At 67.5% G+C, this 55,871-nt stretch carries 55 protein-coding genes (1 of these 55 running past the window's edge); 30 read left to right on the forward strand and 25 right to left on the reverse strand.

Features of this window, described 5'->3' with window-relative positions; translation table 11 throughout:
• Positions 1–132: 132 nt before the first annotated feature.
• Positions 133–381 (reverse strand): WhiB family transcriptional regulator, encoded by a 249-nt coding sequence (locus tag AB0P11_RS14860; protein ID WP_028503730.1) that lies wholly within the window; start codon positions 379–381, stop codon positions 133–135.
• A gap of 235 nt (positions 382–616) precedes the next feature.
• Between AB0P11_RS14860 and AB0P11_RS14865 the strand changes: the two genes are divergently transcribed.
• A complete protein-coding gene (locus tag AB0P11_RS14865) occupies positions 617–1,000 on the forward strand; it encodes a hypothetical protein (protein WP_363522734.1) in 384 nt (127 codons plus the stop codon).
• A 3-nt stretch (positions 1,001–1,003) separates the two neighbouring features.
• On the opposite strand, the gene bcp is transcribed toward AB0P11_RS14865, so the two are convergent.
• From bcp to aroA, 3 genes are read right to left on the reverse strand one after another with little or no spacing between them, the layout of a single operon-like run.
• On the reverse strand, positions 1,004–1,477 hold the full coding sequence (bcp, locus tag AB0P11_RS14870) for a thioredoxin-dependent thiol peroxidase (protein WP_187249444.1): 474 nt from the start codon (positions 1,475–1,477) through the stop codon (positions 1,004–1,006).
• 9 nt (positions 1,478–1,486) lie between these two features.
• The gene (gene rsgA / locus AB0P11_RS14875; RefSeq protein ID WP_053099066.1) at positions 1,487–2,557 is read right to left on the reverse strand and encodes a ribosome small subunit-dependent GTPase A; all 1,071 of its coding nucleotides are present in this window, start codon (positions 2,555–2,557) and stop codon (positions 1,487–1,489) included.
• Positions 2,554–3,879: a 3-phosphoshikimate 1-carboxyvinyltransferase gene (aroA, locus tag AB0P11_RS14880; RefSeq protein WP_056278260.1), complete on the reverse strand. Its 1,326-nt coding sequence runs from the start codon at positions 3,877–3,879 to the stop codon at positions 2,554–2,556. Before aroA ends, rsgA begins: the two co-directional genes overlap by 4 nt.
• A 69-nt stretch (positions 3,880–3,948) precedes the next feature.
• Between aroA and AB0P11_RS14885 the strand changes: the two genes are divergently transcribed.
• The 3 genes from AB0P11_RS14885 (at position 3,949) to AB0P11_RS14895 (ending at position 6,228) form a co-directional block, all read left to right on the forward strand.
• Positions 3,949–4,617 (forward strand): sigma-70 family RNA polymerase sigma factor, encoded by a 669-nt coding sequence (locus tag AB0P11_RS14885; RefSeq protein WP_053095676.1) that lies wholly within the window; start codon positions 3,949–3,951, stop codon positions 4,615–4,617.
• Positions 4,614–4,859 carry a zf-HC2 domain-containing protein gene (locus AB0P11_RS14890; RefSeq protein WP_053095677.1) on the forward strand — a complete coding sequence of 82 codons (246 nt, stop codon included), beginning with the start codon at positions 4,614–4,616 and terminating at the stop codon, positions 4,857–4,859. The genes AB0P11_RS14885 and AB0P11_RS14890 overlap by 4 nt, the downstream gene beginning before the upstream one ends.
• Before the next feature lie 64 nt (positions 4,860–4,923).
• A complete protein-coding gene (locus AB0P11_RS14895) occupies positions 4,924–6,228 on the forward strand; it encodes a GNAT family N-acetyltransferase (RefSeq protein WP_072591062.1) in 1,305 nt (434 codons plus the stop codon).
• A gap of 62 nt (positions 6,229–6,290) precedes the next feature.
• Here AB0P11_RS14895 and AB0P11_RS14900 read toward each other — a convergent pair whose 3' ends face one another.
• Entirely contained in the window at positions 6,291–9,974 is a 3,684-nt protein-coding gene (locus AB0P11_RS14900; protein WP_363522738.1) for a multifunctional oxoglutarate decarboxylase/oxoglutarate dehydrogenase thiamine pyrophosphate-binding subunit/dihydrolipoyllysine-residue succinyltransferase subunit, read from the reverse strand.
• Positions 9,975–10,133: 159 nt separating this feature from the next.
• On the opposite strand from AB0P11_RS14900, the gene AB0P11_RS14905 reads away from it, so the two are divergent.
• The 3 genes from AB0P11_RS14905 to AB0P11_RS14915 all read left to right on the forward strand — a co-directional run bounded on the left by AB0P11_RS14905 (position 10,134) and on the right by AB0P11_RS14915 (position 14,077).
• Entirely contained in the window at positions 10,134–11,588 is a 1,455-nt protein-coding gene (locus tag AB0P11_RS14905; RefSeq protein WP_363522740.1) for a GuaB1 family IMP dehydrogenase-related protein, read from the forward strand.
• A 114-nt stretch (positions 11,589–11,702) separates the two neighbouring features.
• Positions 11,703–13,019 carry a hemolysin family protein gene (locus AB0P11_RS14910; RefSeq protein WP_053095681.1) on the forward strand — a complete coding sequence of 439 codons (1,317 nt, stop codon included), beginning with the start codon at positions 11,703–11,705 and terminating at the stop codon, positions 13,017–13,019.
• Positions 13,016–14,077, forward strand: coding sequence for a hemolysin family protein (locus AB0P11_RS14915; RefSeq protein WP_053095682.1), 1,062 nt, complete (start codon positions 13,016–13,018; stop codon positions 14,075–14,077). Before AB0P11_RS14910 ends, AB0P11_RS14915 begins: the two co-directional genes overlap by 4 nt.
• 61 nt (positions 14,078–14,138) lie before the next feature.
• Here AB0P11_RS14915 and AB0P11_RS14920 read toward each other — a convergent pair whose 3' ends face one another.
• Positions 14,139–15,206, reverse strand: a complete 1,068-nt coding sequence (locus tag AB0P11_RS14920; RefSeq protein WP_363522743.1) for an NADH:flavin oxidoreductase/NADH oxidase — start codon at positions 15,204–15,206, stop codon at positions 14,139–14,141.
• A gap of 56 nt (positions 15,207–15,262) precedes the next feature.
• On the opposite strand from AB0P11_RS14920, the gene AB0P11_RS14925 reads away from it, so the two are divergent.
• Genes AB0P11_RS14925 through AB0P11_RS14945 form a run of 5 tightly spaced genes read left to right on the forward strand, consistent with a single transcriptional unit; the run spans position 15,263 to position 19,535 of the window.
• A complete protein-coding gene (locus AB0P11_RS14925) occupies positions 15,263–16,099 on the forward strand; it encodes an NAD(P)H-hydrate dehydratase (protein ID WP_363522745.1) in 837 nt (278 codons plus the stop codon).
• Entirely contained in the window at positions 16,096–17,331 is a 1,236-nt protein-coding gene (locus AB0P11_RS14930; RefSeq protein WP_230100633.1) for a hypothetical protein, read from the forward strand. The genes AB0P11_RS14925 and AB0P11_RS14930 overlap by 4 nt, the downstream gene beginning before the upstream one ends.
• Before the next feature lie 4 nt (positions 17,332–17,335).
• Positions 17,336–17,668, forward strand: a complete 333-nt coding sequence (locus AB0P11_RS14935; RefSeq protein WP_056278282.1) for a thiamine-binding protein — start codon at positions 17,336–17,338, stop codon at positions 17,666–17,668.
• A gap of 9 nt (positions 17,669–17,677) precedes the next feature.
• A complete protein-coding gene (locus AB0P11_RS14940; protein WP_056278286.1) occupies positions 17,678–18,898 on the forward strand; it encodes an MFS transporter in 1,221 nt (406 codons plus the stop codon).
• A 28-nt stretch (positions 18,899–18,926) separates the two neighbouring features.
• Positions 18,927–19,535, forward strand: coding sequence for an NUDIX domain-containing protein (locus AB0P11_RS14945; RefSeq protein ID WP_056278289.1), 609 nt, complete (start codon positions 18,927–18,929; stop codon positions 19,533–19,535).
• On the opposite strand, the gene AB0P11_RS14950 is transcribed toward AB0P11_RS14945, so the two are convergent.
• The 3 genes from AB0P11_RS14950 to AB0P11_RS14960 form a co-directional block, all read right to left on the reverse strand.
• Entirely contained in the window at positions 19,532–20,740 is a 1,209-nt protein-coding gene (locus AB0P11_RS14950; protein ID WP_053095688.1) for a homoserine O-acetyltransferase, read from the reverse strand. The two genes, AB0P11_RS14945 and AB0P11_RS14950, sit on opposite strands and share 4 nt — an antisense overlap.
• Before the next feature lie 83 nt (positions 20,741–20,823).
• Positions 20,824–21,666, reverse strand: coding sequence for an endonuclease/exonuclease/phosphatase family protein (locus AB0P11_RS14955; protein ID WP_363523064.1), 843 nt, complete (start codon positions 21,664–21,666; stop codon positions 20,824–20,826).
• Positions 21,667–21,875: 209 nt separating this feature from the next.
• Positions 21,876–23,198 carry a bifunctional o-acetylhomoserine/o-acetylserine sulfhydrylase gene (locus AB0P11_RS14960; RefSeq protein WP_056278296.1) on the reverse strand — a complete coding sequence of 441 codons (1,323 nt, stop codon included), beginning with the start codon at positions 23,196–23,198 and terminating at the stop codon, positions 21,876–21,878.
• A gap of 1,695 nt (positions 23,199–24,893) precedes the next feature.
• Between AB0P11_RS14960 and AB0P11_RS14965 the strand changes: the two genes are divergently transcribed.
• From AB0P11_RS14965 to AB0P11_RS14985, 5 genes are all read left to right on the forward strand, one after another.
• Positions 24,894–25,421, forward strand: a complete 528-nt coding sequence (locus AB0P11_RS14965; RefSeq protein ID WP_363522749.1) for a hypothetical protein — start codon at positions 24,894–24,896, stop codon at positions 25,419–25,421.
• Positions 25,418–25,837 (forward strand): hypothetical protein, encoded by a 420-nt coding sequence (locus tag AB0P11_RS14970; RefSeq protein ID WP_363522751.1) that lies wholly within the window; start codon positions 25,418–25,420, stop codon positions 25,835–25,837. The genes AB0P11_RS14965 and AB0P11_RS14970 overlap by 4 nt, the downstream gene beginning before the upstream one ends.
• Positions 25,834–25,980, forward strand: coding sequence for a hypothetical protein (locus tag AB0P11_RS14975; protein ID WP_363522753.1), 147 nt, complete (start codon positions 25,834–25,836; stop codon positions 25,978–25,980). Before AB0P11_RS14970 ends, AB0P11_RS14975 begins: the two co-directional genes overlap by 4 nt.
• Complete coding sequence (locus tag AB0P11_RS14980; RefSeq protein ID WP_363522755.1) at positions 25,977–26,198, forward strand: hypothetical protein; 222 nt, start codon at positions 25,977–25,979, stop codon at positions 26,196–26,198. Before AB0P11_RS14975 ends, AB0P11_RS14980 begins: the two co-directional genes overlap by 4 nt.
• 327 nt (positions 26,199–26,525) lie before the next feature.
• On the forward strand, positions 26,526–27,086 hold the full coding sequence (locus AB0P11_RS14985) for a recombinase family protein (protein WP_363522757.1): 561 nt from the start codon (positions 26,526–26,528) through the stop codon (positions 27,084–27,086).
• A 63-nt stretch (positions 27,087–27,149) separates the two neighbouring features.
• Here AB0P11_RS14985 and AB0P11_RS14990 read toward each other — a convergent pair whose 3' ends face one another.
• From AB0P11_RS14990 to AB0P11_RS15000, 3 genes are all read right to left on the reverse strand, one after another.
• On the reverse strand, positions 27,150–27,299 hold the full coding sequence (locus AB0P11_RS14990) for a hypothetical protein (protein ID WP_363522759.1): 150 nt from the start codon (positions 27,297–27,299) through the stop codon (positions 27,150–27,152).
• Between the two features lie 1,165 nt (positions 27,300–28,464).
• Positions 28,465–29,526, reverse strand: coding sequence for a tyrosine-type recombinase/integrase (locus tag AB0P11_RS14995; RefSeq protein WP_363522761.1), 1,062 nt, complete (start codon positions 29,524–29,526; stop codon positions 28,465–28,467).
• 237 nt (positions 29,527–29,763) lie between these two features.
• Positions 29,764–30,354 carry a TetR/AcrR family transcriptional regulator gene (locus AB0P11_RS15000; protein ID WP_053095691.1) on the reverse strand — a complete coding sequence of 197 codons (591 nt, stop codon included), beginning with the start codon at positions 30,352–30,354 and terminating at the stop codon, positions 29,764–29,766.
• A 34-nt stretch (positions 30,355–30,388) separates the two neighbouring features.
• Here AB0P11_RS15000 and AB0P11_RS15005 point away from each other — a divergent pair, with 34 nt between their 5' ends.
• Genes AB0P11_RS15005 through AB0P11_RS15020 form a run of 4 tightly spaced genes read left to right on the forward strand, consistent with a single transcriptional unit; the run spans position 30,389 to position 33,486 of the window.
• Positions 30,389–31,375, forward strand: coding sequence for a DMT family transporter (locus tag AB0P11_RS15005; RefSeq protein WP_082586555.1), 987 nt, complete (start codon positions 30,389–30,391; stop codon positions 31,373–31,375).
• Positions 31,369–32,151, forward strand: coding sequence for an SDR family oxidoreductase (locus AB0P11_RS15010; protein WP_171821902.1), 783 nt, complete (start codon positions 31,369–31,371; stop codon positions 32,149–32,151). Before AB0P11_RS15005 ends, AB0P11_RS15010 begins: the two co-directional genes overlap by 7 nt.
• A 2-nt stretch (positions 32,152–32,153) precedes the next feature.
• Positions 32,154–32,864 carry a uracil-DNA glycosylase gene (locus AB0P11_RS15015; RefSeq protein ID WP_053095692.1) on the forward strand — a complete coding sequence of 237 codons (711 nt, stop codon included), beginning with the start codon at positions 32,154–32,156 and terminating at the stop codon, positions 32,862–32,864.
• A 4-nt stretch (positions 32,865–32,868) separates the two neighbouring features.
• The gene (locus AB0P11_RS15020) at positions 32,869–33,486 is read left to right on the forward strand and encodes a GNAT family N-acetyltransferase (RefSeq protein ID WP_053095693.1); all 618 of its coding nucleotides are present in this window, start codon (positions 32,869–32,871) and stop codon (positions 33,484–33,486) included.
• 9 nt (positions 33,487–33,495) lie between these two features.
• Here AB0P11_RS15020 and AB0P11_RS15025 read toward each other — a convergent pair whose 3' ends face one another.
• The 6 genes from AB0P11_RS15025 to AB0P11_RS15050 form a co-directional block, all read right to left on the reverse strand.
• Positions 33,496–34,290, reverse strand: coding sequence for an ABC transporter ATP-binding protein (locus AB0P11_RS15025; protein ID WP_363522765.1), 795 nt, complete (start codon positions 34,288–34,290; stop codon positions 33,496–33,498).
• Positions 34,287–35,078: an ABC transporter ATP-binding protein gene (locus AB0P11_RS15030; protein WP_363522767.1), complete on the reverse strand. Its 792-nt coding sequence runs from the start codon at positions 35,076–35,078 to the stop codon at positions 34,287–34,289. The genes AB0P11_RS15025 and AB0P11_RS15030 overlap by 4 nt, the downstream gene beginning before the upstream one ends.
• On the reverse strand, positions 35,075–35,941 hold the full coding sequence (locus AB0P11_RS15035) for an ABC transporter permease (RefSeq protein ID WP_053095695.1): 867 nt from the start codon (positions 35,939–35,941) through the stop codon (positions 35,075–35,077). Before AB0P11_RS15035 ends, AB0P11_RS15030 begins: the two co-directional genes overlap by 4 nt.
• Complete coding sequence (locus AB0P11_RS15040; protein ID WP_053095696.1) at positions 35,941–36,888, reverse strand: ABC transporter permease; 948 nt, start codon at positions 36,886–36,888, stop codon at positions 35,941–35,943. Before AB0P11_RS15040 ends, AB0P11_RS15035 begins: the two co-directional genes overlap by 1 nt.
• Before the next feature lie 13 nt (positions 36,889–36,901).
• On the reverse strand, positions 36,902–38,422 hold the full coding sequence (locus tag AB0P11_RS15045) for an ABC transporter substrate-binding protein (RefSeq protein ID WP_187249457.1): 1,521 nt from the start codon (positions 38,420–38,422) through the stop codon (positions 36,902–36,904).
• Positions 38,423–38,516: 94 nt separating this feature from the next.
• On the reverse strand, positions 38,517–39,443 hold the full coding sequence (locus tag AB0P11_RS15050; RefSeq protein WP_363522770.1) for an alpha/beta hydrolase: 927 nt from the start codon (positions 39,441–39,443) through the stop codon (positions 38,517–38,519).
• Positions 39,444–39,614: 171 nt separating this feature from the next.
• Between AB0P11_RS15050 and AB0P11_RS15055 the strand changes: the two genes are divergently transcribed.
• The 3 genes from AB0P11_RS15055 to AB0P11_RS15065 are packed head-to-tail and all read left to right on the forward strand — an operon-like array spanning position 39,615 to position 41,320.
• A complete protein-coding gene (locus AB0P11_RS15055) occupies positions 39,615–40,097 on the forward strand; it encodes a carboxymuconolactone decarboxylase family protein (RefSeq protein ID WP_363522772.1) in 483 nt (160 codons plus the stop codon).
• The gene (locus AB0P11_RS15060; RefSeq protein WP_363522774.1) at positions 40,094–40,816 is read left to right on the forward strand and encodes a tyrosine-protein phosphatase; all 723 of its coding nucleotides are present in this window, start codon (positions 40,094–40,096) and stop codon (positions 40,814–40,816) included. The genes AB0P11_RS15055 and AB0P11_RS15060 overlap by 4 nt, the downstream gene beginning before the upstream one ends.
• A 33-nt stretch (positions 40,817–40,849) precedes the next feature.
• Positions 40,850–41,320, forward strand: a complete 471-nt coding sequence (locus tag AB0P11_RS15065) for an SIP domain-containing protein (protein WP_053095701.1) — start codon at positions 40,850–40,852, stop codon at positions 41,318–41,320.
• A gap of 13 nt (positions 41,321–41,333) precedes the next feature.
• Here the strand turns inward: AB0P11_RS15065 and AB0P11_RS15070 are convergent, their stop codons facing one another.
• The 4 genes from AB0P11_RS15070 to AB0P11_RS15085 all read right to left on the reverse strand — a co-directional run bounded on the left by AB0P11_RS15070 (position 41,334) and on the right by AB0P11_RS15085 (position 45,499).
• The gene (locus tag AB0P11_RS15070) at positions 41,334–41,780 is read right to left on the reverse strand and encodes a hypothetical protein (protein ID WP_053095702.1); all 447 of its coding nucleotides are present in this window, start codon (positions 41,778–41,780) and stop codon (positions 41,334–41,336) included.
• A complete protein-coding gene (locus AB0P11_RS15075) occupies positions 41,777–42,580 on the reverse strand; it encodes an arginase family protein (protein WP_056278317.1) in 804 nt (267 codons plus the stop codon). The genes AB0P11_RS15070 and AB0P11_RS15075 overlap by 4 nt, the downstream gene beginning before the upstream one ends.
• Positions 42,581–42,648: 68 nt before the next feature.
• The gene (locus AB0P11_RS15080) at positions 42,649–43,392 is read right to left on the reverse strand and encodes a PspA/IM30 family protein (protein ID WP_053095704.1); all 744 of its coding nucleotides are present in this window, start codon (positions 43,390–43,392) and stop codon (positions 42,649–42,651) included.
• A gap of 55 nt (positions 43,393–43,447) precedes the next feature.
• Positions 43,448–45,499 carry a TPM domain-containing protein gene (locus AB0P11_RS15085; RefSeq protein WP_363522777.1) on the reverse strand — a complete coding sequence of 684 codons (2,052 nt, stop codon included), beginning with the start codon at positions 45,497–45,499 and terminating at the stop codon, positions 43,448–43,450.
• Positions 45,500–45,621: 122 nt separating this feature from the next.
• Between AB0P11_RS15085 and AB0P11_RS15090 the strand changes: the two genes are divergently transcribed.
• From AB0P11_RS15090 to AB0P11_RS15110, 5 genes are all read left to right on the forward strand, one after another.
• A complete protein-coding gene (locus tag AB0P11_RS15090) occupies positions 45,622–46,461 on the forward strand; it encodes a DUF3097 domain-containing protein (RefSeq protein WP_056278323.1) in 840 nt (279 codons plus the stop codon).
• Between the two features lie 43 nt (positions 46,462–46,504).
• Positions 46,505–47,230, forward strand: coding sequence for a tRNA (guanosine(46)-N7)-methyltransferase TrmB (trmB, locus tag AB0P11_RS15095; protein ID WP_053095707.1), 726 nt, complete (start codon positions 46,505–46,507; stop codon positions 47,228–47,230).
• Positions 47,227–48,120 (forward strand): CPBP family intramembrane glutamic endopeptidase, encoded by an 894-nt coding sequence (locus AB0P11_RS15100; protein ID WP_056278327.1) that lies wholly within the window; start codon positions 47,227–47,229, stop codon positions 48,118–48,120. Before trmB ends, AB0P11_RS15100 begins: the two co-directional genes overlap by 4 nt.
• Before the next feature lie 28 nt (positions 48,121–48,148).
• Positions 48,149–48,541, forward strand: a complete 393-nt coding sequence (locus AB0P11_RS15105; RefSeq protein ID WP_053095709.1) for a DUF1304 domain-containing protein — start codon at positions 48,149–48,151, stop codon at positions 48,539–48,541.
• A 65-nt stretch (positions 48,542–48,606) separates the two neighbouring features.
• A complete protein-coding gene (locus tag AB0P11_RS15110; protein WP_363522781.1) occupies positions 48,607–49,683 on the forward strand; it encodes a DNA polymerase IV in 1,077 nt (358 codons plus the stop codon).
• A gap of 15 nt (positions 49,684–49,698) precedes the next feature.
• On the opposite strand, the gene AB0P11_RS15115 is transcribed toward AB0P11_RS15110, so the two are convergent.
• The 3 genes from AB0P11_RS15115 to AB0P11_RS15125 all read right to left on the reverse strand — a co-directional run bounded on the left by AB0P11_RS15115 (position 49,699) and on the right by AB0P11_RS15125 (position 55,044).
• A complete protein-coding gene (locus AB0P11_RS15115) occupies positions 49,699–50,100 on the reverse strand; it encodes a RidA family protein (RefSeq protein WP_056279023.1) in 402 nt (133 codons plus the stop codon).
• A gap of 88 nt (positions 50,101–50,188) precedes the next feature.
• Entirely contained in the window at positions 50,189–52,750 is a 2,562-nt protein-coding gene (locus AB0P11_RS15120; protein ID WP_363522783.1) for a X2-like carbohydrate binding domain-containing protein, read from the reverse strand.
• An 89-nt stretch (positions 52,751–52,839) separates the two neighbouring features.
• On the reverse strand, positions 52,840–55,044 hold the full coding sequence (locus tag AB0P11_RS15125; protein WP_363522785.1) for an alpha-galactosidase: 2,205 nt from the start codon (positions 55,042–55,044) through the stop codon (positions 52,840–52,842).
• Positions 55,045–55,208: 164 nt separating this feature from the next.
• On the opposite strand from AB0P11_RS15125, the gene AB0P11_RS15130 reads away from it, so the two are divergent.
• On the forward strand, positions 55,209–55,871 hold the 5' portion of the coding sequence (locus tag AB0P11_RS15130) for an ABC transporter permease subunit (protein WP_082297779.1). The gene runs 312 nt beyond the window's last position; only the first 663 of its 975 coding nucleotides appear in the window; the start codon lies at positions 55,209–55,211; the stop codon falls past the right edge of the window.

Consider the following 55,871-nt stretch of genomic DNA (forward strand, 5'->3'; position numbering starts at 1 on the left):
GGGGGTCGGCGGCGGAGCGGGCCTCTCCCTGCTGCTCGCGCGCGTCGGCGCCCGGGGCGTCGTGCTCGGGGTCGTACCCTCCGCCGACTCCCCGGCCCGCCCCCGCTCGCCCCCCCCCCCGCTTCTCGATGTTCAGGAGGCGCGGCGGGCGCGGGCGGCGCGGCGCTTGAGTGCGCGGCGCTCGTCCTCGGAGAGGCCGCCCCACACGCCCGAGTCCTGGCTGGACTCGAGGGCGTACTGCAGGCAGATCTCGGTCACCGTGCAGGTGGCGCAGACGGTCTTCGCCTTCTCGATCTGGTCGACGGCCGGACCCGTGTTCCCGACAGGGAAGAACAGTTCGGGGTCGACAGTCAAGCAGGCGGCCTTATCGCGCCAGTCCATGGGGGCTCCTCGGTGTGGTTTTTCAGAAATCGACGCACTGCGACGACTCGGATTTCGGGTGCAGATCGGGTTCAGCTACCCTGTATGAGATACGGACGGATGCCCGCTTTCTGTGATGCGAGCTCGAAGCCCGCCCCACGCCGCTGTGGGAGCACATGACGCTGTCTATTCTGTTACATGAAACCGGCGAAATCAAGGGTTTCCGCCGTTCTCATCCGATTCTCAGGAGACAACTGTGCGCTCACCCGGCCTCGCTCTGGCGGCATCCGCGGTTCTCGCGGCGGAGGGCGCCGCCTTGATCGTCTTCGCTCTCATCGAGCTCGTGGGCCTCGGTGCAGGGGACGCAGCCTCACTGCCGACAGCGCTCGCTCTCATCGTGCTCACTCTCCTCGGCGCCGCCGCGCTCATCGCGTTCGCGATCGGGACGAGGACGGGGCGTTCATGGGCGCGATCGGGTGGCGTCGTCTTCCAGGTGCTCGCCATCGCGCTCGCGCTCGCCTCGCTGACGCTGCAGCCGGTCGCGTGGGCGTTCACCGTCGGAGTGGGTCTGCCATCACTGCTGTGCTTCGCGCTGCTGATCGCCAGCACGCGAGCCGAGAACGAGCGCCCGGCGGAGTGACCGTCAGGCGTCGACGCCGAGGAGCTTGCGCAGGCGCGCGACGTGTCCGGTGGCCTTGACGTTGTACTGGGCGAGTGCGATCGTGCCCTGCTCATCGAGCACGAAGGTCGATCGGATGACGCCCTCCACGACCTTGCCGTAGTTCATCTTCTCACCCCATACGCCGTACGCGGAGTGCACCGCGTGGTCGGGGTCGCTGAGAAGGGTGAAGGTGAGGCCGTCGCGCTCGCGGAACTCGGCGAGCTTTGCGGGCTCGTCGCGCGAGACCCCGATCACCCGGTATCCGGCGCCCTCGAGCGACGAGATGCTGTCGCGGAAGTCGCAGGCCTGCGTCGTGCAGCCCGGGGTCATGGCCGCGGGATAGAAGTACAGCACCGTCTTGCGGCCGCGCAGATCGTCGAGGGTGACGGTCTGTCCGTCCTGGTCGAGGAGAGCGAAGTCGGGGGCAGCGGTTCCGGGTTCCAGGCGCACAGTCACCCCTCCAGCCTAGCGGCCGGGCGTCTGCTCCGCCTTGTCGGCGAAGGTCTGCAGGAGCCGCTGGAGGGAGTCCAGACGCGCTCGTCCCGTCTCGCTGAGCTCGCCGCTCTCCGCGGCTTCGATGAGAGCGCAATCCGGGGCATCGGCGAGGTGCGTGCATCCGCGCGGACAGTTCTCGGCGATCTCGGCGAGTTCGGTGAATGCGGCGAGGATGTTCGCGGGGTTGACGTGCCCGAGTCCGAAGGACCGGACCCCCGGGGTGTCGATCACCCAGCCGCGACCTTCGGGGCCGACGTACCGCAGAGAGACGGTGGACGAGGAGGTGTGCCTGCCACGGCCGGTGACCTGGTTGACGTGCCCTGTAGCGCGGAGCGCGCTGGGCACCAGGGCGTTCACGAGCGTCGACTTGCCCACGCCGGAGTGGCCGACGAAGACCGTCGAGTGACCGACCAGTGCCGCGCCGATCTCATCGACGGGCATCTCGTCCTGCGCACTCGTGAAGACGCGCAGGTCGAGGCCGTCGAAGTGCGACAGGAAGGCGCTGGGATCGGCCAGGTCGGTCTTGGTCACGACGAGGAGCGGGCGGATGCCGGCGTCCAGAGCGGCGACGAGATAGCGGTCGACCAGTCGGGCTCGCGGCTCGGGGTCGGCCGCGGCGACGACGACCAGCATCTGATCGGCGTTCGCGACGATGACGCGCTCGACCTGGTCGGTGTCGTCGGCGCTGCGCCTGAGCAGAGAGGTGCGATCGGCGATGCCGATGATGCGCCCCAGCGTGCCGTCCTCGCCGGAGATGTCACCGACGACCTTCGCCTGGTCGCCCGTCACGATCGGGTTCCTGCGGAGTTCTCGTGCCCGTGCCGCGGTGATCATCCGCTCGTCGGGCGTGTCCTCATCGAGCAGCACGGAGTAGCGGCCGCGGTCGACACCGAGGACGCGTCCGATCTGCGCATCGTCATGGGCGGGCCGCCGCTTCGTGCGGGGGCGATTCGCCTTCGGGTTCGGACGCGCGCGGATGCTGCTCTCATCGAAGTCCTCGAAGTCGTCCTCGAGGTCGTCGGAGTCGTCGAGCCAGCTCACGCGGACGCGCCCCGCAGCATGCGCTCCCACAGGAGGGTGAATTCAGGGAGGGTCTTCGATGTCGTTCCGATGTCGTCGATCTCGACTCCCGGAACGCGCAGGCCGATGAGGGCGCCCGTCGTCGCCATGCGGTGGTCGTGGTGCGCCGCCCAGCCGCCGCCGTGCAGATCCCGCGGGATGATGCGCAGACCGTCGGAGAGCTCCTCCGCCTCGCCTCCCAGCGCGCGGATGTTGCCCACGAGGGCCGCGATGCGATCGGTCTCGTGGAGTCGGATGTGACCGATTCCGCGGATCGTCGTCGGGCCGGACGCGAACGCCGCGAGCCCGACGAGGGTGGGAGTCAGCTCGCTCGCTGCGGACAGGTCCATGTCGAGTCCGCGGATCTCGGAGCCGGCCCTGACCGTCAGCGTCCCGCTGTGCCGGCCGACGTGCGCGCCCATCGCCTGCAGGATCTCGGGAAGCAGTGCGCCGGGCTGGGTGGAGTGCACCGGCCAGCCGGGAACCGACACCGCCCCGCCCGTGACCAGGGCCGCGGCGAGGAACGGCGCGGCGTTCGAGAGATCGGGCTCGATGGCGATCTCCTTGGCGCGGGGCACCCCGGCTTCGACGAGCCACTCTCCGGTGGCGGGCCGCTCGATGCGAATGCCACGACGACTCAGCGCCTCGATCGTCATGTCGATGTGGGGCAGGCTCGGCAGATGCTCGCCGGTGTGCACCAGGTGCAGACCCACGTCGAACCGCGGCGCCGCGAGCAGCAGTCCCGAGACGAACTGGCTGGATGCCGAGGCATCGATCTCGACCCGTCCACCGCGGATGCGGCCGTGCCCGCGGACGGTGAACGGCAGCGCCCACGTCCCCTCGTCGTCGATGTCGACTCCCAGGTCGCGCAGTGCGCTGATGAGGCCGCCCATCGGCCTGTGGAGCGCGGTCTCGTGAGCGGTGAGGTGCACGTCGTGCTGCGCGAGGCCCGCGAGCGGCGCGATGAAGCGCATGACCGTGCCGGCCTGGCCGCAGTCGATCGTGGTGCCGCCGACGAGTTTGGCGGGAGTGATCGCCAGATCGGGGCCGAAGTCTCCGTTGCCGTCGACCTCCTCGATGCCCACACCCAACGCCCGCAGCGCGTCGATCATCCGACGGGAGTCGTCGGAGTGCAGCGGAGCGATGAGCCGGCCCGGTCCGTCAGCGATCGCGGCGATGATGAGCTCGCGATTCGTGAGCGATTTCGAGCCCGGGATCGTCACGGTCGCGTGGACGGCGTTCGCGCTGGTCGGCGCGACGTAGACGCCCTGGACAGGGGAGGGGGAATACCTGTTGGCGCTCATCGGTTCCCACCTTAGTAAACGCGAGTGCTCGCATGACGGAATCCGGGCGCTCGACGACAAGGAGAGAGCATGCTCGCAACGCTGGAACGCGAGTCGGTGGACCTCGCCCGCCTAGACTGGCCGGTGATGGATGACACGGCAACCGCAGAGACGGTCAGCGACCCTCGGCGCGAATTCGAGGAACAGGCGATCCCGTTCATGGATCAGCTCTACGCCGCGGCGATGCGCATGACGCGCAACCCGGCTGATGCTGCTGACCTCGTGCAGGAGACCTTCGTCAAGGCGTACGGATCCTGGGCGACGTTCTCGCAGGGCACGAACCTCAAGGCGTGGCTCTATCGGATCCTCACGAACACCTACATCAACATCTACCGCAAGAAGCAGCGGGAGCCTTTCCAGGGCACGATCGACGAGCTCGAGGACTGGCAGATGGGCGGTGCGGAGTCGACCACGACCACCGCGTCGCACAGCCGTTCGGCCGAGGCGGAAGCCATCGACCACATGCCCGCATCGGTCGTCAAGGACGCGTTGCAGGCCGTACCCGAGGACTTCCGGCTGGCGGTGTACCTCGCGGACGTCGAGGGCTTCGCCTACCAGGAGATCGCGGACATCATGAAGACGCCCATCGGCACCGTGATGAGTCGCCTGCATAGAGGCAGGCGGATGCTGCGGGAGCTGCTGGCTGACTACGCCGTGGAGCGGGGAATCTCCGCGGCCGACCCGAGGAGCAAGAAATGACCGACTGCGGCTGCGACAAGGCCCGCAAGGATCTCGAGGAGTACCTCCGCAACGAGGTCTGCAACACCGAGCACACGGAGATCCGCGAGCATCTCGAGAACTGCCCGTCCTGTCGGGACGAGGCACTCGTGGCGACGACCCTCACCGAGGTCGTGGCGCGCGCCTGCAAGGAGACGGCTCCGGAGGAGCTGCGCGACCAGGTGTTCGCGCGACTGCGCGAGGTGCAGTCCGCTCAGCACTGACCGCGGGCGAGCAGCCGTCGACCCCTGAGATCGTGATGTCGGCATCCGCCCATAGGCTGGAAGCATGACGCTCATCGATTCACGCGACATCCCGGCCGATCCGACCTCCACCGAGCGACTGGCGGCGGAATCGCTGGTCTACCGGGTCGTCGACACCGCTGACGACGCACAGTCCGAGAGCTTCCAGAGGGCGATGACCCGAGGTTTCCTCGGCGCGGAGCCCACACCGGAGGTGCTCGCCTTCGGCCGAGCGGCCTTCGAGTCGCGACGCAACATCGGCGTCTACGACGCAGCGGCGACGGACGCACCTCCGGTCGCCACGATCGACTCCTGGGTCACGCCGCTGACGCTGCCCGGTGGGGGCGAGATCCCGATGTGGGCGATCAGCGGAGTCACGGTGTCGGCCACGCACCGACGTCGCGGCATCGCGCGAGCGCTCCTCGAGGGCGAGCTCAGGGCAGCGGCGACGGCAGGAGTGCCGATCGCGGGGCTGACGGTCTCGGAGGCGACTATCTACGGCAGGTACGGCTTCGGGTCGGCTGTGCATATGTCTCGCGTCACGGTCGATACCCGTCGCGCCGGCTGGGCAGGTCCGTCTTCGGACGGCCGCGTCGAATACCTCGACCGCGAGTCGCTCGCCGCGGAACTCGGAGCGGTGCATGATCGGGTCCGCGGTCATCGTGGCGGTCAGATCCCCGGGTGGCACTCCCGCTGGACCGGCATCGCCGGCCTGTCACCGAGTGACACCGACCGCGATCAGGTGCGCGGCATCCGCTTCGTCGATGCGGACGGCGAGGTGCGCGGGGCGATGGCCTTCACCCTCAGCGAGCGCACCGGATCCTTCCGATTCGCCCTCGCCGTGCGCCTGCTGGTCGCGGAGACTCCCGAAGCGACTGCCGCCCTGTGGGGGTTCGCGCTGCAGCACGATCTCGTCGACGAGGTCACCGCCGATCTGCGTCCGCTCGACGACGCGCTTCCGTGGCTGGTTCGCGACCCGCGTGGTGTCACCCAGACGGTGCACGACCATGGCTGGCTGCGCCTGCTCGACGTCCCCGCGGCTCTCCCTGCGCGACGGTACTCGGCGCCCATCGATGTGATTCTGCGCGTTCGCGATCCGCTCGGCTTCGCGTCGGGTGACTGGCGTCTGCGCGTCGACGAGACGGGGGAGGCATCCGTCGAGGCCGTGGACGATGCCGCGGCCGTGGATGCGGAGCTCGATGTGTCCGCGCTCTCCATCCTCTATGCCGGGGGTGTGCGGGCCTCGTCTCTGCACGTCGCCGGACGGATCGATGCCGACGCCGCCGTCGTCGAAGAGCTGGACCGCGCGTTCGTGGCATTCCCCGCGCCGGCACTCGACATCTGGTACTGAACTCTCAGACGAAAGGGGCGCCTCGACCGAAGTCGAGGCGCCCCTTTCGGGTCTGCCGGGTATCAGCCGAGCGTGAGGGCATCCCGCAGCAGCTTCGCCTGCTCGGCCGCGTGCACCTTCGACGAGCCCGTCGCGGGCGATGCCGAAGCCGGACGCGACACCGGACGGAAGCTGCGGTCACCCGGGACATCGGCGAAGGCGAGTGCCAGGAACGGCCAGGCTCCCTGGTTCTCCGGCTCCTCCTGCACCCACACCAGCTCGGCGTTCGGGTACGAATCGGTGATGGCCTTCAGTCCGTCGATCGGGGTCGGGTAGAGCTGCTCGAGCCTGACCAGCGCGATCTCGGGGTTCGGGTTCTTCTCGAGTTCGGCCTTGAGATCCCAGTGCACCTTGCCGGAGTGCACGAGGACGCGCTTCACGGCATTGCGATCGAGACCCCGGTTGTCGTCGAGAACCGGCTCGAAACGGCCCTGCGTGAAGGCCTCGACCGGGCTCGTCGCCCCACGCAGACGCAGCATGGCCTTCGGGGTGAAGACGATGAGCGGCTTGCGCGGACGCGCGTAGGCCTGTCGGCGCAGCAGGTGGAAGTACGACGCGGGCGTCGAGGGGCGCGCGACGATCATGTTGTCCTGCGCGCACATCTGCAGGAACCGCTCGATGCGCGAGGAGGAGTGGTCCGGCCCCTGACCCTCGTAGCCGTGGGGGAGGAGCAGCGTGACGCTGGACTGCTGTCCCCACTTCTGCTCCGCCGCCGAGATGTACTCGTCGATGACCGACTGAGCACCGTTGACGAAGTCGCCGAACTGAGCCTCCCACAGCACGAGGGCCTCGGGAGCCTCGACGGAGTAGCCGTACTCGAAGCCGAGCGCCGCATACTCGCTGAGGAGCGAGTCGTAGACGAAGAAACGGCCCTGCGACTCGGAGAGGTTCGACAGCGGCAGCCATTCCTGGCCGTTCGCGCGGTCGTGCAGAGTCGCGTGACGCTGCACGAACGTGCCGCGGCGCGAGTCCTGCCCGGCGAGCCGCACGGGCGTTCCCTCGACGAGGAGCGAACCGAAGGCGAGAAGCTCGCCGAAGCCCCAGTCGATGTTGCCGTTGCGGCTCATGTCGAGACGCTTCTCGAGCTGCTGCTGCAGCTTGGGGTGCACCGTGAAGCCCTCGGGCTTGTTCACGAACGCGTCGCCGATGAGCTGGATGACCTCGTTCGAGACTCCGGTGATCGCCGGAGCGCCGACTTGCTCGTCGACCGGCGGCAGATCCTGCGCGACCGGGTTGGCGCCGGTCTCGGCGGCGTGCGTCTCGGCGAACGCGATCTCCAGACGGTTCTGGAAGTCGGCCTTGGCCTCGTCGTACTCCTCTTCGGTGATGTCGCCACGACCGACGAGCGACTCCGTGTACAGCTTGCGCACCGATCGCTTCGCCTGGATCAGGTCGGTCATCAGCGGTTGCGTCATCGAGGGGTCGTCTCCCTCGTTGTGACCACGGCGGCGGTAGCAGACGAGGTCGATGACGACGTCGCGGTGGAACCGCTCGCGGTATTCGAACGCGAGCTGCGCGACGTGGATCACAGCCTCGGGGTCGTCGCCGTTCACGTGGAACACGGGTGCCTGGATGGTCTTCGCGACATCGGTCGAGTACACCGAGGAACGCGAGTCGTTCGGGAGGGTCGTGAAGCCGACCTGGTTGTTGACCACCACGTGGATCGTGCCGCCGGTGCGATACCCGCGCAGCTGAGACATCTGCAGCGTCTCGACCACCACGCCCTGACCGGCGAACGCCGCGTCGCCGTGCACGAGGATCGGCAGCCAGGCGAACGTGCCGATCGGCTTGCGGTCCTGCTTGGCGCGCACGATGCCCTCGAGGACTCCGTCGACCGTCTCGAGGTGAGACGGGTTCGCGGCCAGATACACCGGGAGCTCGGAGCCGTCATCGGCGACGAACGTTCCCTCGGTGCCCAGGTGGTACTTCACATCGCCCGAGCCGCGCTGGTTGCCGGGGGTCTGCGTGCCCTCGAACTCCTGGAACACGTGGCCGTAGGTCTTGCCCGCGATGTTCGTCAGCACGTTCAGACGGCCGCGGTGCGCCATGCCGATCGCGGCGCCCTCGAGTCCGGATGTGGCCGCACCCTGCAGGATCTCGTCGAGCAGCGGGACGAGAGACTCGCCGCCCTCGAGCGAGAACCGCTTCTGGCCGACGAACTTGGTCTGCAGGAAGGTCTCGAACGCCTCGGCCTCGTTGAGCTTGCGGAGAACCCGCAGCTGCTCGTCGTGGCCGGGCTTCTGGTACTTGACCTCGACCTTCTCCTGGAACCAGCGGCGCTGCTCCGGGTCCTGGATGTGCATGTACTCGATGCCGAGCGTGCGGCAGTACGAGTCGCGAAGGACGCCGAGGATGTCGCGCAGCTTGGCGACCCGACGGCCACCGAACCCGCCCGTCACGAACTCGCGGTCGAGATCCCAAAAGGTGAGCCCGTGGCTCTCGATCTCGAGGTCGGGGTGCGAGCGCTGGACGTACTCGAGCGGATCGATGTCGGCCATCAGGTGACCGCGCACGCGGAACGAGTTGATGAGCTCCTGCACGCGGGATTGCTTGTCGACGCGCTCGGCGAGATCCACCGCGATGTCGGGGTTCCAGCGGATGGGGGAGTACGGGATGCGCAGAGCGGCGAAGATGTCGTCGTAGAAGCCGCGCTGTCCGATCAGGAGCTCGTGGACCTTCTTCAGGAACTCGCCGGAGCCGGCGCCCTGGATGACTCGGTGGTCATAGGTGCTCGTCAGCGTGATCGTCTTGCCGATCGCCAGCTCGTTGAGCGTCTTCTCGCTCGCTCCCTGGAACTCGGCCGGGTACTCGAGGGCACCGGCGCCGATGATGCAGCCCTGCCCCTTCATCAGACGAGGCACGGAGTGCACGGTGCCGATGCCGCCGGGGTTGGTGAGTGAGACCGTGGTGCCCTGGAAGTCGGCCGCCGTCAGCTTGTTGTTGCGGGCGCGCGTCACGAGGTCTTCGTAGGCGACGAGATACTCGCTGAAGGTCAGCGTGTCGGCGCGCTTGATGCTGGGGACCATCAGAGCGCGCGTGCCGTCGGGCTTGGGCAGATCGATCGCGATGCCGAGGTTCACGTGAGCCGGAGCCACGACCGAGGGCTTGCCGTCGATCTCGGCGTAGAAGACGTTCTGGCTGCGGAACTCGTCGAGCGTGCGGATCAGCGCCCAGCCGATGAGGTGGGTGAAGCTGATCTTGCCGCCGCGCGTGCGCGCCATGTGGTTGTTGATGACGATCCGGTTGTCGATCATCAGCTTCGCGGGCACCGTGCGCACGCTCGTCGCGGTCGGAACCGTCAGCGACTCGTCCATGTTCGCGGCGAGGGTCTTGGGCAGACCGCGGAGGGGCGTGACCTTGTCCTCTTCGACGGGCTCGGCTGACTCGGGCGCCTCGGCCTTGGCTGCGGGCTTCGGAGCCTGCGCGGGGATCGGGGCTGCAGCGGCGGGCTTGGTCGTGGTCCGTGCGACGGGCTGTGCGCCGATGACCGGGATGGGCGCGGTCACGGGGTGAGCCGGCTGCTCCGTGGCGGCTGCGGGGACCGCGCTGCCGGTCGCGGCATCCGACTGGTACTTCTCGAGGATCGGCCACCACTCCTTGTCGACGGAGTCGCGGTTCACCTTGTACTGCTCGTAGAGCTCTTCCACGAGCCAGGAATTGGCTCCGAACCCCCCGTCGCCCCCGACGCCGGTCACCTGGTTCGACACGCTCGATCGCCCTCTTTCATCGCTGAAGTCCATATATGCACACCAGGACGCGTGATGCGTCCGGGCCCGCACACTCTCGACTTCCAAGCCTAACGTGTTTCCTCGGGCATTCGTCGAAGGCATGCGCCCTCGGCGGCGCTATCTGAGTACCGTGGGGGTATGGAGTTCTCCGGTGAGTCACCCGCAGTCGATCTGACCTATTCCGACGTGTTCCTCGTGCCGCGACGATCGGCTGTCACGAGTCGTCTGCAGGTCGATCTGGCGCCGCAGGACGGGACTCCCGCGACGCTCCCGATCGTGGCCTCGAACATGAATTCCGTCACCGGTCCTCGGCTCGCCGCGGTGCTCGCACGGCGGGGCGGGCTCGGAGTGCTTCCGCAGGACATGCCCCTGCAGGGGCTGGACGCCGCGATCCGCGATGTCAAGGCGCAGCCGGTGCTGTGGGACACGCCGATCGTGCTGCCGCCCGAGGCGTCGGTGGCGGACGCCCTTCGTCTGATGCCGGCCACCGCCGGGCACGGCATCGTCGTCGCCACGGGAGAGGCACCGCACGATGCGGAGAGGATCCTCGGCGTCCTGCCCGCGACACGGCTGGCGACCGCGCTGCCCGATGCGCAGCTGGGCGATCTCGTGCACGTCGGCACACCGTCGCTCGACGCCGACGACATCGGATCCGAGCGTCATGCGTTCGACGTGATCACCGACGCGGGCGTCGACATGGTCACGATCACGCACCACGGACATCTCGTGGGCACCCTCAGTGCGCGCAGTGCTCTGCGCTCGACGCTGTATCGGCCGGCCCTGGACCGCGGTGGCCGTCTCGCCGTCGCGGCGGCGGTCGGCATCAACGGAGACGTCGCCGCCAAGGCGAAGGCACTGGCGGCCGCAGGCGTCGACGTGCTCGTGGTCGACACGGCGCACGGGCACCAGGAGGGGATGCTGCGTGCGCTGAGCGCCGTGGCCGCTCTGGACCTCGGCATCCCGATCGTGGCGGGGAACATCGTCACCGCCGACGGCGTCAAGGACCTCGTCGAGGCGGGCGCCTCGATCCTCAAGGTCGGCGTGGGGCCCGGTGCCATGTGCACGACGCGGATGATGACCGCGGTCGGCCGACCGCAGTTCTCCGCCGTGCTCGAGACCGCAGAAGCGGCACGCGAGCAGGGCGCGCACGTCTGGGCGGACGGGGGCGTGCGATATCCGCGTGATGTGGCGCTCGCCCTCGCCGCAGGCGCAGCATCCGTCATGGTCGGCTCCTGGTTCGCCGGGACGATCGAAGCGCCCGGAGAGCTGCAGAGCGACGCGGAGGGCCGTCTCTACAAGGAATCCTGGGGGATGGCCTCGACGAAGGCGGTGCAGGCCCGATTCGGACGCCTCGATGCCTATGAGCGCGCACGGAAGGAGCTGTTCGCGGAGGGGATCTCCTCGTCGAAGATCTACCTCGATCCGCTGCGCCCGGGACTCGAGGACCTGCTCGACATGATCACCTCGGGCGTGCGGTCGTCGTTCACCTATGCCGGTGCGTCTTCGGTGCCCGAGTTCCACGACAGGGCGCTCGTCGGGCTGCAGTCCGCGGCCGGATACGAAGAGGGCAAGGCGCTACCGGTCAGCTGGTAGCGGTCCGTCCTCCGTCGCACCGGCATCCCGTAGAATCGTGGACACCATGGACGACCCTCCCAGTTGTAGTACATCGCCCCACTGCCTGCCTCTCCACATCGGGAGGAACGACTGATGGACTACATCCTCTTGGGCGTGGGGCTTCTGCTCACTGTGGGCACGGGGCTGTTCGTCGCGAGCGAGTTCGCGCTGGTCAATCTCGACCGTGCCGACCTCGAAGCCCGCCAGGCCCGGGGCGAGTCCCGCCTGTCGCTGACGATCAGCGCACTCAAGCACACCTCGACCCACCTGTCGTCCGCCCAGCTCGGCATCACCCTGACGACGCTGCTGACCGGGTACACGATGGAGCCGGCGCTCTCGAACCTCCTCGGTCCGACGCTCGTCGCGTGGAGCATCCCCGACGCGGCCGTCGGCCCGATCGCCACGATCGTCGCCATGCTGGTCGCCACGGTGCTGTCGATGATCCTCGGCGAGCTCGTTCCGAAGAACTTCGCTCTCGCTCTGCCGCTCGCGACCGCGAAGCTCGTCATCCCGTTCCAGGTCGCCTTCACCACCGTCTTCAAGCCCGCCGTCGTCGTGCTCAACGGCAGCGCGAACGGGGTCCTGCGGAGCATCGGCATCGAGCCGAAGGAAGAGCTCTCGGGCGCCCGCAGCGCAGAAGAGCTCTCCTCTCTCGTGCGTCGTTCGGCGAGCGCCGGGCTGCTCGAAGCCGACACCGCCAGCCTGCTCGACCGCACCCTGACGTTCTCGCGATTGACGGCCGCCGATGTGATGACGGCTCGGCCGAGCATGCATGCGCTCGCCGTCGGAGACTCGGCGGACGACGTCATCCAGCTCGCTCGCCGGACGGGGCACAGTCGCTTCCCGGTGTACGACGACGATCTCGACGACATCACGGGTGTCGTTCACCTCAAGGCCGCGATCTCCGTGCCGCGCGAGCGACGCGGCGAGGTCCCTGTCGGCGCGCTCTCGACCGATCCGCTGCGCGTGCCGGAGACCGTGCACGTCGATGCGCTCATCTCTGAGCTCAGAGCCCGCGGATATCAGCTGGCGGTGGTCGTCGACGAGTACGGCGGAACTGCCGGTCTCGTCACGCTGGAGGACCTCGTGGAGGAACTCGTGGGCGAGGTCTCCGACGAGCACGACCGCACGCGCGCCGGTGTCGTCCGCAATCGGGACGGCATCACGTTCCCCGGGGAGCTGCGGCCCGACGAGCTGCGCCGCAGAGCGGGCGTGGAGGTTCCCGAGGGAGATGTGTACGACACCGTGGGCGGGTATGTCATGAGCGTCCTCGAGCGCGTGCCGTCGGTGGGCGACGAGGTCGCCCTCGACACGGGCACGCTCCAGGTCGTTCGGATGGACGGTCGCCGCGTCGATCGGATCCGCTACGTTCCGAGTCCGGATCTGCCGGGAGAGGTGGTCGGACGATGAACGACTGGGGAGGACTGGCCTGGCTGGTCGTGCTGCTGGTGGCGAACGCGTTCTTCGTGGGCGCAGAGTTCGCGGTGATCTCCGCGCGTCGATCGCAGATCGAGCCGAAGGCCGACCGCGGGTCGCGCTCGGCCAAGACCGCGCTCTACGCGATGGAGCACGCGACGCTGATGCTCGCGACCTCGCAGCTGGGCATCACCATCTGCTCGCTGCTGATCCTGAACGTCTCAGAGCCCGCCATCCACCATCTGCTCGCTGTGCCGCTGCACGCGATCGGCTGGTCGGACGGCGTCGTCGACGCGGTGTCGTTCACGATCGCCCTGCTCATCGTGTCGTTCCTTCACGTCGTGTTCGGTGAGATGGTGCCGAAGAACCTCGCGTTCTCGGTGCCGGATCGTGCGGTGCTCATACTCGCGCCGCCGCTCGTGCTGGTGTCGAAGATCTTCATGCCGGTGATCTGGCTGCTGAACGCGGCCGCCAACGGCGTGCTGCGGCTGTTCCGGGTCGAGCCCAAGAACGAGGCGGCGTCGACGTTCACACTCGACGAGGTCGCGACGATCGTCGACCAGTCACGGCGCGAGGGCGTGCTCACCGACACTGCGGGCACGGTCGCGGCCGCCGTGGAGTTCACCGACAAGAAGGCTCGCGACGTGGCTGTTCCGCTCAGCGATCTCGTGACCCTTCCGCAGTCCACGACGCCCGACGACATCGAGAAGGCCGTCGCCCGGTACGGATTCTCGCGCTACGTGATCGTCGACGACGAGGGTGCGCCGGTCGGGTACGTCCACCTGAAGGACATCCTGCGGGCGTCGGACGGGCCGGGCTCTGCCGCGAAGCTGGTCGAGCCGCTGCCCTCGAAGCGCATCAACCACATGGTGCCGATCCAGGAGGACACGGATCTGGAAGACGCACTCGCGGTGATGCGCCGAGCGGGTCGACACCTGGCGAAGGTGCGCGACTCCCAGGGGCGCACGACCGCCGTGCTCTTCCTGGAGGACATCCTCGAGGAGCTCGTGGGCGAGGTGCAGGACGCGACCCGTCGCATCCGCGGCCACTGAGCCGCACCCATGACGAAGGCCTCGCTCCGTAGCGGACCGGGGCCTTCGCCGTGGGCGGTGGTCAGCGCCAGTGCGCACGCTCGTACTGCGGCGGCCAGGTGATGTCCGCGCCGAGTTCGTGCGCGGCGCGGAGCGCGAAGTGCGGGTCGCGCAGCCATTCCCGGCCGGCGAAGATCGCGTCGGCGGCCCCGTCGGCGAGCACCTGCTCGGCCTGTTCGGCAGCGGTGATCAGGCCCACGGCGGACACCGGGATGCGTCCGCCCTGGCGCACAGTCTCGGCCAGCGGCACCTGGTAACCGGGGAACACGCTGATCTGCTGATGCGCGACGAGCCCGCCGCTGGAGACGTCGATGAGATCGGCCCCGTGCTCGGTGGCCCAGGTGCTCACCGTCGCCGCCTCCTCGGGCGTGAACCCGCCCTCGGCGTGATCGGTCGCCGAGATGCGGACGAACACCGGCACATCGTCACCGGCGACCTCGCGGATCGCGTCGACCACCCGGAGGAGCAGCCGAGCCCGGTTCTCGAGCGATCCGCCGTACTCGTCGTCCCGCAGGTTCGACAGAGGAGAGAGGAACTGGTGCAGCAGGTATCCGTGTGCGCCGTGGACCTCGAGCACGTCGAAGCCGGCGTCGAGCGCCCGTCGAGTGGCGGCGGCGAATCCCGCCACGACGGCGTCGATGCCGGCCGCATCGAGTGCGACCGGTGCGGCGAAGCCCTCGAAGGCGATCGCGGACGGGGCCGTGGTCGTCCATCCGCCGTCGGTCTCGGGCACGGATCCGCGCTCGTCGGCCCAGGGCCACCGGGTCGACGCCTTGCGGCCGGCGTGCGCCAATTGGATGCCCGCAGCGGCACCGCGCGAGTGGATCGCCTCGACGATCGGCGCCCAGGCGTCGCGCTGCTCGTCGTTCCAGAGCCCGGCGTCTCGCGGTGAGATGCGACCTTCCGGCACGACAGCGGTCGCCTCGGCGACGATCAGGCCCGCGCCGCCGGAGGCGAACTGCGCGAGGTGAGTGTGGTGCCACTCCTGCACGACGCCGTCCGCCGCGCTGTACATGCACATGGGGGACACCCACAGCCGGTTGCGGAAAGTGGAGGAACGGATGCTCAGGGGAGAGAAGAGAATGCTCACCCCTCGACGCTACTGTGCGGCTGGGGCGAGGAGGGCCGTCGCACTAACGTGGAGTCATGCCCGACGCACGCGATTGGTCCCGCGACGACACCGCCCGCCTCCTGCGCGTGCCGGGCGCGGATGACGACAAGTACTCCCGCGGGGTCGTGGGCCTGCGCACCGGGTCTTCGGACTACCCCGGCGCGGCCGTGCTCGGCGTGGAGGCGGCGTGGCGTGCCGGAGCAGGATTCGTCCGGTATATCGGTGAGGGACGAGCGGCGGATGCCGTGATCGCTCGCCGCCCCGAGACGGTGGTCAGCCCGCGGGCCGCCGACGCACGCGTCGGCGCCTGGGTCATCGGATCGGGGACGAACGCCGCGAGCAGGACCTCCGACGAGGAACGCGAGCTCCGCGACCTGCTCGACGGCTCCGTTCCGGTGGTCGTCGACGCGGGGGCACTGGATCTCGCGCCCGGGAGCCGCGCGCCGCTCGTGCTGACGCCGCATCGACGCGAGTTCGAGCGACTGCAGACTCAGCTCGGCTTCGCCGGTGACGATGATCGGGCGACCGCGGTCGCCCGCGTGGCGAGCGAGGTCGACGCGACCGTGCTGCTGAAGGGCGCGCAGACGCTGATCGCAGACCCCGACGGCGGCGTCATCCGAGTGGAGGCAGGCACCGGCTGGCTGGCGACGGCCGGCACCGGTGATGTCCTCGGCGGTGTTCTCGGAGCGCTGCTCGCGGGCGCCGTCGATGCATCGACTGCGCAGATCGCGGCCGCCGCCGCCTGGCTGCACGGTCACGCCGGGCGCATCGCTGCGGGCATCGGCGCAATCGGGGGCGCGCAGGGACATCCGATCGTCGCCCTGGATGTCGCGGAGGCTCTTCCTCGCGCGATCGCGGACGTCATCGCGTGAGTCGCACCACGACGGTTCGTCTCGTCGCGCTGTGGAGCGCGTTCGCGACCGTGCATATCGCGATCGCGGTCATGGGGTGGCTGTACCCGAGCCAGCCGATGGGGGACGTGGTGCTGGTCTACGAACCCTGGTCGACCGCCGCGCTCTCGGGAGGAGCGATCGTCGGGATCACCGAGTCGTGGGTCTATCCCCAGCTCGCGCTCGTTCCCATGCTGCTCGCCAAGGTCCTGTCGGCCCCGCTCATCGCCGTCGTGGGCGCCTCGGAGGCCTATCTGATCGCGTGGGCTGCGCTTGTGACGGTGCTCGATGCGATCGCCTTCGCGGTGCTTCTCGGCCGCGCATCATCTCGGCCGCGGCGTGCGGCGGCGTGGTTCTGGGTCGCCGCCCTGCTTCTGCTAGGCCCGATCGCGATGTACCGCATCGACGCGATCACCGTGCCTCTGGCGGTGATCGGCGGGCTCTGGCTGGTCCGTCGCCCCGCTGCGGCAGCCGCGCTGCTGACGATCGGCGCCTGGATCAAGATCTGGCCGGCCGCCCTCGTGCTCGCCGCCGTGGTCGCGCTCGTGAGCAGGATGCGCGTCCTGCTCACGGCTGCAGCCGTGTCCGCCGTCGTCATCTCGCTGCTGTTCCTGCTCGGAGCCGACACCGAGATCTTCGGATTCCTGACGGAGCAGACCGGGCGGGGCCTCCAGATCGAAGCCGTCGCGGCGACCCCGTTCCTCTGGCTCGCGATCTCGGGTGCCGCTCGCATCGAGTACAGCTTCGACATCCTGACCTTCCAGATCAGTGCTCAGGGTGCGGACGCGGTCAGTGCGGTGCTCACACCGCTGATGGCGGTCCTCGTGGTCGTCGTGATGGTCGTCGGGGGACTCAAGGCTGCGCGGGGCGCATCGTCGGCGCGGCTGTTGCCTCCTCTCGCGCTGAGTCTCGTCACGACCCTGATCGTGATGAACAAGGTGGGCTCGCCGCAGTTCCAGACGTGGCTGATCGCTCCGGTCATCCTGTGGTTCGTCTTCGACCGCGCACGAGCCGTCTGGCCCGCCGTGCTCGTGCTCGCGCTCTGTGCCCTCACGTGCCTGGTCTACCCGCTCAGCTACGACGCGCTGCTGCGCGCGGAGCTGCAGCCCATCGTCATCCTGACCGCGCGGAACGTCCTCCTCATCGTGCTCCTCGCCGTCGGCATCCGCGCCGTCGTCCGTGTGCCCGCCCGCAATCCGTCCACCCGGGAGTGAACCCATGTTGATCGCCTTCTCCGTCGCGCCGAGCGGCACACCCTCCGACGGATCGGAGCGCTCAGACGCGTCGGTCCACGACGCGGTCGCCGCCGCCGTGCGGGTCGTGCGCGAGTCGGGACTGCCGCACCGCACGACCAGCATGTTCACCGAGATCGAAGGACCGGACTGGGACTCGGTGATGGACGTCGTCAAGCGCGCGACCGAGGCCGTGATGCCGTTCGGGTCGCGGGTCTCGCTGGTGCTCAAGGCTGACATCCGACCCGGGTACGCGGGGGAGCTCGATGCGAAGATCGAGCGGCTCGAAGCGGCGATCGACGACTCGGACACCCCGTAGACTCGACGGGTGAATCCCTCGACTGAATCGAGGGGTGCGGCGAAGTGGGCGCTCCTCTCCCTCGCCATCGGCAGCTTCGGCATCGGCATGACCGAGTTCGTCGTCATGGGCCTGCTGCCCAACATCGCTGACGAGCTGCTGCCCACGCTGTGGGCCAGCAGCCCCGAAGACGCGCTGAGCCAGGCCGGCTGGCTGATCTCGCTCTACGCTCTCGGCGTCGTCGTCGGAGCTCCCACGATCGCCGGCTTCGTCGCGCGCTACCCGCGGCATCGCGTGATGATCGGGCTGGCTCTGGCGCTGACCCTGTTCAACGCGCTCACGGTCTTCCTCCCGACCTTCGAACTCGTCGGTGCCTCGCGATTCCTCGCGGGGCTGCCTCACGGCGCCTACTTCGGCATCGGCGCGCTGGTCGCGGCTGACGTGATGGGGCCGGGCAACCGAGCCAAGGGCGTCGCCTTCATCCTCACCGGATTGACGGTGGCGAACGTGGTCGGGGTGCCGTTCGGGACCTTCCTCGGTCAGCTCTGGGGGTGGCGGGCAGCCTTCGCGATTGTGACCCTCGTATTCGCCCTCGCGACCGTCTGCATCATCTTCTTCGTGCCCGAGCATCCCGGCTCTCCCGGCCGGACCATGCGCGAGGAGCTCGGCGTGTTCCGCATCCCGCAGGTCTGGTTCACGCTCGGCGTCGGTGCGATCGGGTTCGGCGGCTTCTTCGCGGTCTACAGCTACATCGCGCCCCTGGTGACCGAGGTGGCGGGCTCTCCCGAGTGGGCGGTGCCGATCGTGCTGGTGCTGATGGGATTGGGCATGACCGCCGGCAACCTCGTCGGCGGGCATCTCGCCGACATCGACCTGCGACGCACGCTGCTCTTCGGACTCGCAGCGATGGCGCTCGTGTTCGCACTCCTCGCCGTGCTCGCATTCTGGATCGTCAGCCTCGCCCTCCTCGTATTCGTCGTGGGCTTCGTGTCCTCGGTGCTCAGCCCGACGATCCAGACGCGGTTGATGGATGTCGCCGGAGACAATCAGTCGATCGCCGCGGCGATGAACCACTCTGCGCTCAACATCGGCAACAGCCTCGGCGCGTTCCTCGGCGGCATGGTGATCGCGGCCGGATGGGGCTTCGTCGCGCCGTCGTGGACGGGGGCGGCCCTCGCCGTCGCGGGCCTCGTGATCGCGTTGCTGTCGTATCGCACAGAGGCGCGCAAGCCCGTCCTCGTTCAGGCCTGAGCGGCATTGCGCCTCATAGAGTGAGGCTGTGACCGATCTCGACCATCTGCCCGTCGCCGGGACGGCCGTGCTGCTGCGCTCGACACCCGACGGCTTCGCTGTGCTGCTGATGCGACGGCCGGATCGCGGTTCGTTCGCCGGTGCGTGGGTGTTCCCGGGCGGCAAGGTGGAGCCGTCCGACCGCCGCGCGGGGGCGGAGGAGAGCGACGACGCGCGTCGAGCGGCGATCCGTGAGACGCGCGAGGAGGTCGGCCTGACGATCGCCGATCCGGTGCTGCTGTCCCGCTGGCAGCCGCCGGCTGAGGCGCCGATCCGCATCCGGACATGGTTCTTCCTCGCCGGAGCGCCGGAAGCGGACCTGCGGTTCTCGCCCGGCGAGGTCGTCGACGCGGTCTGGCTGAGCCCGGTCGAAGCTCTGTCGAGGCATGCCACGGGGGAGTGGACGCTCTTCCCGCCGACCTGGGTCACCCTGCATCAGCTCAGCCGGTTCGACACGGCCGAGGACGCTCTCGCGTCGGCTGGCGAGGCGCAGCACTTCGCGACCCGAGTGGTCCAGTCGCCACAGGGCACCGACTTCGAGTGGGAGGGCCTACGGCTGCGCACCGGATCCCTGCCGTGGACGATCGATCCGATCTAGCTCGCGAGCAGACGCCGCAGGTTGCTGCCGACCGCCTCGGTCTCGATGAGGAAGCCGTCATGCCCGAAATCGCTGTTCAGCACCACGGCTTCGGTGCCGTCGAGGGTGTTCGGGATGCTGCGGGAGATGCGGTGCTGGCCGTCGACGGGGAAGAGGCGGTCGCTGTCGATGCCGAGGACGAGCGTCGTCGCCGTCACGGCGCGCAGCGCCTCTTCGACCCCGCCGCGGTCGCGGCCGACGTCGTGCGAGTTCATCGCCTCGACGAGGGTGATGTAGCTGTTCGCGTCGAAACGGCGGGTGAACTTGTTGCCGTGGAAGTCCAGGTACGACTCGACCGCGAAACGTCCGCCGTGGCCGAGAGGCGACACCCCTGACTGCCACGAGCGCTGGAACCGCTGGTTGAGCTCTATCGGACTGCGGTAGTTGAGCAGTGCCATGCGACGGGCGAGCGCCAGTCCGCGGTGCGGGCCGTCGCCGTCGGCCAGATCGTAGTACTCGCCGCCCAGGAACCGGGGATCCATCCGGATGGTCTCGAGCTGCACCGTGTTCAGGGCGATCTGGTCGGCTGTCGTGACCGGAGGCGATGACAGCACGGCGAGGCGAGCGACACGCTCGGGGTGCGAGACCGCCCATTCGAGCGCGTGCATCCCGCCCATGGAGCCGCCGATCACCGCGGCCCAGGTGTCGATGCCCAGCGAGTCGGCGAGGCGTACCTGCGCGGCGACCTGGTCGCGGATCGTCAGGTAGGGGAAGCGCGAGGCCCACTCGTATCCGGAGGGGGCGATGCTGGCCGGGCCGGTGGAGCCCTGGCAGCCGCCGAGCATGTTGGGTGCGATGACGAACCAGCGGTCGGTGTCGAGCGGTGCTCCGGGGCCGGTGATGTCCTCCCACCAGCCGGCGGTCGGGTGTCCCGCCCCGGCGGCGCCGCGCACGTGACTGTCGCCGGTGAGCGCATGCAGGACGAGGATCGCGTTGTCCCGGTCGTCGTTCAGCTCGCCCCAGGTCTCGAACGCGAGGCGGAAGCCCGGGAGCTCGGCGCCGCTCTCGGTCGGGAAAGCGCCGAACGAGGTGAAACGCCGTCCGCCGGCCGGGTCCCCGTCGCGCCAGGCGCCGGTGGCGGGAGGTCGTGCGCGAAGCAGGCGCACGTCGGCCTCCGTCACGGGCGCCGACGGCACCGTGTCCTCAGAGGTCGTCTGCCAGTCCATGCTTCCATTCTCGCCTGACGCGCGACGCGCCGGCCGCAGGTTACGCGCCCGGTGCGCCGCGGACGGATGCGTCGTCGGATCGCTCAGAACGCGAGGGTGGTGACCGTCGCCAGGTGGTCGCTGCTGCCTGCCCGCATGGTCGTCGAACCGAGCACGGTCAGGCCGCGCGTGAAGACATGATCGATCCTGGCGAGCGGGAGTGCGGCGGGCCACGTGAACCCGAGTGCGCCGTCGGTCGGCCTGACCCAGTCGAGCTGAGATCGGATGGCGCCCAGGGCAGGATCTGCAGAGGCGGCGTTGAAGTCGCCGACGACGACCGACCCCGATGAATCGGCGGCGACGGCATCGGCGATGCCGGACAGCATCGCGTCCCGCTCGCTCTGCACGCCCGGGCGGACGGACGCCGCGTGCATGACGTAGACGGCCACGTCGCCGTCCGGCGCATTCACGACCACACGCAGTGCGCGCTTCCAGTCGAGTCCGAGCGACAGCGCCTGCGCATCCGCGATCGGCAGGCGGCTCCACACGGCGACCGTGCCGACGGCATACGAGTGCGGGTAGTCGGCGGCGAGCGTGTCGCGTGCCGCCGCGAGGCTGTCGGCGTCGAGCTCGGTGAGGGCGATGACCTCGGCGCCGGAGCCAGCGAGGTCCGTCGCGGATTCCGCCGCGCCACCGGAGTGGGCGCGCACGTTCTGGCTGACTATCCGCACGCCGGGCGATTCGTCGGCGCTGCCCGATGCGAAGCCCGGAGCAGACGGAGCGATCGCCAGCATCCACGCGAGGATAGGCACGAGCAGCACCAGGAGGACACGTCGGGCGAGGAGGAGGGCGACCACCGCCAGCACTCCGAGCGCGAGACCGCACCAGGGGAGAAGCGCAGCGGCCGCGGTTCCCACCACGCCCGGGACCCAGACGCACACGATCATGACCAGCACGACCAGTGCGACGACGGCGATGGCTCGCCCTGCGGGTACGTGCGTGCGTCGGCGGGTCGGCGGATGCGTCGTGGCGGCGATCGTGAGCTCCTCGGGTGGGTTCTCATTGTCGTCCGCGCCGCCTGTGCACGGGCCGAACGAGCCGGGGACGAGAAGTGCCCCGAGCCGAAGCCCGGGGCACTTGCTCTGGGTGATGGCGGTCAGGCGCGAGCGGCCTCCGACACGCGGCGAGCCGCGGCGAGTGCCTCGTCGAGGTCTGCCTTGAGGTCGTCGATGTTCTCGATGCCCACCGACAGTCGCACGAGGCCGGGGGTGACGCCGGCCGTGAGCTGCTGCTCGGGCGTGAGCTGCGCGTGGGTGGTCGACGCCGGGTGGATGACGAGAGAGCGCACGTCGCCGATGTTCGCGAGGTGGCTGAACAGCGACAGGCTGTTGACGAACTCGCGACCGGCTTCGACGCCGCCCTTGAGCTCGAACGACAGCACCGCGCCGACGCCCTTGGGCGCGTACTGGTTCGCCTTGGCGTACCAGGGCGACGAGGGCAGGCCAGAGTAGTTGACGGATGCCACGTCGTCCCGGCTGTCGAGCCACTCGGCTATCTCCTGGGCGTTCTGCACGTGACGCTCGATGCGCAGCGACAGCGTCTCGATGCCCTGGATGAGGTTCCAGGCGCTCTGCGGCGCGATGGCCGAGCCGAGGTCGCGGAGCAGCTGCACCCGGGCCTTGATGATGTAGGCGAGCGGGTCACCGACCGCGGCGGTGTAGCTCGCGCCGTGGTACGACGGGTCGGGCTCGGTGAGGCCGGGGAAGCGCTCGACGTTCTTCGACCACTCGAAGGTGCCGCCGTCGATGATCGCGCCGCCGATGGTGGTGCCGTGGCCGCCGAGGAACTTGGTGACCGAGTGCACGACGATGTCGGCCCCGTGCTCGAACGGGCGGATCAGGTACGGAGTCGCGATCGTGTTGTCGACGATCAGCGGGACGCCGCCCTCGTGCGCCACGTCTGCGACGGTGCGGATGTCGAGGATGTTGATCTGCGGATTGCCGATGGTCTCCGCGAAGAAGAGCTTGGTGTTCGGTCGCAGCGCGCGGCGCCACTCCTCGGGGTCGTCCTGGTTCTCGACGAACGTGACCTCGATGCCGAGCTTGGCGAGCGTGTACTTGAACAGGTTGTACGTGCCGCCGTAGATCGAGCTGGACGAGACGATGTGGTCACCGGCCTGCGCGATGTTCAGCACAGCGAACGTCGACGCCGCCTGACCGCTGGCGAGGACGAGGGCTCCGGTGCCCCCCTCGAGCGCCGCGAGGCGCTGCTCCAGGACGTCCTGCGTCGGGTTCTGGATGCGGGTGTAGATGTTGCCGAACTCCGCCAGGGCGAACAGGTTCGCGGCGTGATCCGCGCTGTCGAACACGTAGGACGTGGTCTGGTAGATCGGAGTGGCGCGGGCCTTGGTCACGGGGTCGGGAGCAGCGCCGGAGTGGATCTGCTTGGTCTCGAAACGCCAGGTCTCGGGTGCGGACATGTGTTCCCCCTGGAACTGTTGGAAGGTCGATTCGACTGATGTCGTTGATGCGACAGTACGGAATATCGGAAGTTGTCAACAGTGGGTGGGAAATGTGACGTAACACGCTGAGGCCCCTATTTTCTAGAAACTCAGCCCCTCTCCAGGTGCCTTCAGGGTACGGCAGTTGGCACAAGTTGGCACGCGGACCCACGGGGCTGAGGTTGCGCCGACCGCGCGGAACAGTGATGTTGACCATCCGTAAGGAAGCCGGATCACCGGTTTCGGCGTGTCGCGGGGTTGAGTGATCGATAGGTATATGCATGGAAATTCTCGATGCCCTCGCCACGATCCGCTCCCTCGCCGCGCTCCCAGCACCCCGACGCCGCCACTTGGCCGCACTAGTCGCGGACGCGCCCACCGACCCCGACCGACGCCGCATCTTGCGTCAGGCACGAGAGGAAGAGCGTCGGGTACGCGAGAACCTGGAGGCCGATCTCAAGGCCGAACTAGCCTCTCGCAGGGCACAGGCCGAGACCGTGGCTGAGACGCCCGAACAGGCCCCTCAGCGGGCCTCTAGGCGCGTTGACAGGACCGATGGCACCACGCCCGAACACCGTCCCGTAACGGTGACGTGGGGAACGGCGACGAAGACCGCTACGCCTGAGCAGGTACGAGAGCGTAAGCCCCTGATGAGTGCAAATCGTAGATACGACGATAAAAAACCCAAGGCACCGGCAACTTCGAAACCGAAGGTCGAGAGGAAGCGCGGCCCTGAGCACGGATTGACGGGATATGTCACCAGAAGATGCCGATGTGAAATCTGTGTGGCAAGCAAGGCAGAGAGCCGCCGCAGAGGAAAGACGAAGCGTTCTGGTAAGTAGCTCGCTCGGACGAACTGCGACACCGGGCATAAGAATAGGGCCGCGACGGAAACAAGAAAATACGTCGCGGCCCCCTGTGTGGGTATCAGCCTCATCTAGTGTATCGCGAATATCTTCGCGCACTCCCGCAATTGGGTAGAAAATAATCACCACTTGGGGCCGTCCGTTCCAGAATGTGCAGGACAATTGATTTAGAGAGCTTTCGCGAGAGCCTAACTTCGCGATACAAGTATCAGCCAATTGAAAACGTGACGCGACTACACGAACGGTAGAGACCCGCTGTAGGCGACAGTGTGAACAAGATAGCCGTTCCGAGAAGATAGCTCTGGTCCTTGCTCAAGGCAGACCCGGAGAGACCAACTGATACACGAGCGTCTTCTGATCCCCGGTCCTGACAGCCCTCGTGCTGTGGATGCGGCTCCGTTACCTTGACAGGTTCATAGCTCATTCCCCTCTGTCCATAGATAGCTCTATCTCTGGCAGGGGGGATTTTCACCACCCCTTGAGCAGGGAGATTCTTTCATTAGAATTCATGATTATGAGCTTCGCCATCACAATGAGAGGCAAAGTAGTTAGGGATATCTCTTAAACAAGAACAAAGTACCCCTATGCCTACTTCTCAAAGAAAGTTCAAAGAAAACAGTCGTTTACAGCCGCATAGTCGATTGAACGTGGGAGAATTGTAGTAAGGAAAGCAAAAGGAACTGGCGGAATCGTCGCCGAAAACCTTAGTACCAGCCTCTTGGTTTCTGATGGGGGGAACTCGCGGGCGGTATACCCCAGCCCCGGATAGTAGCCGCGAGTTCCGCATAAACATAGGAAGAATGGCCCAATGGTCAGACAGTCTACAATTCGAACCCACCCACAGGTGGAGCTAATTGAGCGTGCCATTAGCGAGGGCGTACCGGCAGTAGAGATCGCTCGACGCTACAACGTCTCACCAAGCGCTATTGCACGCCACAAATCCAAGCGATTGGATGCCCTCGCGCAGGTGCTGGACGACGACACCCCCGACACGTCAGAGGTTCTAGGACGTATCGCTGACCTGGCTGACAGTGCTACCCGCTCCCGCAAGCTCGCAGACGTGAGTGGTACGGCCTCAGTACGTGCCCGAGCGCAGACGGTCGAGCTATCGGCCCTCAGTACTTTGCTTGATCGGCTCGGGGTGGATGATCTCGACACTGCACGCATGGCACAGGGTGCCGGTTTGCTCGTACAGGTGATCCGTCAACTGGTGGAAGCTCACCCCGACCTTCTCCCCGAAGCACTACGACTCATCCGGGAACAACACGAAGACTTTTCAGATCTGGCCGATGCTCTGGCCGCACACATGAGGGCAAGGAAGCAGAAGACAGCATGACCATTCAGGACCGACTACCGATCACCGCTTGGGTGCGCTCTACCGGGCTAACGCTCCCCGGCGTGCCGTCCTCAGAGACGAGCACCACCACGGGCAGGGTGATGAAGCAGGGCGAGACGTTCGAGATCACCCCCGAACTTTTCGCTGAGACCCTAGATCGAAATGGGAACTCGTTCCTAGATCTCGATGAGGCGGCGCAAGTCCAGAGGTATGGCCGGGTGCTCTGGAGCGAGGGCGAGCCACCGGCTGACATGGCGATCGGCGGGGACGACGACCTTGTGATGCTGGAGAAGGGTCTAGCGGCCCTCAAGTACGCGAAGGCGATCAGTGACCCGAGTGAGAGAGCCGCCGCCGTGAAGGCCGTTTTTGACGAGTACGGCCAGTACATGACGAGTCTTTACCCCGAATTCCGATGAGCATCACCGAGGAAGCGCTCATGTCCCTTCTCGGGGTAGTTGGAGACATCCACGCGGGGCGCATCGCCGCCTCTGAGAACGATATTGAACTACTCGTGTGGACTCTCGAAGTCCTCGCCACCCTCGGAGATGAGAACAGATGAGCGATCCAAACATCATCCGCATGATCCATGCGATGCGACCTCAGGAAGCCGCCGCCATCGAAGAGCAGAAGCAGTTCTTCCAGTGGACGGAAGCGGACATCGCGAAGACCCTCGACCCCGATAACGCTGAGGTCAAGCGACTGACCTCCGCTCCAGAGATCTCGCCCGAGATCGCCCGCTTGCTCCAGATTGCTAACGAGGAGTCTCCGAAGACCTAATGCCACCGTGCCGGGGTGATGTGTTCAGGCCTATCTCCGCCCCCGGCACGGTTCTATCGTCCCCCTCCCGATCTGCTTTTTCGTCGAGGTCCAGTCGGGAGGGCGGACCCCAATTCCTCAGCGTTATGGGAATCCCGCTGAGGAACCTCCACACACAGCCCCGGCAGGGCTTTTACTTCTTTCACCTGCCGGGGCCGTTCTCTGCCGTCTCACAAACGATGGTCCAGTGAGAGTGCCGGGATGGCGCTGATCCGGGGGAGATGGATGTTTCAAAACTATCTCGCATAACCTCTTGCTATGAGAGTTGGGTATTGAGACACTAAAGGCATGGCGATCATCGGATACACGCGAGTCAGCACCAAGGATCAAGACACGTCCCTCCAGGATGCGGCAATGGCGGAAGCAAAGGTGGATCGGGTCTACACCGATCACGGGGTGAGCGGCACCCTGGCATCGCGTCCCGAACTCGATAAGGCGCTCGACCGGCTGGACCGAGGAGACGTTTTTGTCGTGTGGAAGCTGGATCGATTGGGGCGCAACACGAAAAACGTGCTGGAGGTCATCGAGACTCTGATCGACAGGGGAGTGACCTTCAAGAGCCTGACCGAACAGATCGACCTCAGCGCCGGTCCTATGGGTAAGGCGATGCTGACGATCCTCGCGGCCTTCGCAGAGCTTGAGCGGGCCACGATGACAGAGCGCACCCGCGCAGGACTGGACGCCGCGAAGGCTAAGGGAAAGGTGGGAGGCCGCCCCTCAGTGGTCGACCCCAAGAAGCTTGCTCGAATCAAGAAGCTGACAGCATCGGGTGATCACTCCCGCGCCGATATCGCGGAGATGGTGGGGATCAGCCGGGCCACTCTCTATCGAGTGCTTCAATCCCTGTGACCGGGCACGCAAAGGGGCGTCAGCTACCTTCCCCGGAAGACCGACGCCCCTCGCGTTGACTGCTTAGCTCAGGCGGGCGCACTCCGCGCACTTGGGCTTGCCACCGGTGCCAGAGCGGCGGTTCTCGCGCTCGATGTTGTTGCCGGTGTTGCAGTTGGTGTTGTTGTGGTGGACGCTCTGCTTGATCGAGTGCCAAGCGCTGGTTACTGACATGATTCGTACTTTCCGAACCACCGGAAGCTCTCACCCGTGAGTAGCATCCCGCAACAGTTGCGATCCGCCCTCCCACAGGGCTTAGTCTCGAACGTGATCCGCTACGATCGCCCTCGACCCCGAGCATCCCTGACCTCATTCCGAGAACGGTGTGCCCTCGGGGTCTTGGTGCTTCTGGGGCCAGTATTCATGGTTAATCCACACATTGGACGACTCGACACGCCGAGAACCAATAACGATGACGTTACCCAGCTTCCTCTAAGGTGCGACTCGCTCCACTCCGACTTCTAGAACATACTTTCGAACAGCGGTAATCTGGACCTCTGAAAGTGGGGTTTCGGATGGGAACGGGCGAGCGGGTCAAGGCCGCGAACGACATGCGTTCGTACCGGGCCTCAGTCATCGCCGCATCCAAGCGCGGCCCGCTCCAATCCCTCACGGATCGAGAGCTAGCCCTGAGGGATACCCCCGTGACGGTCTACCCTCGCAACCTCCAACGGAGGGTGCGGGTTTGGGTCCGCTTCGGTGCTGAAGCCATCCAGGTGGACGCCAAGCTCATGCGCTCCACGCCGCTCGCGGCTGGTATCGAGTTCTCCGCTGAGGGGCAAACCTTCAGATGTTGGGTCTGGGGCGGCGCTGTGCAGGTTGCCCAAGATCCCTAGACAGAGTGAAGGCGGGCACTGGGAGTTCAACAGTGCCCGCCTTCGTTAATGTTCTATGTGGCAGTCACCTATGACTGCATCGTGCCGAGGCTCCCATCTCGCAACGATTCCCATGTGCGCGTGCCGCATTCATGGCACCCGACTCCGACTATTGCGCGATGCTCCTCATCATTCACGCACGCGATCTCCGACTCAATTTCGTGAAGTTCCCCGAACATCCCCATGTCCTCTGTTTGGTGGACTGAATTGCGATGAAGGGGAACCTCGTATTAACAGGGTACGGGCGCTCAACCCCTTTTCGCCGCTCAGGTGGTAATTCACTGTCTGAGTAACGGGTCTAGCGAAGTGGACTCAGCGGGTCATATTCGGTGCTGAGCGCGGCTGAGGACCGCTGAGCGCGGTTACGCACAGAGTGCACAGAGTAGGTACGCCTACAAACTCACAGCCCGCTCCCAGCATTCTGCGAAGGGGAAGCTGTGGATAAGTCGGTGCAGAAGTGTGGATTACAACTTGAGCTGGCTGACGATCTGCTTCTCGCGCTCGGGGGATGCGTGCTGGTAGCGCATCGCACTGGCGATGTCGGTGTGCCCTGCCCGCTCCATGACCTCGCGCAGGGTCGCGTGCTTGCCGTATTCCGTCAGGTGGATGTGACGAAGATCATGAATGTTCACGTTGCTCAGTCCTACCGACTCCCTGAGCGCGATCCAGCGCTCGCGGTACTTGTGATACGTCAGTTGTGTCCCGCGCTTGTTCAAGAAGATCGGCGTATCCGGGTAGGGCACTCGATGCCGTGCGAGCGCCCTCAGCGCGTCTGTGGACTCTTCAGGCATAACGAGTATCCTTCTGCCCTCAGGGTGCGCCTTGGTGCCCCGCTGGACCCCGTAGACGGTCAAGTGCTTGGTGATAGACACTGTGCCCTCATCCAGGTCTACATCGCTCCAGGTGAGGGCGAGGAGTTCACCAATCCTCATCCCGGTACCGAGAAGTACCCAGATGCTTGCGAGCATCTGTTGATCATCACAAACCATCATCATCATCTTGATGTCATCGGTAGGCACGAGTGAGCGGGGCTTGGAGAAATCCTTGCTCGCGCCCTCGATCATGCACGGGCTGGAAGGTACCTTGCCGAGACGAACGGCACGCTTGAAAACGGCGCTCATGGTGCCGTAGGCCTGTTTGCGGCTATTGGGTTTGTCCGCCATTGATGCCCACCATTTCACAACCATCGAGTACGTGATGTCCGCGAGCGCGATGTTCTCGAACCTCTTCAGATGAGCGTCCAAGTTCCACAAGTGATAGTGATACGTACTGTCGGTGAGCTTGTGGCGACGGCTCTGAATGACTTCGAGCGCGAACTTCCCGAACTTCTCTCGACCGCGAGGAATCGGGGCACGGGCTACCTCCTGAGGTTCTTGGAACAGCCCCGCCTGAAACTTGAGCACCACGATCTTGGCTTCGTCCTCTGTGGCATAGGTGCCAAGGCTCACGTATGCGCCGTCATCCCACGCCCGCACCTGCCAGCACCCAGACGGCAACAGCCGAATCCTTGGTTTCTTGTCTCTCATTGGTCTTCCTCTCATCGAGAGGTAGAACCCAGCTAGTTGGCACGGTTGCCTCTCTTCGTATCTATACGCATGAGAGGGGCAAAATCCCAGAAATCTCGGGACCGTTTAGTTGGCACGACTTGGCACGCCCGCCACCGACGACCGTCTAGCCGCGTGGTTGCGCGGATCAGCCGCTATGGGTGGGAAATGTGACGTAATGAACACCGGCCGGATCCCGGCGCCGGTGCGCGTGCGGGTTCAGGGCCGGCCGAGCAGCCTCGCCGCCCACGTGCGAGCGATCGCGAACGGCTCGGCGAACGTCGTCATCCCGACCGTGACGATCGCGCCCTCGTACAGCAGCATCATCGCCTGTGCCATCGCCTGCGGATCGGTGATCCCCGCTTCGCTGCAGAGCTCCTCGAACAGATCGAGGAGCCAGGCCTTCTGGCGAGACACCTCGGGGAACACCGGGTGGTCGTCGTTGCCCTCGCCGATCTCGGCTCGGGCGTTGATCGCGCTGCATCCCTTCGGGCTGTTCTCGTCGGACCAGGAGATCGCGGCGTCGAAGACCGCGAGCACACGGTCGGCGCCGGGATCGGGCACCCGGGCGAGCTGGCCGGCGACGTGGTCGCGCCACCGCGCATCCCGGTGCTGGAGGTAGGAGACGACCAGCGCCTCCTTCGACCCGAAGCGGTCGTAGAGCGTCTTCTTCGTGACTCCGGCCGCCTCGGCGATCGTGTCGACCCCGACCGCGTGGATGCCTCGCTCGTAGAACAGTCGGGATGCGGCGTCGAGAACGCGCCGCCCTCCGGGCGTGAGCGGGACGAGTTCGGGAACGGACGAGGTCATGCGGACGACTATACCAGTCTGTATAGTCGGCATCATGAGTAAACAGATCGGTGTACTTCCGGTCGTGACGACGGCGACCGCCGCGACCGCATTCGTCGTGACCTGGAGCTCGGGGTTCATCATCCCGGCGTTCGCCACCGTCGAGGTCTCGCCCCTGACGCTCCTCGTGTGGCGGTTCGCGCCCCTGGCCGTCGCGCTGCTCGTGCTCGTCGTCGTCTCAGGAGCGGCGACGGGGATGCACCGACGTGAGCTCCGGATCCAGGCTTCGATAGGGATCTTCGCGCAGTTCGGCTACTGCATCGCGGTCTACGGTGCCGTCGCCGCAGGCATCGCCACCGGCACCGTGGCTCTCATCGACGCGGTGCAGCCCCTGGTGGTGGCTGTGCTCGTCGGGCCCATCCTCGGTCTGCGTGTGCGCGGAGCTCAATGGGTCGGGCTCGGAGTGGGCGCGATCGGAGTGCTGCTCGTCGTCCAGTCGCAACTCGGCGCCACCGAGGCTCCACCTGCGGCCTATGCGCTGCCGGCCGTCGCCATGGTGTGCCTCATCGTCGGCACCCTGCTGCAGCGGAAGACCGGGGTGCAGACCGGCGTGCTCGTGACGCTGACCGTCCACGTGACGGTGACGGCGGCGCTGCTCGTGGTGATCGCGGCGGTGACGGGGACGCTGGTTCCGCCCGCCTCCGGATCGTTCTGGCTCGCCGTGGTGCTGACCGCGGCCGCTCCGACGCTCGCCGCATACGGTCTGTACTGGTGGCTGCTGAAGCGCATCGGCATCACCGCCCTGCAGGCGCTGCTCTTCCTGATCGCGCCGACGACGTCACTGGCCGGAACCATCCTGCTGGGGGAGCCTCTGACGATCCTCACGATCGCCGGATTCGCCCTGTGCGGAGCCGGGGTCGCACTCGTCCTCGTCTCCGAGGTCCGGTCGGCGCGCGTCGACTCCCGACGCGGCGCGTCGACGCGACCCGACGATGCGCAGCGGCTTTCGCGGCCGGAACATCGTACGGTGGAGGAATGGTGAACAGGCGTGCAGTGGTGACGGGTGCGAGTTCGGGTATCGGACAGGCGACGGTGCGCGCGCTGCGCGCCCGCGGCTGGGGGGTCGTGGGAGTCGCGCGACGGGCGTCCCGACTGGAGGCGCTCTCGGCGGAGACCGGGGCGTCGACGATCGCGTGCGACCTGACGAACCCGGAAGCCGTCGCAGCGCTGGTCTCGGAGCTCGAGGATTCGGGACCCGTGCACGCTCTCGTGCAGGTCGCGGGCGGAGCGCGAGGCACGGATCGCATCGAGAACGCGTCGATCGATGACTGGCAGTGGATGTACGACGCGAACGTGCTCTCGAGCCAGCGTCTGGTGGCGGGGCTCCTGCCTCTGCTTCGTCGGGCAGCCGCCGCGGACGGTCACGCGGACACCGTGTTCGTGACCTCGACGGCCGCCCAGGTGGCCTACCCGGGCGGCGGAGGCTACAACGCCGCCAAGGCCGCGCAGGCCATGCTCGTGCACGCCCTCCGTCTCGAGTTGAACGGCGAGCCGATCCGCGTGTCCGAGATCGCTCCCGGAATGGTGCACACCGAGGAGTTCACGCTCAACCGTCTGGGCGGAGACGCGGTCGCGGCAGAGGCCGTGTATTCGGGCGTCGAGGCGCCGCTGCGTGCCGAGGACGTCGCCGACGTGATCGCCTATGCCCTCGACGCGCCCGCTCATGTGAATCTCGACCTCGTCACGATGCGACCCGTCGCGCAGTCGGCCAACCATCTTCTCGCCCGCGGACCGCTGCGCGTGCGGCCGATCGACTGAGGATGACCGCGCGCACTCTCGCCGAGCTCGCCGGCGACGGTCTCATGGACCCCGAATGGGCGGACGCACTCGCTCCGGTTCAGCAGACGATCACCGCCCTCGGGGAGCGGCTGCGGGAGGAGCAGGCCGCAGGACGCGGTTATCTTCCCGCGGGCGATCACGTGCTGCGCGCCTTCGAACGCCCGATGTCCGACGTCAAGGTGCTCATCACCGGTCAGGACCCGTATCCGACTCCCGGGCACCCGATCGGGCTGTCGTTCGCCGTCGACCATGACGTGCGGCCGCTGCCGCGCAGCCTGGGGAACATCTACCGGGAACTCGAGAGCGATCTCGGCATCCCGCCTGCCCCGCACGGAGATCTGTCCGCGTGGAGCGACCAGGGGGTCCTGCTGCTCAACAGGGTGCTGACCGTGCGGCCCGGCGAGGCCGGCTCCCATCGCCGCTGGGGATGGGAGCAGGTGACCGAGCTCGCGATCCGCGCACTCGTCGCGCGGGACCAGCCGCTCGTCGCGATCCTGTGGGGCAAGGACGCGGCGAATCTGCAGCCCCTCCTCGGCGAGACCCCCGTGATCGCCTCGGCGCACCCGTCTCCGCTCTCCGCACGGCGCGGATTCTTCGGCTCTCGGCCGTTCTCGCGAGCGAACGAGCTGCTCGACGGGCTCGGTGCGAGTCCGATCGACTGGCGCGTCGGCGAAGCGCCCCCTCTAAGCTGATCGCATGCAGTTCGAGCCCGGTGATCGCCGCCGTGTGCTGCCGCGCCATCTGCGCCCGCAGCCCGAACCCGACGTGTTCTCGTACTCGATCCGCCCCGCACGTTCGGGCGACCTCCCGTACGTGCGCGAGATCTACAACCATTTCGTCAGCAATTCGGTGGTCACTCTCGATGAGCGGCGCAGCAGCATCCCCTACTGGCGTGAGAAGTTCGCGCTGCTGAGCAAGCTCGGCCTGCCCTTCCTGGTGGCGGTCTCGCCGGCGGGGGTCGTGATCGGGTACGCGCTGGCGCAGCCGTGGGCGGGCAAGAACGCGTACCGGTACACGGTCGAGGACTCGATCTACCTCGGCCCGGGAGCCGGCGGCAAGGGGCTCGGAGCTGCGCTGCTGCAGGCGCTCATCGACGCCTGCGAACAGCTCGGCATCCGCGAGATGGTGGCCGTGATCAGCGACACGAAGGCCGACGCCTCGATTCGGCTCCACGCGAAGCTCGGCTTCGTCGAGGCCGGACGGATGGGCCGAGTCGGGCACAAGTTCGGCCGCGACCTCGGGACTGTCTACATGCGCCGCGCGCTGCGTCCCAGCCGTCGACGGAAGTTCTTCAGCACGAGCTCGGCACGCTGACGACCCTGCTCACGACGGGGGAGCGGGGATCACGGGGATCGCGGCGAGGAGATCCTTCGTGTAGTCCTGCGTCGGGCGCAGCAGCACGTCCGCGGTGGATCCTCGCTCGACGACGGCGCCGTCCTTCATCACGACCACCGTGTCGCACAGGTTCTGCACCACGCCAATGTCGTGCGACACCAGGACGAGCGTCAGGTCGGCGCTGCGTCGCAGCTCGATCAGGAGCTCGAGGATCTGAGCTCGCACGGTCACGTCGAGCGCCGACAGGGGCTCGTCTCCGACGAGGATGCGGGGTCGATGCACGATGGCGCGGGCCAACGCGATCCGCTGCCGCTGCCCTCCCGAGAACTCATGCGGGTAGCGGTCGCCCATCTCGGGTTCGAGGCCGACCTGCTCGAGCACGTCGCGCACGCGCGCGCGGTGGTCTCCCTCGATGCCGAGCGCCCAGAGAGGCTCGCGGATGATCTGGGCGGCGGTCATCCGAGGGTCCAGCGATGCGTACGGGTCCTGGAACACGAGCCCGGTCTGACGGCGCAGCCAGTGCAGCGAGCGGGCGGATGCCGCGGCATCCACGGCTCTTCCATCGACGGTGACGGTGCCGGACGTCGGACGGTCGAGTCCGAGCAGCAGTCTGACGAGCGTCGATTTCCCCGACCCGGATTCGCCGATGATCCCGACGGACGACCCCTCGACGATGTCGAGGTCTGTCGGTGCCAAGGCTGTCTGCCTGCGCGTCGGCTCGAAGGCGGAGCGCTTGGGGATCACGAAGTCACGCCGCAGAGACCGCGCCTCGATCAGGCTCATCGCGTGCCTCCCTCGGGCCGCCACAGGGTCGCGGTCGCGTCGCGGAGCAGCCCCTGGGTGATCGGCGACGTCGGGGCGGTGAGGAGCGTGCTCACGGGAGCCGCCTCGACCACGTGGCCGTCTTCGAGGACCACGCCCTCGGTCGCGACCTGAGCGAGGACGGCGAGATCGTGGGTGATGAACACGAGTGACATGCCCTGCTCCTCGACGAGGTTCAACAGCAGAGCGAGGATCTCGGCTTGGATCGTGACGTCGAGAGCGGTCGTCGGCTCATCGGCGATGAGCAGACGCGGTCGGCACGCGAGCGCCATCGCGATCGCCACACGCTGCCTCTGACCGCCGGACAGCTGGTGCGGATACCGATCGACGATCGACGTCGGGTCGGGCAGGCGCACGCGAGCCGCCTCCTGGATCGCTCGCTCTCGGGCCTCTCGTCGACCGGTGCCCTCGTGGATGCGGATCGACTCGGCGATCTGCCTGCCGACCGTGCGGATCGGGTTCAGAGCGGTGCGCGGCTCCTGGAAGACGATCCCGATCTCGTCACCGCGCAGGCGTGCGAGCTCGCGATCCGGCATTCCGATCAGCTCGGTGCCGTTCCAGCGGATGCTGCCGCTCGCGGTCGCGCCGTCGGGAAGGAGCCCGAGAACGGCCAGGGCGGTCAAGGACTTGCCGGATCCGGATTCGCCGATCAGGCCCAGGCGCGATCCGTCCGGCACCTCGAACGAGACGCCGTCGACCACCGGCCGTCCGTCGATGCGGACGACGAGGTCGGTCACTTCGAGACTCATGCGATCACCGCCGGCGTGTGGATCTCGGCGGCGCGATGGCGCAGCGTGGGATCGGTGGCCTCGCGCAGGCCGTCGCCCAGGAGGTTGAGAGCGAGCACCGTGATCGTGATCGCGAGGCCCGGCCAGATGACCGAGAGGGGATGCACGCCGATGTAGCGCTGGAGATCGGCGAGCAGCAGCCCCCAGCTCGGCTCCACCACCGACGCGCCGAAGCCCAGGTACGACAGTCCCGCTTCGGCGAGCACGGCGACCGCCATCGACCACGACAGCTGCACGATGAACACCGGCGCGACGTTGGGCAGCAGGTGGCGTGCGAGGCTCTGACCGGTCGTCAGGCCGGAGGCCCGCGCGGCGAGGACGAAGTCGCTCTGCTGCACGCGGCGCAGCTCTGGTCGGGTGACGCGAGCGATGTTGACGCCGAAGCCGATGCCCACCGACCAGATCACCACCCAGAGCGAGCCGCCCCAGACCGACGAGATCATCATCGCGATGAGCAGCACGGGGAAGGCGATCAGGATGTCGACGAGCACGGCCACCGTCTCACGCAGCCACCGTGCCGTGAGCGCGCCGAGCGCGGCCAGGGCGATGCCGACGACCGTGGCGACGAGCCCGGCGCCGATGCTCACGAACACCGTCGTCCGAGACCCCGCCATGAGCAGACTGAGGATGTCGCGCCCGGTGTCGTCGGTGCCGAGCAGATGGGGCCAGCCGGGGACACCCCAGCGAGCCGCCAGATCGGACTCCTGCGGGTCGAACGGCGTCCAGAACAGCGAGACGAGCGCCGTGAGAGCGACGATGGCGACGACGATCAGACCGAATCGCCCGGTCGCGGTCCGCCACAGTCTCGACAGCCAACCGGACATCAGGCCTCCCTCTGCCGAGGATCGATCGCACGATGGACCAGATCGACGAGGAAGCCCACCACGAGCACGAAACCGGTGAGCACGAGCAGCTCGCTCTGCACCTTGACGAGGTCGCGCGTTCCGACGTCGGCCACGAGCATCCGCCCGATACCCGGGAGGGTGAACAGCTGCTCGATGACGACCGAGCCGACGATGATGCCCGCGACCTGCAGTCCGAGGACAGTGATGATCGAGAGTCCGACTGCCGGTATGCCGTGGGAGATGAGTGCGCGCGTGCGGGTGAGTCCCTTGGCGGCGGCGGTGCGGACGAAGTCCTGTCCCGCAGCCTGCAGGGTCGCACTGCGCACGAATCTCATGAGCATCGCGCCCTCGACGATGCCGATCGTGAGAGCGGGCAGCAGCAGCGATTCGATCGCTCGCCAGGGCGTGCTCCACCCGGTGCGGGGAAAGCCCTGCGGGGGAAGCCAGCCGAGCCAGACCGAGAAGACGACGATGAGCATCATGCCCGCCCAGACGACGGGCACCGCGGCGAGAGCCTGCGCGCCCACGCTCAGCGCCGTGCCTCCGCGACCGCCACGACGCAGCGCGGCCAGGATGCCGAACGGCACGGCGATGAGGACGGCGATGAGCAGGGAGAGGATGCCGAGCGGGACCGTGACCTGCGCCTTCTCGAGCAGCTCCTCGCCGACCGAGGCGCCCGAGAGGAGCGACGTGCCAAGATCGCCGCGGAAGATCCCGCCGATCCACTCCGCGTACTGCGCGGGGAGAGGACGGTTCAGACCGAGGGATTCGCGAAGGGCCTCCACCTCGTCGGGGGAGGCCTGCGTGCCCGCGATCAGCTGCGCGACATCGCCGGGGAAGACCCTGAGGGTCAGGAAGATCACCGCACTCGAGACGAGGAGCCCTGCGATGAGCAGGGCTCCTCGAACGAGCGCGTAGCGGATCACGACGTGCGCGTCATCACTTCTCGGTGGCCACGGTCACCCCGGCCAGGTTGATGCGGGAGTTGATCGAGTCCTCGGGGAAGCCGGTCACGAGCGGGCTCACGGCCGTGATGGTCGCACCGTTGTACAGCCAGTCCGCCGCGTGGTCCTCGGACACGATGCGCGCGGCTTCGGCGAGCAGGTCCGCGGACTTGTCGGGATCGACCTCGGCCAGCGCCTCGGTGTACAGGCCCTGCACCTCGGCGTTGTCGTAGCCGAAGTAGTAGTCGGGGTTCGCGAAGTTGCCGAAGTCACGCGGCTCGACGTGCAGCACGAAGCTGAGGTCGTAGTCGTGGTTGGTGTAGACGTCCTCCAACCAGGCCGGGAACTCGACGGAGTCGACATCGAGGGTGACGCCGACCTTCTGGAAGTCCGAGATGAGCACCTTGGGGACCGTCGTTCCGTAGAAGCTGGGGATCGTCAGGGTGAGCTCGAGATCCTCCTGGCCGGCTTCTGCAAGCAACTCCTTCGCCTTCTCCGGATCGTAGGAGACGACATCGGAGAGGTCCTCGTAACCGGGGTCCAGCTCGGGGATCGGTCCGTACAGGGTGGATCCCGCACCGACGGCCTCGACGAGAGCCTCGTGATCGATCGCGAGGCGGAGTGCCTCGCGTACCCGCACGTCGTCGAGAGGCGCCTTGGCGTTGTTGAACGCGAGCGTGGCCTTGTCTGTGGTGCGGCCGGTCGTGAGGGTGAAGTCGCCGGAATCCTCGAGCTGCGGGGCGAGATTCGGGTCGACGGCTGTGAGAACCTGAACCCCGCCGTCGAGAGCGGTGTTCACTCCGGCGGTGAAGTCGGGGATGTACTGGAACTCGACCTCGGCGACTCCCGCCGGTTCGCCCCAATAGGCGTCGTTGCGGGCGAAGGTGATGGCGCTGCCCTTGTTCCACCGAGTCAGGGTGAAGGGGCCGGTTCCGTTCTCGGCGGTCTTGAGGTCGGTCGTGTCGCCCGTCTGGAAGACGAGACCCGCAGGCCCGGTGAGCGAGAACAGGAAGTTCTGGTTCGGCTCCGTGAGCACGATCTGCACCGTCGCGGGGTCCGGGGCGGTGATAGAGGCCACCGAGGCGAACTCGGCGTTGCCCTGCAGCGTCGCGTCCGTGCGGACGGCCTCGTACGAGGCGACCACGTCGGCCGAGGTGAGTGCGGTTCCGCTGTGGAACGTGATGCCCTCGTTGAGGGTGAACGTGTAAGTGAGTCCGTCGTCGGAGACCTCGTAGTCCGAGGCGAGGCGGGGCACGATCTCGTTCTCCTGCGTCCGGCTGATCAGACCCTCGTAGATGTTGTCGATGAGGATCTGCTCGAGGGCGGCGCCGCTGGTGTGACGGATGTCGAGATTGGTGGGTTCGAGGACGAGCCCCACCTGGAGCGTCGCGTCGGGATCGGGCTCTCCGACGGGCTCAGTGGTCTCGGGCTCTGCGGCACCCGCGCAGGCGGTGAGGACGATGGCGCTCGCCGCGATGGCGGAGATCAGCGCGAGTCGTCGCGTACGTCGGAACATGGGTTGTTTCCTCTCGGTGCGGCAGTTGCTGTGTGCCGATGGATCGAGCCTAGGGATGTGTCGGGTGGGTGAGGGCGGAATGTGGAACGGAACGTCACATTCCGTGCGGCGGGAGCGAGGACGAGATCACTGCGGCGAGCTGCCCGGGCGCGGTCTCCTGAACGTTGTGGGTGGCCTGGACGTCGACCACGCGGGCCTGGGGCAGACGATCGGCGAACTCCTGCGCATCCGCTGCGGTCACGAAGCCGTCGATGGCGCGGAGGAGCGTGAGGGGTGCCGACGTCTGCGAGAGATCCTGCCAGCCGGTGGTGTGAAGTGCGGACGGCGCCGAGACGTCGCCGCGGTCGTGCGCAGCGAGCGTCTGGGCCGCGAGGTGCGCGAAGTGGTGCTTCCACTCGACGCGGCCGTCGGCGCGCACGCGGGTGTTCAGGAACACGCCCCGCTCGGTGTCAGACCTGGCGCCCCCGAACCCGAACGAGATCGCACGGTCGACGAGCTCGTCGCGCGTCTCGAAATCCGTGGGGCCGGCGTAGAACTCGCGTAGGGCGGCGGGCCCGGCGGACGTGTCGATGCCCGGGGTGATGTCGACCACGATCAGCTCCGACACGAGGTCGGGACGGGCAGCGGCAAGAGCTGCGCCGGTGAGGCCGCCGAGCGAGTGGCCCACGACCAGCTGCGGGGCGTCCGTCCAGGCGTCGAGCGCCGCGGCGACGTCGAGGGCGAGAGTGCGAGGGGTGTAATCGAGGTCGTCGCGCCACGACGAGTCGCCGTGACCGGCGAGGTCGATCGCCAGCACCGGCTGCTGGAGCGCGAGCACCGTCGTGTCCCACGTGTGCGCATTGAGACCGGCGCCGTGCAGCAGTGTCACTCGAGGCGCCTCGTCGCCGAATCGCAGCGCGCTCACCTGGCGGCCGTCCGGCAGGGGCAGCGTCACGCGTCGAACGGACGGTTCGGAGACCCCCATCGTCTGCGCCTGTGCGGGAAGATAGCTGAACTCGCTGGTGTCGATCGCCACCTGCATATTCTGCTCTGCTTCGAGGGTGGTGGGGAAATGCGGGAGCATTATGTATGCCGTAACCCGGCTCACCCTTGGCGAAAAGGTATCAAATCGGCTCTGTCATTTCGCGCTCTGCATTCTCGCTTCTTGTGAGCGGCTCGCCAGCTTGAGTGCGCAACGGAATATCATTGAGCCATGAGCGAGACGCGAGTGAACCTCTCAAAGACCGAGCCGGCGGCCTACCAGGCGCTCGACGCCTTCGCCCGCACCGTGGGAGACATCTGCGCAGCCAACGGGATCGACGATCGGCTCAAGGAGATCGTGATGATCCACTCGTCGCAGCTCAACGGGTGCAGCTACTGCACGCGTCTGCATGTGGATCGCGCGCTCAAGGCGGGCATCGACACCGACACGCTCATGCAGATCGCGACGTGGCGCGAGAGCAATGTCTTCAGTGACCGCGAGGAAGCCGCGCTCGAGCTCGCCGAGGCTTTCACCTTCATCTCCGAGGAGGGCATCTCCGACGACGTGTACGACCGGGTCGGTGGAGTGTTCACCGAGAAGGAGTACGCGGCACTGAGCTGGGCCTGCATCTCGATCAACGCCTTCAATCGAGTCGTGATCGCCGGAAGGTACCCGGTTCCGCCGCGCTCGCCGCAGGCGCAGGCGCAGGCATGAGCGTTCTCGAGGTCGACGGGGTCAACAACTTCCGCGACGTCGGAGGGATGCTCGCAGACGGTGGTCGGATCCGTTCGGGCGTGCTGTTGCGATCCGGCCAGCTCTCGGCGGCGACCACTGCCGGGGTGAACGAGGTCCGTCGCCGCGTCGCTCACATCGTCGATCTCCGCGACGGCGAAGAGGTCGCTGCAGAGCCGACCGAGATCGAGGGTCCCGACACCACTCACCTTCCGCTGTTCCTCGGATCCGTGCGGTCGTTCTTCGAGACGGACACGAGCCTGGAGGATCTCTACCTGCACCTGCTCGAGGAGAGCGGAGATCGGCTCGTCGCCGCGATCCGCATCATCGCCGAGGGGGAGCCGACTCTCGTCCACTGCACGGTCGGCAAGGACCGCACAGGGGTGACCGTCGCGCTCGCGCTCGCCGCAGCGGGCGCCGACCGTGAGGCGATCGTCGCGGACTACGCGCTCACGGAGTCGCTGCTGCCCGCCGAGCGGTCGCAGCGCATCGCCGCGTACCTGAGGTCGCAGCATCCGCAGGCGGTGCACGCCGTCGCTCTGGCGACGCAGTCGCCGGCACCGGTGATGCGGGCGCTGCTCGAGCAGGTCGACGAACGTTGGGGTTCGGCCGCCGGCTATCTGCGCGCGAACGGGATGACGGACCAGGAACTCGAGTCTCTGCGACGCGCACTGGTGGAAGAAGTCCCCGAGCAAGGTTAGGCAACCCTTCATGTGCTGTATGATGGATGCATCATGGAGACCTTCCTCGAGACCCGCAGCACGCGTGCCGAGCGCCGCGCCGCACGTCGCCGTGCTCACCACCTGGTGACGGCCGACGAGCACTCGCTCACCGAGCTCGAGGTCTTCCTCGCCACTCTGCCGCTGTGCGCGTCGGGTCGGATCTTCATCGAGGTCGCCGACGCGTCCGACATCGGCGTGATCGAAGCCCCTGGACGCATGACGGTCACGTGGCTCGCTCGATCCCAGCGATCGGGCGCACCGGGAAGCGGGCGAGCGTGCGCACCCGGCGAGGCTCTCGCCCGAGCGACCTGCGCGTGGGCAGACGAGATGCTCTGCGACGACGAACTCGACACCCACGTCACCCTTCTCGGAGGCTTCCTCGGCACGGCTGACATCGTCGAGCACCTGACGGGCGCCCTCGAGATCCAGCCTGCTCAGATCCACGCTCCGGAGCGCTTCGGGCTGCTGCCCGTCGACCGCTGAGCGCCTCCGCGCTCTACGGCCGCGACCTGCTGCGGCGCACGTAGTTGCCGTCTTCCAGGCCTGCCTCGATCTCGAAGCGGTTACGCAGCGGATCCCTGCCCGCGAACAGGTAGAGCACCGGAAGCAGGATGCCGTAGCGTAGCCACTGCGCCTTGTGCACCGCCTCGTGGCGCAGCACGGCGTCGCTCGGACGGGCGTCACCCGTCAGGAAGCAGCCGCCGACGCACACTCCGCCGCGGTTGAACGTCCAGTTCGGCATCCCCTGGAACACCCACAGGCCCGATCGGCGTTCGACGGGACCCGTGCTCCACAGGGACCCCCAGATCCAGCCCACGGACGTGCCCCACCAGTAGCCGATCCGGCTGATCGGCGAACGCAGGAGGAACGCGGGGATCCGGCGGTCGAGTCTCCGACCGCGAGCCACAGCGCGCTCGGCGGCCGGCCGCCAGTCGGACGTCATGCGACGGCTCCGACGAGACGGAGCAGCGCGCCGAGGTCGTCGACCGCGTCAGCGGGTGAGCGAGGGGCGAACCCCGCGATGGTGGCGCCCGCCAGCGGCACACGGGACCGCAGTGCGCGGATCGCGGTGCTCAGACTCGCGGGCGAGAGTCCGAACGGTGCGGGGGAGGAGACGCCGGCGATCTCCGCAGGGTCGAGCACATCGACGTCGATGTGCACCCATACGCGGCGCGCGCCGGTCGCTTCGACCGCGTCGGCGAGAGCGTCGGGCGATTCCAGATCGTCGACGGAGAGCTGGGCGAGGCCGTCGAGGGCGGTGACCTCGTCGTCGTCGAGATTGCGCATGCCCACCGTGACCACCCGATCGCGGGGGATCCCGGGCGAGAGCGCGAGTTGAGGCTCTCCGTCGCCGAGTACCGCGCGGAGCGCCATGCCGGAGAACGCTCCGGAGGGTGAGGTGTCCGGCGTGTGCAGGTCGGCGTGGGCATCGCACCACACGACGGCCAGGTCGTCGGTTCCGCCGGGGAGAGCCGCCAGGGCGGCGACGGTCACGCTGCAGTCGCCGCCGATGATCACGGTGTCGGCGGTCATGCCGGTTTCGACGAGCTCTCGGGTGCGAAGGAGAGCGCTGAGTCGGCGGACGCCGGTGCCGAGGGATTCACCGGCTTCGACCGGCACATCGAGCACCGTGGTCGCGGCACGCGGAAGGTCGCCGGCGATCGCCGAGGCGCCGTCGACGAGCAGCATCGCGCGAGCGGCGGGGGAGCCCTGCCACTGCGGGACGACGAGGAAACGCACCATGGGTGCCTCCAGCTGAGAAAGAGGAGCGGGTGCCTCGGACGCGAGGATCCGAGGCACCCGCAGGTGTGTCAGGAGCCTTCGATGGCCTGGCGAGGGGCGGAGCCGCCCGCCTTCAGCTCGGCGAGACGAGCCTCGACCTCGGTGAGCTCACCGAGGTCTTCGAGGCTCTCGAACTGAGCGTCGAGGCTGGATGCCGCGAGCTCGATCTTGCCCTGGGCGAGGGCCTCCTGACGGCGGACCTTGTCTTCGAAACGTCCCAGCTCGCTGGTGGGGTCGAGGACGTTGATCGAGGAGACCGCATCCTGCACCTTCGTCTGAGCCTCGGCGACCTTGGCGCGGGCGAGCAGCTCGCTGCGCTTGTTCTTCAGCTCGCCGAGCTTGTCCTTCATGCCGTTGAGGCCGGACTTCAGCTTGTCGACGATCTCGGTCTGAGCGGCGATCTGCGGCTCGGCCCCGGTCGCCTCGCGCTCGGCGCTGATCTGGCGCTGCAGAGCGATCTTCGCGAGGTTGTCGAACTTGTCGGCATCGGCGGCGTCGCCGGTGGAGCGCATCTCGTCGGCCTTGCGGCTGGCGGCGAGAGCCTTGTTGCCCCACTCGGTGGCGGCCTGGACGTCTTCCTCGTGGTCGCGCTCCAGCAGACGCAGGTTGCCGATGGTCTCGGCGATGGCCGACTCGGCGTCGGCGATGCTGTTCGTGTAGTCGCGAACGAGCTGGTCGATCATCTTCTGCGGGTCTTCCGCAGAGTCCAGGAGCGAGTTGATGTTCGCGCGGACGAGGGTCGAGATACGTCCGAAGATGGACTGCTTGGTCATGCGTGGTTCCTTTCAGAGGGTCGGACTCGATGTCTGGGGTCGATAGGTGTGCGGTTCAGAAGCGTCGCCCTCCCGAACGGCCGCTGCGGCCGCTGGAGCGGCTGCCGCCGCCTCCGCCGAAACCGGAGCTGCGGAACCCGCCGCCACCGCTGGAACGCCAGCTGCTGCTGCGCGAGGAGCCGCCGCCTCCGCCGCCGCCGCCCGAGAGCAGACCGCCGATGATGCCGCCCAGGATGTCGCCGCCCAGGCCGGAACCGCCGGAGCCTGATCCGCCGCCGAAGATGCTGCCGCCGGCGCCGCCCCATCCGCTCTCATAGCGGCTCGGGCTCATGGCCGCGACATCCGCCTGGGCGGATGAGGTGGCCTGCCGGGCGAGTTCGAGCGCGCGTCCTGCTTCTGCGAGCGCGGTCTCGGGATCCGACGACCGCAGACTCACGGCCTGAGTAAGGGTCGCGTCGGCCTGGGAGAGGCGGGTGCGAGCCGTGGAGCCGACGGTTCCCCGCCGCGTCTCGATGTACTCGCGCGCTGCTCGGATCTCTGAGCCCGCCTGCGTCAGGGTCTGCTCGAGAAGCTGCTGCACGCGTCGCGCCCGTTCCACGGCCTGGGTGCCCTCCGCGATCGCGGCGTCGATCTGCGTGTTCGCCGCGCTGAGCGCTTCGAGCACGCGCTGCGGACTGCGCGATGCTCCGGAGAGGTCGGCCTGCGCACGCTGCAGCTGCTGCGAGGTTGCGGCCGCGACCGCGACGAGCGTGCCTCCGGCGTCAGGCAGCTGCTGTGCCGCGACGATGTCGGCCTGCAGCTCGGCGACGAGAGCCTGCGCCTGCGATTCGATACGGGAGAGTTCGGTGCCCAGCGCGGTGATGGCCTCGACCAGCTGTGTCGCCTGCGCCACCGACTGCTCGGCCGTGCGGATGGCGAACGCCGCCTCGCCGGAGCGACCGGCCGCTATCGCCTGCTGCGCGGCCTCGATCGAGCGGTCGGCCAGGGCTGCCCGCTCCTGAGCCTGTGCCGGGTTGTCGGACACCGTGCTCAGTGCCGATGCGTCGTAGGTGGCGGACAGCGCGGCCAGAGCGGGAGCCGCGGAAGTCAGAAGCGGGACGAGAGCGGCTCGCTCGCCGCGGACTCTGTCGAGTTCCTGTGGTGCGTTCTGCTCGAGCTTGCGGAGCGCGTCGAACGCGTCGGTGTTCTCGTCGAGGACGTCGTCGATCTCGTCGCACAGCCGGATGATGCGGATGTGCCAGGCGCGGCGATCGTGGACGGTGTCCTCGATCTCGTCGTCGAGCTTCTGCTTCAGATCGAAGGCCTCGGACATCTTCGACTTCGCGGTCTCGACTGCTCCGCTGAACTCGGCGGTCGCCGCGTCGCCGAACTGGGCGACGGCGAAGCCGAGCTCCTCGCGGCTCGAGGTGATCGCATCGTCCGCCTGCACGAGTGCGGCCCCCGCCTGCGTCTCCACCTGCTCGTCGGTCAGCGTGGAGAACGGATCGTTCGGATCGGGCGTCTCGGGCATGGCGCCACGCCTGCGGATCGCGGCATTGCGACGCGCGCGGCGAATGAGGGCGATGACCAGCCAGACGATCAGGCCGACCGCGATGACGGCGACCACGATCAGTGTGGCCCGCAGAGCGCCCGCACCGCCGTCGCCCTCGATCTCGTCGGCGGCGAGGACGATCATGCCCTCCCAGTCCTCCTGTGCGGCCAGACCCTGGATCTTGTCTTCCACGTCGTCGAGCTCGCTGTCGCTGAGCGGGCCGTCGGGTGCTGCCGAGATGTAGTAGCTGCGTCCCTCTACCGCGATCGCCAGCAGGTACTGCTCGGAGCCGAGGTTGTTGTTCTCTGCGACGGTATCGGCCCAGGCGACGTTGTCGGTCGGCGAGGTGAAGTCATCGACGAGGACGACGAAGAGATCGGACGAGGAATTGTCGCTGAGCGTCTGGAGTCGAGCCTCGACGGCGTCCTCTTGGCTCGGGCTGAGGACGTCGGCGTCGTCCGTCACGTATCCCGAGTCGAGCGTCACGGGGTCGGTCGCGGAGGCAGCAGATGCGGAGAACGCGGCTGCTGCAGCCGCCGCGGTCAGTGCGGCCAGCGCCAGCCACCGTGTCTTCATCGTGTTCCCTCCGACCGGCAGCCGAGCCCCATGGCACGAGTCTATGCACAGAGGCCGACACGCGACACCTTCCGAGCGGGGATAGCCGTTCGCCCTCAGCGGAGACACATACGCTGGATGGCATGGACGACAGGTACGGATCCGATGTGCTCGCTGCCGGCTGGAGGGAACGAGCAGCCAAGCCGGTGCCGCAGGTTCCCGCCGAGCTCGATCTCGTCGTCGAGGTGGCGCAGGACGGATTCTGCGGAGCGGTCACACGGGTGCAGGGCGGCAACGTCGAACTCGAGGACCGGGTGGGGCGCAAGCGCCTCTTCCCGCTCGGAGGCGGGTTCCTGATCGACGGATCACCGGTGCGGCTCACGGTCCCGGCCGCGAAGGAGCAGGGCCTCCGACGCACGGCATCCGGCTCGTTCGTCGCCGCCGATCAACGAGCCAGGGTCGCGCTTCCCAGCCGGATCCTGGTCGAGGGCAAGCACGACGCCGAGCTGGTCGAGAAGGTATGGGGAGCGGACCTGCGGGTCGAGGGCGTCGTCGTCGAGTTCCTGCAGGGAGTCGACCTGCTCGACGAGCTGCTCGCCGCAGAGCCTCCCAGCGCATCGCGGCGCTACGGGGTCCTCGTGGATCACCTCGTGCCCGGGTCGAAGGAATCGCGCATCGCCGACGCCGTCGCCCGGGGTCCGCACGGAAGGCATGTGAAGATCGTCGGCCACCCGTTCGTGGATGTCTGGCAGTGCGTCACCCCTCGGGCTCTCGGTATCGCGAGATGGCCGGAGATCCCCCGGGGCACGGACTGGAAGACCGGGATCTGCCGCGCATTCGGGTGGCCGTACGAGACGCAGGCGGACACCGGTCGCGCCTGGCAGCACATCCTGTCGAAGGTGCACACCTACCGCGACCTCGAGCCCGCGCTCCTCGGTCGGGTGGAGGAGCTGATCGACTTCGTGACGGCACCCGCCTCCTGAGCCGCGGTCGGTGGCGTTCAGCGCCGCCGACTACCCTGGAAGCATGCCCGAACCCCGCACCTTCCGCGACGAACCGGTCTCCTTCGTGCGCCGCAGCGGCCGGATGTCCGATGCTCAGGAGCGCGCGTTCGAAGAGCTCGGACCGCACTACCTCCTCGACGTGCCCCGCGATGTCGCCTGGACCTCGGTGCACCCGGAGGCGCGTCTCGATCCCGCCTCCGAGTACGGGCGGGATGCGGACCTGTACGTCGAGATCGGCTCCGGTCAGGGGCACGCCATCGTCGCCGCCGCATCGTCCCGCCCCGACGACGACTTCCTCGCGGTCGAGGTCTTCCGCGCGGGTCTCGCCAGGACCATGCTCGACGCCGACCGCGAAGGCGCTCGCAACGTCCGCGTGGTCGAGGCGAATGCGCCGGAGGTGCTCTCGTCGTACCTCCCCGAAGCGGCAGCGGCAGAGGTCTGGATCTTCTTCCCTGATCCGTGGCACAAGAAGAAGCACACCAAGCGCCGTCTCGTCCGCCAGGGGTTCGCCGACACCGCCGCTCGCGCACTCCGTGACGGCGGTCTGCTCCGCCTCGCGACCGACTGGGAGGACTACGCGCTGCAGATGCGCGAGGTGCTCGACGCGGAGCCTCTGTTCGAGCGCGCCTTCGACGGCGACTGGGCCGAGCGATTCGATGGACGCGTCATGACCGCATTCGAACGCAAGGGGATCGCCAAGGGGCGAGACATCCGCGATCTCGTGTATCGGCGGAAGTCGCGCGCGTGATCACCGCGCAGCGCATCTCGGCGACGTGGCCGGCGGTCGTCTCCGCGCTCTTCGTGTGCGCTGCGGCGCCGGCGTTCTTCGTGGTGCAGATCCCGTGGCTCGGCTGGGCGCTGCTCGCACTCGGCGTCGGGAGCGCGTGGCTCGTCGAGCGCCGTCTGCCGGTGACGGCGGATCAGACGGTGCGCGTGGGCACGCGTCGCGAGAGCGCCCGAGTCGTGGGGACCAGCCGTCAGCCCTCACTCACCAGAGACCTGTCCCTGATCGCCCTCGGCATGCTCATCGTCAGCGTGATCCCGCTCGCGGCAGAGCTCGACAACCTCGCGATGCTGCGGTTCACGCTCGCCCTCGGCGGCGCGGTGGCGGTTCCGTACGTCGTCTCCCGCTTCGTGTTCCGCGACCGGGCGATCGGCTTCCCCTGGCGGGCGCATCGCCGGTGGGGGCGCCTGCAGTGGGGCTGGCTCGTCGCCGTCCTGGTGCTCGGCTGGCTGATCCTGCCGTTCTACTTCATCACCAGCGGCGTCTATCAGAACTGGCCGGTCGTGGACTCGCCCGACCTCATCGCCCGGCTGTTCGTCGGCGTCGGAGCGGTCGGCATCTGGGACGAGCTGTTCTTCATCTGCACCGTCTTCGCCCTGCTGCGCAGGCATTTCCCCGACGCCCTCGCCAACGTGCTGCAGATGATCGTGTTCGTCTCATTCCTGTGGGAGCTGGGCTATCGCGAGTGGGGACCGCTGCTGACCATCCCGTTCGCGCTGCTGCAGGGGTTCATCTTCATGCGGACGCACTCGCTGGCCTATGTCGTCACGGTGCACCTGCTGTTCGATGCGGTGGTGTTCGGGGTGCTCGTACACGCCCACAACCCCGGGCTTCTGCCGATCTTCCTGATCTAGCGCGAGCGGACATCGATACGATCGAGTCATGCTCATCGTCGGACTCGTCCTCGCCGCGGCCGCTGCCGCCTTCCACGTCTTCATCTTCGCGCTCGAGTCGCTGAGATGGACAGAGCCCGAGACGAGGAAGATCTTCGGCGTCGCGAGCGAGGCGGACGCCCTCACGACGAAGGCGCTCGCCTTCAACCAGGGCTTCTACAACCTGTTCCTCGCGCTGACCGCGCTGCTCGGCGTCGGCTTCGTGATCATCGGCTTCACAACGGTGGGACTGACTCTCGTGTTCGCCGGAACGGGGATGATGCTCGCCGCCGCACTGGTGCTGATCCTCTCCGATCGCACGAAGGCGCGCGCCGCGGTGATGCAGGGCACGCTGCCGCTCCTCGCCGTGATCGCGACCGCGATCGCCGTCTCGATCGGCTGATCTCGGTGATGCGCTGATCGTCTCCGAGGGGTGACAACTCGCCCGGTACGGGCCACACTCGGTGCATGACCGACTGGGTGCTGCACGTCGACATGGATCAGTTCATCACTGCGGTCGAGGTGCTGCGCCGACCGGAGCTCGCCGGGCTCCCCGTGATCGTCGGCGGCCGGGGCGATCCGACGGAGCGCGCCGTCGTGTCGACGGCGTCGTACGACGCGCGGAAGTTCGGCATCGGATCCGGGATGCCGCTGAAGATCGCGGCACGCAAGGCGCCTGAGAACGCGGTCTTCCTGCCGGTGGACCACGACGCGTATGAATCGGCCTCCACCGAGGTGATGTCGACACTGCGTGCACTGCCCGGGGCGGTGCTCGAGGTCATCGGCTGGGACGAATGCTTTCTCGGCGTGACCACGGACGACCCCGAGCAGACGGCGCGCAGCGCGCAGAACGCGGTGCTCGAGTCGACGGCACTGCACTGCTCGGTCGGCATCGGCGACAACAAGGTGCGGGCCAAGATCGCCACCGAGTTCGGCAAGCCCCGGGGCGTCTTCCGGCTCACCGCCGAGAACTGGTTCGACGTGATGGGAGACCGGCCTACTCGGGGCCTGTGGGGAGTCGGCCCGAAGGTTCAGAAGCGGCTCGCCACCCGCGGCATCACGACGGTCCGGGAACTCGCTGACGCGGACGAGGCAGAGCTCATCGCGGAGTTCGGACCGCGGATGGGCGTCTGGTACCACGGGCTGGGCTCGGGTCTCGGTCCGACCGTGGTCGACAGCACCCCATGGGTGGCCCGTAGCCACAGTCGCGAGATGACGTACCAGCAGAACCTCACGACGACTGCAGAGGTTCAGGCGGCGCTGACCGAACTGGCGGGGCAGGCCTTCGACGACTGCGCCGCCGAGGGGCGCCCGGTCGTCCGCGTGCATCTGAAGGTGCGCTATGCGCCGTTCGAGACCAAGACCTTCGGCCGCAAGTTGCCGGAGCCGACCACCCGGCGCGCGACGGTCATCGAGGCGGCACTGGCGCTCGGTGCCACGCTCGATCACGACCGGGAGGTCAGACTGCTCGGCGTTCGCGCGGAGATGGCCATGCCCGAGGGCGGTGACTCGGCCGAGCGGACCCCGGTGCGCGGAAGGATCTGAGTCGGCGCGCCGCGGTCATTCACGGATGACGGCGGCGATCGCGCTCACCTCGATCACTGCGCCCGGGACGCCGAGCCCGGCCACGAGGGCTGCGGTCACCAGCGGAGGGGCGCCATCACGGGCGAGCGTCGCTGCGACGGCACCGTAGGCGGCACGAAGATCGGCATCCTGGTGGATGTAGATCGTCCAGCTGATGACATCGTCGAGGCCTGCGCCCGCCGACTCAAGCGCGATCCGAGCGTTCTCGACCGCGCGGAGCGACTGCTCGGCGGCATCCGTCGAGACGAGCGCGCCCGTCTCATCGACGCCGTTCTGGCCGCCGACGTGGATCGTCGTGGCCCCGGGCGGGACGACGGCGACATGACTGAAGGCGGGGCTCACGACGAGTCCCGCCGGCTGTGCGAGTGTGATCTCCATCTGCAGAGTGTGCACCCGGGGGCGGACATCCGCGAGAGGGTTCGTCGGCGGTGCATCGGGGCGGGCACGGGGCCCGCCCCGACGGGGATCAGCCGACCTTCTTGACCGTGTATCGGAACACGTCCGTGCGGAGCACGTCTCCCGACGTCTTCACGACCTTGATCGTGTGCTCGCCGTCCTTCAGCCCGGTCGCCTCGAACAGGGTCTGATTCGAGACGCGCGACTCGGCGTGGGTGTCGACGCTCTTCACCTTCTTGCCGTCGATGTACACATCGACGGCTCCCTGGTCGGGTGCCTTCGGGCCGAGCCACGCGACGCCGGTCCCGCGGAACGTGAACGACACGGAGTCGCCGTCGGCCGTGGTGGCGTGGACATCGTCGAGATGGTCTCCGGTGAACGCGAAGTCCAGCGTCGCGTCCCCCACCGAGAGTGCGGCGAGGTACGACGACTTCAGTGTGACCGTCGATCCGGACAGCGTGTAGTCGGCGTCGCGCTCGAGCGGCTCACCGCCGAGGCTGATCGAGGAGAGCTCACTCGGGTCGCGCAGCACATCGACCGTCACGTCGGCGGGAGCGGCCTTGTTGAACGCACCCGAGGTCGTGCTCAGCTGGCTGTCGAGAGTGACGACGAGCTTGTCGAGCAGCATGAAGGATCCGGACTTCTTGACCACCCGCAGGGTGTGACTTCCGCTCGCGAGATCGGCGACGGCGTAGACCACCTGCTGGGAGAGGCGCCCGTCGGCCGCGGGCAGCGAGGTGTCGACGGTCTCGACCGGCTGTCCGTCGAGGTAGACCTCGACCTCGCCCTGCGATTCGTGCTTCTCGGTGACGTACTGGATCCCGGTTCCCTGGAACGTGTACTCGAAGGCCGCTCCGTTCGTCTCGACGTAGTGGACGTCGTCGCCGTGGTCGCCCAGCCCGCGGTTGTTGCTGTCGCCCCACGACCCGCTGTAGCCGATGCGTGAATCGTCGTCGTTCAGGGTCACTGTCAGCCCGGTGGCGGGCGGTTCGGGCGTGCCTCCACCCGGGGTGTCGGACACGGCGACGGTGAAGGGCTGCGATGTCGCAGGCACCTCGTTGCCGTCGTTGCGCACCCACGCCCCGTCGTAGCCGACCCGCAGCGAGTCGTCGTTGACGGTGAGTGCCGCCTGCTTCGCGGGCGTCACCTTCAGCAGGCGCACGCCGTGGATCGGCACGCTCTCGGCGGTGAAGCCCTCCGCTTCCGATCCCAGGTTCTTGCCGGCCCAGAGATCGCGGACCTTCGCGGAGCCGTCGAGTCCGATGTCGGACCAGTCGACCGTGATGTCGGCGTCTGCACGGCCCAGGTTGTACAGCGCCACGGTGTAGGTGCCATCCGGGTTCAGTGCGTACCAGACCTGCTGCTTCGTCGCCGTCGAGACGGGGCGAGCGGGCACGCCTGCCTGGTTCACGGCGATGACCTCGCGGTTGGTGATCAGCTCGAGCCCGTACTCGTCGAGGTTCGTCAGATCGTTGCCCAGGTACATCGGCGCCGCGGAGGTGGCCCAGAGCGTCGTCGCGGTGCGGCGTTCGTCGCGCGTGAGGCCGTCCATCTTCCCGTTGCCCACGTTGAGGGAGTCGAGGTCGTTCCAGCCTGCGGGCCCGGCGTGGCGCCACCAGTCCGAGAGCCTCGGGAACAGGCGAGCGACGTTCTCCCAGGTGGTCAGGGCCTCATCGCCGCAGTAGCACTCGACGTCCCAGTCGATGCGCCAGCCGTCTGCATACTGCTTCCAGTAGTCCGCGTAGTCGATGTCGACGGCCCAGGAGAGCTCGAACCAGATGTCGTTGCGGTCGAGCGCCCGAGACCAGGCGGCGACCTCCTCGCGGGCGTCCATCGACAGGTCGCTGATTCCGGAGCCGGGGGTGACGCTGTCGAACTTGATGAAGTCGACTCCCCATTCGCCGAGCAGATCGGCGATCGAGTCGATGTACTTCTCGGTGCAAGGGTTGTCGAAGTCGAGTCGGTACCCGAAACCCCAGTAGTCGCCCTGCTGGAGAGGCTGCTTGAGCAGATTCTCGGTCGTGCAGCCGGGAGCGCCGTAGATCGGGAGCGCCTTCTGCGCCGTCTCGAGGCTCATCCCGGGAATCAGATACAGACCCACCTTCTGGCCGTTGTCGTGCACGTGGTCGATCACCGCGTCGAGGCCGTCGGGGAACAGTGTCGTGCTGGGAATGGGGCGTCCGTATTCGTCCTGGCCTCCGTTCCAGCCGGCGTCGATGTTGATGTAGTCGTAGCCGTAATCCTGGAGCTTGTCATGCATGGCATCCGACTGAGCCATGATCTGATCGGCGGTGATCCACTGGCCCCCTTCGTACACCTGCATGCTGTAGCTGCTCCAGCCCATGTAGGGGGCGGTCGATCGGTTCGAGATGCCGTCTTCGGTCTCGTCCGCAGGCGTGCGCGTCGCATCCGCCGGTGGCTCCTGCTCCGGGGTGCTCGAGGGAGCAGGTTCCGGTGCCGGCTCTTCAGTCGGTGCCGGCTCTTCGGTCGGTGCCGGGTCGTCCGTCGGCGCGGGAGCCGTCGTCGGCGTCGTCTCAGGCGCCGGAGTCGGTTCCGGTGTCGCCTCGGTGGCCCAGCTCGCGCCAGGTGCCAGAGCGAGGACGATCGCTGTCGCGGCGAGTGCCGCGGTCAACGAGGCCGCTCTCCTTCTCTGTCGGTGTGCGTTCATTGCTTTCCTCTCGTTCGACTGCTCTGTCGGGGGATGGGAAGGAGGTGTGACCGTCAGCCGTCTGCGCGCCTGATCTCGATGAGCATCGCCTGCTGCGGATTGAGCGTCGGCAGGGGGACGCCGGCGGTGGCGAGGACGGACCCCGGCATCTCGACCGGGACGGCGACGGCGGCCGTCACCCACTCGGGGTCTCCACCGTGTCTGCTCGACGCGCCGAGATCTTCGCGAATCCGGACGGTGTACGGCGCAGCGGCATCCAGTCCGGGAAAACGCACCCGACCGGACTGGCCCGATGCCGATGTCGTGAACCGGCTCCAGGTGAACAGCGCTTCGGATGCGTCTCGGGCCACGATTCCCGAGAGTGATGTCGCGGGATCCGCGAGGTCCGCGTTGACGACGCGACCGCTGTGCAGCAGGTCGCGGAATTCGCGGTACATCGCGGTCCAGCGGGCGATCGCCGCCAGTTCGCCGTCGTCGACGACGGTGAGGTCCTGCTCGATGCCGGCGTGCGCGGTCAGCGACGTCGCCAGACGGAACGACAGATCGGTGGTGCGGGCGGTGGTGTGCGATCGCGCGGAGCCGAGGTGGGAGCCGATGAGTTCGGGAGGCACGAGGCTGCGCGTCCACCGCTCGATCTGGACGCGTTCGACCGGATCGTTGCAGTCCGAGGCCCAGACACGATCGGTGCGGTCGAGGATCCCGAGGTCGATGCGTCCGCCGCCGCCCGAGCATGTCTCGATCTCGAGCCCCGGGTGCCGCGACCGCAGCTCGTCGAGCAGGCGGTAGAGCGCGGCCGTCTGCCGGTGCACGCTGGGCCTGTCCCCATCGCCGCCGCGACTGACCGCTTCGAGAAGATCGCGGTTGTGATCCCATTTCAGGTAATCGATCGAGTGCTCGCGCACGAGAGCGTCGAGACGCGCGAGAAGGTAGTCGTACGCCTCGGGGCGCGCGATGTCGAGAACGTGCTGCGACCGGGATTCCGGGCCGAGGCCCTCGGCCGGACCCAGTACCCAGTCCGGATGGGCGCGCGCGAGATCGGAGTCGAGATTGATCATCTCGGGCTCGAACCAGAGACCGAACTGCATCCCCTGAGCACGCACGACATCGACGAGGGGCCCGAGTCCGTCCGGCCACACCTCATCGTCGACGAACCAGTCGCCCAGGCCGGCATCCGCTTCGCGGCGTCCGCGGAACCAGCCGTCGTCGAGCACGATGCGCTCGACCCCCACCTCCGCCGCACGCTCGATCAGCGCGGTGAGGCGCTCGAGGTCGTGGTCGAAGTAGACCGCCTCCCAGGTGTTGAGCACCAGGGGTCGCGGCGAGCGCGGATGCGTCGGACGCGCGCGCAGGCGCCCGTGGAGTCGGTCGCTGATGGCGTCGAGTCCGCTGTCGGACCAGAGGAACAGCGCGGTCGGTGCGTCGTAGCGGTCGCCGTCTTCGAGGATGATCTCGCCTGGGTGGAGCTCCTCGCCGGCTCCGATGACCGAACTGAACACGCCAGCGCCCTCGGGAAGGCGCTCGGCGAGGTACTGCTGTTCACCGCTCCACGCGAGGTGCACGGCCCAGATCTCTCCGTGCCGGAAGCCGAATCCGGCGGTTCCGGCCGCGAGCAGGAAGGGCGAGTCGTGTCCCGGCTTGCCGCGGTGCGCGGCGCGACGGTGGGTGCCGAAGCCGAAGGGCGAACGCTGCGGGGAGCGCTCACGGCACCACTTCCCGGTGAAGTCGAGGATCTCGGTCGCGCGCTCGGGGAGCGGAAGCAGCGACAGCACGGCGCCCACCGTGTAGGGGGTCCGACCGATGCGCGGACTGAGGGCGGCGTCGCGTGCGAGGGACGTGTCGACCGCGAGAACTCCGTGCGGGTCGAGGTGATATGCGAGTTCGGTGCGGATGCCGCTGATCGTGTCGTCGAACCGGAGGACGATGCGCCCGCCGACGCCGTCGGACGGGATCTCGACATCGTGTCCCACGAGTCGAGGTCGGGGGGTCGTGGCGCGTCCGCTCGCGTGACCGGAGAGAGCTGCGGTTCCCGACCAGCCCTCGTGCTCGGTGGGCAGTGCGGAGAAGGCACGCGGGATGTCGGGGGAGTTGTTCAGCTGGGCGGGCCCGGCCGTGAGGGCGAGCGCCGAGACGGCTGCGGGATCGAGGTCTCCGAGGTCCGCGCCCCAGTGCAGCACACGGGGGATCGGGTCGGAGATCTGGACGATGAAGGCGGCACCAGCGGCGCGGAGTGCGACGACGGTGTCTGCACGGGAAGTCATGGGATGAGACCCTCCGGTAGTTACTTGACAACGTCAATAAATCACGTTTGAGATGGACGTGCAAGCGATCCCTCGAAATCGCCGACCGGAAATCGAGCGTTTACTTTTTCGGCTCGGCGTGATTTTATTACGACGTAAAGTAATCCTGCCCTGGGAGGGCGATCATGAAGCTCAGTGCTGAGCACGCACCACCGGTCGAGATCTCGCCGCCGAGTCCTCGACGCACCGACGCACGTTCGCGATTCGTCCGCAGCCTGCGCCGCTACTGGCAGCTGTACCTGCTGCTGCTCCTGCCCGTCATCTGGTTCATCGTGTTCCGATACGTGCCGATGGCCAACGCGGTCATCGCGTTCAAGAACTACAACCCCATCGACGGCGTGTGGGGGAGTCCCTGGGTGGGATTCGACAACTTCACCGCACTCTTCCGCAACCCGGTGTTCCCCAAGCTCATCGGCAACACGTTCATCCTCGCGGTGTACACCCTCATCGCGAGCTTCCCGCTGCCGATCATCCTCGCGATCCTGCTCAACGAGGTCCGACTGCGGTTCTTCACCCGCACGGTCCAGCTCGTCACGTACGCGCCGTACTTCATCTCCACCGTCGTGATCGTGTCGATGACGATCCTGCTGCTGTCTCCACGCGTGGGCATCCTGGGCCGGACGCTGAGCTTCTTCGGCGCAGGTCAGGTCGATCTGCTGGCGAGCGCCGACTTCTTCCGGCACATCTATGTGGCGACAGACATCTGGACGACCACCGGGTACTCTGCGGTCATCTACCTCGCCGCCCTCGCGTCCGTGGACACCTCCCTCTACGAGGCCGCCAAGATC

This window comes from Microbacterium sp. NPDC079176 (genome assembly GCF_040686675.1).
Lineage (GTDB): Bacteria > Actinomycetota > Actinomycetes > Actinomycetales > Microbacteriaceae > Microbacterium.

Coding starts and splice junctions, on each gene's coding strand:
- AB0P11_RS14860 (WP_028503730.1), bottom strand. CDS start 381: ATGGACTGGCGCGATAAGGCCGCCTGCTTGACTGTCGACCCCGAACTG.
- aroA (WP_056278260.1), bottom strand. CDS start 3,879: ATGAGCGCCAACAGGTATTCCCCCTCCCCTGTCCAGGGCGTCTACGTC.
- AB0P11_RS14885 (WP_053095676.1), top strand. CDS start 3,949: ATGCTCGCAACGCTGGAACGCGAGTCGGTGGACCTCGCCCGCCTAGAC.
- AB0P11_RS14890 (WP_053095677.1), top strand. CDS start 4,614: ATGACCGACTGCGGCTGCGACAAGGCCCGCAAGGATCTCGAGGAGTAC.
- AB0P11_RS14895 (WP_072591062.1), top strand. CDS start 4,924: ATGACGCTCATCGATTCACGCGACATCCCGGCCGATCCGACCTCCACC.
- AB0P11_RS14905 (WP_363522740.1), top strand. CDS start 10,134: ATGGAGTTCTCCGGTGAGTCACCCGCAGTCGATCTGACCTATTCCGAC.
- AB0P11_RS14910 (WP_053095681.1), top strand. CDS start 11,703: ATGGACTACATCCTCTTGGGCGTGGGGCTTCTGCTCACTGTGGGCACG.
- AB0P11_RS14915 (WP_053095682.1), top strand. CDS start 13,016: ATGAACGACTGGGGAGGACTGGCCTGGCTGGTCGTGCTGCTGGTGGCG.
- AB0P11_RS14925 (WP_363522745.1), top strand. CDS start 15,263: ATGCCCGACGCACGCGATTGGTCCCGCGACGACACCGCCCGCCTCCTG.
- AB0P11_RS14935 (WP_056278282.1), top strand. CDS start 17,336: ATGTTGATCGCCTTCTCCGTCGCGCCGAGCGGCACACCCTCCGACGGA.
- AB0P11_RS14950 (WP_053095688.1), bottom strand. CDS start 20,740: ATGGACTGGCAGACGACCTCTGAGGACACGGTGCCGTCGGCGCCCGTG.
- AB0P11_RS14955 (WP_363523064.1), bottom strand. CDS start 21,666: ATGATCGTGTGCGTCTGGGTCCCGGGCGTGGTGGGAACCGCGGCCGCT.
- AB0P11_RS14960 (WP_056278296.1), bottom strand. CDS start 23,198: ATGTCCGCACCCGAGACCTGGCGTTTCGAGACCAAGCAGATCCACTCC.
- AB0P11_RS14965 (WP_363522749.1), top strand. CDS start 24,894: ATGGTCAGACAGTCTACAATTCGAACCCACCCACAGGTGGAGCTAATT.
- AB0P11_RS14970 (WP_363522751.1), top strand. CDS start 25,418: ATGACCATTCAGGACCGACTACCGATCACCGCTTGGGTGCGCTCTACC.
- AB0P11_RS14975 (WP_363522753.1), top strand. CDS start 25,834: ATGAGCATCACCGAGGAAGCGCTCATGTCCCTTCTCGGGGTAGTTGGA.
- AB0P11_RS14980 (WP_363522755.1), top strand. CDS start 25,977: ATGAGCGATCCAAACATCATCCGCATGATCCATGCGATGCGACCTCAG.
- AB0P11_RS14985 (WP_363522757.1), top strand. CDS start 26,526: ATGGCGATCATCGGATACACGCGAGTCAGCACCAAGGATCAAGACACG.
- AB0P11_RS14990 (WP_363522759.1), bottom strand. CDS start 27,299: ATGTCAGTAACCAGCGCTTGGCACTCGATCAAGCAGAGCGTCCACCAC.
- AB0P11_RS14995 (WP_363522761.1), bottom strand. CDS start 29,526: ATGAGAGACAAGAAACCAAGGATTCGGCTGTTGCCGTCTGGGTGCTGG.
- AB0P11_RS15000 (WP_053095691.1), bottom strand. CDS start 30,354: ATGACCTCGTCCGTTCCCGAACTCGTCCCGCTCACGCCCGGAGGGCGG.
- AB0P11_RS15005 (WP_082586555.1), top strand. CDS start 30,389: ATGAGTAAACAGATCGGTGTACTTCCGGTCGTGACGACGGCGACCGCC.
- AB0P11_RS15010 (WP_171821902.1), top strand. CDS start 31,369: ATGGTGAACAGGCGTGCAGTGGTGACGGGTGCGAGTTCGGGTATCGGA.
- AB0P11_RS15015 (WP_053095692.1), top strand. CDS start 32,154: ATGACCGCGCGCACTCTCGCCGAGCTCGCCGGCGACGGTCTCATGGAC.
- AB0P11_RS15020 (WP_053095693.1), top strand. CDS start 32,869: ATGCAGTTCGAGCCCGGTGATCGCCGCCGTGTGCTGCCGCGCCATCTG.
- AB0P11_RS15025 (WP_363522765.1), bottom strand. CDS start 34,290: ATGAGCCTGATCGAGGCGCGGTCTCTGCGGCGTGACTTCGTGATCCCC.
- AB0P11_RS15030 (WP_363522767.1), bottom strand. CDS start 35,078: ATGAGTCTCGAAGTGACCGACCTCGTCGTCCGCATCGACGGACGGCCG.
- AB0P11_RS15035 (WP_053095695.1), bottom strand. CDS start 35,941: ATGTCCGGTTGGCTGTCGAGACTGTGGCGGACCGCGACCGGGCGATTC.
- AB0P11_RS15045 (WP_187249457.1), bottom strand. CDS start 38,422: ATGTTCCGACGTACGCGACGACTCGCGCTGATCTCCGCCATCGCGGCG.
- AB0P11_RS15050 (WP_363522770.1), bottom strand. CDS start 39,443: ATGCAGGTGGCGATCGACACCAGCGAGTTCAGCTATCTTCCCGCACAG.
- AB0P11_RS15055 (WP_363522772.1), top strand. CDS start 39,615: ATGAGCGAGACGCGAGTGAACCTCTCAAAGACCGAGCCGGCGGCCTAC.
- AB0P11_RS15060 (WP_363522774.1), top strand. CDS start 40,094: ATGAGCGTTCTCGAGGTCGACGGGGTCAACAACTTCCGCGACGTCGGA.
- AB0P11_RS15065 (WP_053095701.1), top strand. CDS start 40,850: ATGGAGACCTTCCTCGAGACCCGCAGCACGCGTGCCGAGCGCCGCGCC.
- AB0P11_RS15070 (WP_053095702.1), bottom strand. CDS start 41,780: ATGACGTCCGACTGGCGGCCGGCCGCCGAGCGCGCTGTGGCTCGCGGT.
- AB0P11_RS15075 (WP_056278317.1), bottom strand. CDS start 42,580: ATGGTGCGTTTCCTCGTCGTCCCGCAGTGGCAGGGCTCCCCCGCCGCT.
- AB0P11_RS15080 (WP_053095704.1), bottom strand. CDS start 43,392: ATGACCAAGCAGTCCATCTTCGGACGTATCTCGACCCTCGTCCGCGCG.
- AB0P11_RS15085 (WP_363522777.1), bottom strand. CDS start 45,499: ATGAAGACACGGTGGCTGGCGCTGGCCGCACTGACCGCGGCGGCTGCA.
- AB0P11_RS15090 (WP_056278323.1), top strand. CDS start 45,622: ATGGACGACAGGTACGGATCCGATGTGCTCGCTGCCGGCTGGAGGGAA.
- trmB (WP_053095707.1), top strand. CDS start 46,505: ATGCCCGAACCCCGCACCTTCCGCGACGAACCGGTCTCCTTCGTGCGC.
- AB0P11_RS15105 (WP_053095709.1), top strand. CDS start 48,149: ATGCTCATCGTCGGACTCGTCCTCGCCGCGGCCGCTGCCGCCTTCCAC.
- AB0P11_RS15110 (WP_363522781.1), top strand. CDS start 48,607: ATGACCGACTGGGTGCTGCACGTCGACATGGATCAGTTCATCACTGCG.
- AB0P11_RS15115 (WP_056279023.1), bottom strand. CDS start 50,100: ATGGAGATCACACTCGCACAGCCGGCGGGACTCGTCGTGAGCCCCGCC.
- AB0P11_RS15125 (WP_363522785.1), bottom strand. CDS start 55,044: ATGACTTCCCGTGCAGACACCGTCGTCGCACTCCGCGCCGCTGGTGCC.